This is a genomic window from Pseudomonas knackmussii B13 (assembly GCF_000689415.1).
In the GTDB taxonomy this organism is placed as follows: domain Bacteria; phylum Pseudomonadota; class Gammaproteobacteria; order Pseudomonadales; family Pseudomonadaceae; genus Pseudomonas; species Pseudomonas knackmussii.
Window position 1 is genome coordinate 4908765 of record NZ_HG322950.1, and the last position, 55647, is coordinate 4964411.

The window sequence follows — 55647 nt, forward strand, 5'->3', positions numbered from 1 at the left end:
GGGCCGCCTGGCCCTGGCCAGCCAGATGCACAGCCCCGACTTCCTCTACAAGAGCAGCTTCGCCGCCCAGCCCCTGGGCAGCGCCGGCTACTGCCGCCTGATCGAAGGCATCCGCGCGTCCATGGACGAGCTGGACGTGGTCATCGAGGAGTGCCTCCAGGAAGGCAACAAGGTGTTCACCTGGAGCACCCTGGTCGGCAGCATCAGCCGCCCGGCCTTCGGCTATCCGGCCAGCGACCGCGTGGTGAGCATCCCCGGCATGGCCTTCTGGTTGTTCAACAGCCAGGGCCAGCTGCAGGAACTCTGCACGCTGATCGACATGGAAAGCTTCCGCAGCCAGATGGGCCTGCAGCCAAGGCCATTGGCGGAGCAGACGCTGCCCTAGCCAACCCTGTAGGAGCGCGCCATGCGCGCGATTCGCGGCCATGGGCCGCTCCTACACAGGTCATCCCCGCGAACGCGGGGACCCAGCCAGCCTCACAGGTAGCCGTTGGAGCGGAACCAGGCGATCGCCCGGCGCAGCGTATCTTCCAGCGGCACGCTGCTCTGGAAGCCCAGCTCGTCGCGGGCCTTGCGCCCGTCGAGGAACTGCCCGCCGGCCATGACCTCGATGGCGGTGTCGTCGAGCAGCGGCAGCTTTCCGGTCAGCCGGTAGCGCCAGCGGCCCAGGGTCGCCAGCGCGCGGGCGCGATGCAGCGGCATCGGCAGCGGTGCCGGCTTGCCCAGCAACTGGGCGATGGTCGCGGTCAGTTCGCCCATCTCGACGTTATGCCCAGTCAGCAGGTAGCGCTCGCCGATGCGTCCGCGCTCCAGCGTCTGCAGCAGCCCGCGCCCTGCCTCGCCGGCATCGATGACGTTGCGTCGCCCCGGCACGTAATGGGACATCTCGCCACGGCCGATGGCCGTGATCAGGCGCCCCGTGGTCGGGCCGATGTCCAGCTCGCCCAGCACCATGCCGGGAATGCCGATGACCACCGGCAGTCCGCCGCGAGCCTGTTCACGGGCCTGCTCGTCGAGCGCCCACTTGCACATCACGTAGGCACTCTTGCCGGTGGGCAGGCCTTCGTAGAACAGCCCTTCGTGCCCGGGCAGCCCCTGCGGGTGCATGGGCAGGGCGAAGGCCGAGCCGACATAAAGAATGCGCGGCACCTTGTTGTGCTGGCAGGCGGCGTAGAAATGGTTGGTCTGGTCCAGCGCGCTGGCCACTTCTTCCTGCCAGCGACGCGGCCGCTTGGGGTAGTAGCCGGCGCTGAAGATCACCGCGTCGAGCCCGCTCAGGGCGCGCTCCAGACCACGGTAGTCGTACAGCTCGGCGACGCGGCACTCCGGCTGCAGATAGGCCAGGCGCTGGATCTGCGAGGAAGGTCGATGGATCAGCACCAACTCGTGCCCGGCAGCCTTGATGGCGCGGGCGGCATGGTGGCCGAGAAGCCCGGTGGCTCCCAGTACTGCGATTTTCACAGGCGCTCCCTGTTGATGCCCGGGCCGGCCGCGCGTGCGGCCGGCAGCAACGGATCGAGGCGCTCGATCCCCCCGTGTATCAATTGCGGCCCTTGGCCTGTTCGTACAGCGGCATCACCTTGGGAATGGCGGCCTGCAGATTGGCCATGCGCGTGCTGTCCGCCGGGTGGGTACTGAGGATCTCCGGCGGCGCCTCGCCACCGCCAGCCTGGCCCATCTTCTGCCACAGGGTCAGCGCGGCGTTGGGGTTGTAGCCGGCGCGGGCGGCCAGCTCCAGGCCGATCAGGTCGGCCTCGGTCTCGTTCTGCCGGCTGTTGGGCAGGGTCAGGCTGTACTGCACCACCTGGTCGGCCATCTGCATGCCACCCTGGCCCAGGCCGAGCAGCGCACCGCCGAGGCTCTCGCCCATCTGCACGGCGTAGGCGCGGGACATCTGCTCGCGGCCGTGCTCGCGCAGGGCGTGGGCGATCTCGTGGCCCATCACCGCGGCGATCTCGTCGTCGGAGAGGTGCAGCTTATCGATCAGGCCGCTGTAGAAGATGATCTTGCCGCCGGGGCCGCAGTTGGCGTTGAGCTCGTCGCTCTTCACCAGGTTGACCTGCCAGTCCCAGCCCGGGGCGTCCTGGCGGAAGGCGCCGGTCTGCGGGATCAGGCGCGCGGCGATGGCCTTGACGCGCTTGCCGTCGGCGCTGTCGTTGTCGAGCTTGCCGGCGGTCTTCGCCTCGCCGACGGTCTTCTGATAGGACTGCGAGTACATCTGGTCGACCTGCTGGCTGGACAGCATGCTGAACATGTACTGCTGACGCTGTACGCCAACGGCACCGCCGCTGGTGGTGTTCACCGGCTGGCAAGCGGTCAGCAGCAGGACCGGGACCAGGGCGGCGAAACGGAAACGGGTGGACATAGTGGTTCTCCTGACGAAGCACATTCGTCCCTTGGACAGCGCGCAATGGTAGGCGTCCCCCCGAACGCGGGCAACAGCTCCGCAAGCGCCTCGACACATCCGCGTTACAACCCATTACAACGCCTGCCTAAGGAAATCCCCTAGCCCGGTCGATATAGAAGGACAGGCTGTCCCTGGCACGCGAGTAATTCGTCATGAAGTTCAAGTCGATCCAGTTTTCCGTGGTGGCGCTGGCCGGAGCCAGCGTCCTTGCAGTGGTGGCGGCGCTGGTGCTTTACGCGCTGTTCGCCGGTGGCCGAACCCAGAGCCTGGTCCAGGAGCGGACCCAGGGACTGCTGGAGCAGGTCATCAACGAGCGCCTGGTCGCCCTGGCTCGCGCCCAGGCCAGCCAGATCCAGCGTGAGCTCGAGTACCCGCTGACCGTGGTCAAGGGCCTGGCCCAGACCAACATGCTGATGGACGAGAAGGACGCCGAGGGCAAACCGGTGCTGGGCATCAGCCGTGGCGAGATGTCCACCCTGCTGCGCCAGACCGTGCAGCAGAACCCCAAGCTGCTCGACGCCTTCGCTGGTTGGGAACCCAATGCCTTCGCCGGCCAGGACAGCCTTTACGCCGGCCAGGCCGGCGCCGGCTACGACGCCAGCGGGGGGCTCCTGCCCTGGTGGTACCGCAAGGCCGACGGCAGCCTCACCGTCGAGGCCATGGGCGACACCCTGGAAAGCCAGAAGATGCTGCCCACCGGCATTCGCGAGGGCGAGTACTACCTGTGCCCGAAAGAGCGCCTGAAGCCCTGCGTGATCGACCCGGCGCCCTATGAGATGGGCGGCAAGATGGTGATGATGTCCTCGTTCAACGCGCCCATCCTGGTCAAGGGGCAGTTCCGCGGCTCGGTGGGCGCCGACCTGTCGCTGGACTTCATCCAGGACCTGCTGAAGACCGCCGACGCCGGTCTCTATGACGGCGCCGGCGAGCTGGCGCTGATCTCCGCCAATGGCCGCCTGGTCGCCTACACCAAGGACGCCAAGAAACTCGGCGAACCCGCCAACAAGGTGCTCGACAGCACCCAGGCCGAGAACCTGGCCAAGGTTCAGGGCGAAGAGCCCCTGCACGTGCAGGACAGCGCCCACGACTCCATCGTGCTGTTCCTGCCCTTCTCCATCGGCGACACCGGCACCCGCTGGACCCTGATGCTGGAAATCCCGCGCCAGGCCGTGCTCGGCGAACTCAAGCAACTGCAAGGCGACCTCAAGGCGCAGAGCGATTCCGACACCCTGGGCATGACCCTGGTCGGCCTGCTCATCGCCGCCATCGGCCTGCTGGTGATCTGGCTGGTCGGGCACGGCATCGCCCGTCCGCTGCGCCAACTGGTCGGCATGCTCGACGACATCGCCCAGGGCGAAGGCGACCTCACCCGCCGCCTGTCCAGCGACCGCGCCGACGAACTCGGCTCCATCGCCAAGGGCTTCAACACCTTCCTCGGCAAGCTGCAGGGCATGATCGGCCAGGTGGTGACCTCGGTGCAGCACGTCAGCGACTCCTCCGAGCACACCGCGGACATCGCCATCCGCACCAACCAGGGCGTGCAGAAGCAACTGGCGGAAATCGAGCTGGTGGCCACCGCCGTCCACGAGATGACCGCCACCGCCCAGGACGTGGCGCGCAACGCCACCCACGCGGCGGAAGCAGCGCATCACGCCGACGAGGCCGCACACCACGGCAAGCGCATCGTCGAGAGCAGCGCTACCGCCATCCAGGCGCTGGCCACCGAGATCGGCCGCGCCGTCGGCGTGGTGCAGACCCTGGCCCGCGACAGCGAGAACATCAACGCGATCCTGGTGGCGATCCGCGGCATTGCCGAACAGACCAACCTGCTGGCCCTCAACGCGGCCATCGAAGCGGCGCGCGCCGGCGAGCAGGGTCGCGGCTTCGCCGTGGTGGCCGACGAGGTGCGCAACCTGGCGCAGAAGACCCAGCAGGCGACCCAGGAAATCCAGTCGATGATCCAGCAACTGCAGAACGGCACCCGCGAAGTGGTGCAGGTGATGCAGGACAGCCAGGAGAAGACCGACGACAGCGTGCGCCATTCCCAGGAAGCGGCACAGGCGCTGGAGTCGATCACCCAGGCGGTGTCGGTGATCAACGACATGAACACCCAGATCGCCAGCGCCGCCGAAGAACAGAGCGCGGTGGCCGAGGACATCAACCGCAACGTCGCCAACATCGGCCTGGTCGCCAACCAGGTGGCCGGCGGCGCGGACGAGGCTTCCCAGGCCAGCGCCGAGCTGACCAAGCTGGCCGAGCAGCAGCGCCGGCTGGTGAATCAGTTCAGGGTCTGAAGTCCCGATGGGAGCCCTGCGCCCGCAGGGTTCCCGTAGGAGCGGCCCATGGCCGCGAATCGCGCGTACGGCGCGCTCCTGCAAATGAAACCCGCGCGGTCAAGCCGGGGTCAGGCACTCCGGCCCGTCGCACTTCGGATCGTTCACGATATTCGCCAGCGCCTGGTCGCGCAGGCGCACCTGCGGCCGCGCCAGGATGCTCAGCAGCTTGCTGACCGGCGCTTCCGCGTCCAGCCAGAGGGCGCGATCGCCCTCCTCTTCCAGCAGCAGCGGACGGCGCATCTCGCCGGCGGCCTGGGTCACCAGCGCCAGGCTGAGATAGGTGTGGCCGGACACCGGATAGGCCTCCCAGACTCCAGCGAAATAGCTCAGCCCGGTGGCACCGACTACCCAATACGGGCGCTTGCGCACGCCGCGCCATTCGTAGAAACCGTTGGCCGGCACCAGGCAGCGGCGCTTGGCGAAGGCGTCGCGGAACATCGGTTGTTCGGCCAGGGTTTCGGCGCGGGCGTGGGCCGGCGTCTTCGACAGATCGGTGAGCCAGGGCGGGGTCAGGCCCCAGCGCGCAAGGTCGGCGCGACGCTGGCCGTCCTCCATGCGCAGCATCAGCAACTGCGCGCCGGGGGCGAGGTTCCAGCGGGCCGTGAAGCCGGCGGGAAAGCCCGGCAATTCGGCGATCTCGCGATTCCAGCGGAACAGGGCATAGCGGGCGGTCATTCGGGCTCCAGCACAGGCTCAGCAGAGCAGGAAACCGGACTGCTCGACGTCATCCGGCGGGCCCGGCAAGGGCTGCGCGGCATTGTACGCTTCGATCAAGCCACGTGCGCGCTGCGCATCGGCGTCTTCCACCCACAGGTGCAGCAACCCATGCATCGGCAATTCACCGATGCCGCCGAGCAGATGGCGCCCGCCCAGGTGGCAGGTGATGCCCTCGCTGGCGAGCACGCCGGAGAGCAACTCGGCTTCGGCCAGGTCGGCCGGTTCGTAGACGCGCTGCATCAATCGTCCTCCCGGTGAACCTCCAGCGACCACTGGACGCCGTCGGTCTGCAACTGGAAGAGGATCGGCCGGCAGCACACCGGGCAATCCTCGTAGTACTGCTGGTCGCCGCCGGAGAGGTCTAGCACGGCCTCGGCCGGTTCGCCGCAGTATGGGCACGCATAGTCCTGAGTTTCGAGCATCGCAGGTTCCCCTGTGACTTCCGTTATACTCCCGCGGTCTTTTTACCGGCCCCGCTCATGCGTGGGCCGGTCTTTCCGGGGGAAGAGCCCGCGCTAGAGCGGGCCACGCCAGTTACACCCATGAACAAGAGAGCATGATGGGCGAGTTCGAAGCCATCCGACCGTATAACGACGCCGAAGTCCCGGCTGTGCTGCAACGCCTGCTGAGCGACGACGCCTTCCTCACCATTCTGGCGCGTTATCGCTATCCCCGCCTGTCCGGCCCCTTCGGCTGGCTGCTGCGACCGCTGATCGCCCACCGCCTGGCGCGCGAAGTCACCGGCATCCGCAGCGTGGACGACCTGCAGCACAAGTTCGAGCCCTACGTCGATCGCACCATCGAGCACGCCACCGACGGCGTCACCTACTCGGGTGTCGAGAACCTCAAGTCAGGCCGCGCCTACCTGTTCCTCGCCAACCATCGCGACATCGTGATGGACCCGGCGTTCTGCAACTACGCCATCTACCACGCCAAGCTGCCGACGCCGCGCATCGCCATCGGCGACAACCTGCTGCAGCGGCCCTTCGTCAGCGACCTGATGCGCCTGAACAAGAGCTTCATCGTGCACCGCTCGATCACCGGACGGCGCGAGAAGCTGGCGGCGTACAACAACCTGTCGGCGTACATCAACCACTCGATCCGCGTCGACGGCGAGTCGGTGTGGATCGCCCAGGCCGAGGGACGCGCCAAGGACGGTGACGACCGTACCGATTCGGCGATCCTCAAGATGTTCCACATGAGCCGCAAGGACGAACCCTTCGCCGAGGTCGTGCGCGAGCTGCACATCATTCCGGTGTCGATCAGCTACGAGTACGACCCTTGCGACGCGGCCAAGGCTCGTGAGCTGTTCACCCGCGCCACCACCGGCGAATACCGCAAGGCGCCGGGGGAGGACGACGCGAGCATCGCGCAGGGCATCACCGGATATAAAGGCCGGGTGCACATCAACTTCGGCGACGAGGTGACCGGCGACTTCGCCGACGCCAAGCTGCTGGCCGCCGAACTCGACCGGCAGATCCTCGGCAACTACCGGCTGTTCCCGGTGCACTACCTGGCCTACGAGATGTCCGAGCAGCGCGATCCGGCGCTGGCCGTGCCAAGCGCCGAAAGCCTGTTCGGCGCCGCCGAACTGCAGGCCGCCCGTGCAGAGTGGCAACGGCGCCTGGCCGCCTGCCCGGAAGAGCATCGTCCCTACCTGGTCCTGCAGTACGCAACTCCGGTGCTGAACCAGTACCGCCTGCGCTGATCGGGTCAGCTTCGCGAAACGAACAAAAAGGGCGCCCTCGGGCGCCCTTTTGCATCGCTTCGGTGCACTCAGCCGCGCAGGTGGGTGCTGTAGCTGCTCAGCACGACCGCCCCGGCCAGGCAGGCGAAGCCGAAGTGATAGAAGAAACGGTTGATCCGCGCGGTCGCTGGATCGAGCTCGGCAGGCGCCGACGTCTCGGCCTCACCTTCGGTGACCAGGCGCGAAACTGCATGGCGCTCGCGGCGACGAGTGGCGAAAAGCAGCCAGGCACCGGCCAGGCAGAAGAACAGGGCCAGGTCGTTGACCACACGACCGGGATGGGCCTGGAGCAGATTCCAGAGCGCCTGCAGCGACATTACAACCTCCAAGACTTCAGGACTGCACGCCTGAAGCTGAAACGCCGAGGCCGAGTTCTGCACGTAAGGCGACGAACCGCAGGGGTCCGTCACGGGACTGAAAAATTAGGCGGCGATTGTATCTGCACGCCATTGGCCGCAGCCAGCTCGGTCGTCTTATTCACGACGAACGTGTGCTTTATCGAGAAGGGTTCTAAGGGTTTCTCTCGACCTGGCACGTGACTGGCAAAACCCCTTTCGCCACCCCGATCCATTCCACGGAGATTCCGTCATGCTCGAGATCGTTGCCCACGAAAGCGCCTACCTGATCGAACACCTGGATGAAATCGAAGCCGTCGTCACCGAGCTTTCCTTCAACGTCCAGGACGACCACTGGCTGGTCTACACCCAGGCCTGCGGCCATGAACACCTGGACCTGCCGGAGGCCGACGAACGCCAACCGGCCTACGAGACCGACCCGTTCCACCAGGCCGCCGCCTGACGAATTCGCGCCCATGAAAAAGCCCGGCATCTGCCGGGCTTTTTCGTTTGCGCCAAAAGACTCAGCGCTGGTTCAGGGTCTGGCCGATGGTCGGGTCCTTGAACACGCGGTCGAGGGCGTCGCTCAGCACGTCGCTGACCAGCTTGGTGTTGGTCTGCTGGTTAGGCGCCATGCCGAAGCGCTGGTCGAGGGACGCGCCATAGCGGCCGGTATAGCGGTTGGAGCTGTTCTGCACGTCGACGCGGAAGGTCGCACCGATGGTGGCCTCGGTCACGTACAGGCCATCCTTGGGCGACTGGTACTTCAGCTCGGCCAGGGTCAGCGTCAGGGTCGGGGCGTTGTAGGCGTTCGGCGACGGGGTGAAGCCGAGCAGGCGCACGGCGGCTTCGGCCTGGGACTGCAGCTTGGGAATCACGTCCTGGCTGCGCACGGTGATCGAGCTGGTTTCCGAGTAGAGACCGCCGCGGGTCCCCAGTTCGGTGCTCTGACGACCATCGACGACTTTAACCACCACCGGCTGGCCCTGCCCCACAGCCACGGGCTGGCCCCTGAACTGCGGATCCGGGTTCAGTTGCTGCGGGCTGAGGGCGCAACCGGACAAGGCGAGGGTGCCGGCGGCAAACAGGCTGAGCAACACACGCTGGAACATGCTCTGGTCTCCATGGGTTGGACACGAAAGGCCGGGAGTATAGCGGCCGGAGAAGCGCGCTGATAGCGCTCAGGTACTTGGACGCTGGCAACTTGCCCAGGGTTCCTCGGCACCTCGCAAGGCCCCGCCCGGCGACGAAATCAAGTGACCAGAACTAGGAAAAAAGTCTAACTGCGAAGGCATTTTTTCCATTTCGTCGTTATAATCGCCCCCCGATTATAAGGACGCCTCCTGATCGGGTCCGCGCAGCACGCGGCGCCTCGCGCCCAACGCTGCCACACCCTCCTAGAGAGACGCCACTCGCGCCACGGCCACAGGCCGGGCGCCTTGTACCGTTCGTTGCGTTGAAGTTTCCGGCAAGGATTGCCGCGAGTCCCCTCCCGACCGAGACCGGACCCGCCCGCAGCGACGCCCTCCCCTTTGAGCTTCACGTCTCCATAAGAGCGTGATTTGAAGGTTTTTCACTACTTCACGAGAGTGTGGCGAGCAAGAATGGCGAACGAACACGAAGCTCTGGATGTGCTGCTGGTTGGCGCCGGCATCATGAGCGCGACCCTGGCGACCCTGCTGAAGGAAGTCGATCCCTCGGCCCGACTCGAGATCGTCGAACTGCAGGAATCCGGAGCCATCGAAAGCTCCAACCCCTGGAACAACGCAGGTACCGGCCACGCCGGCCTCTGCGAGCTGAACTACACCCCGCAAGCCGCCGATGGTTCCATCGACATCAAGAAGGCAGTGCAGATCAACGCCCAGTTCGAGGTGTCCAAGCAGTTCTGGGCCTACCTGGCGAGCACCGACGGCTTCGGCAATCCGCGCAACTTCATCAACCCGGTCCCGCACCTGAGTTTCGTGCGCGGCAAGGACGTTGACTTCCTGAAGAAGCGCTTCGAGAAGCTGAGCCAGCACCACGCCTTCGAGAAGATGGTCTACACCGAGGATCGCGCGCAGCTCGCCGAATGGGCGCCGCTGACCATCCCCGGCCGCCAGGCTGACGAGCAGATCGCCGCGACCCGCGTCGAGCACGGCACCGACGTCAATTTCGGCGCCCTGACCAACCAGCTGCTGGCCCGCCTGGCCAAGCAGTCAGACACCAAGGTCAGCTACTTCCAGAAAGTGGTCGGCCTGGAGCGTTCCGGCGACGACTGGCTGGTCGACGTGAAGAACACCCAGAACGGCCAATCGCGCAAGATCCGCGCGAAGTTCGTCTTCCTCGGCGCCGGTGGCGGCGCACTGCCGCTGCTGCAGATGTCCGGCATCCCCGAGAGCAAGGGCTTCGGCGGCTTCCCGGTGAGCGGCCAGTGGCTGCGTTGCGACAACCCCGAAGTGGTCAAGCAGCACCAGGCCAAGGTCTACAGCCAGGCCGAAGTGGGCGCCCCGCCGATGTCCGTGCCGCACCTGGACACCCGCGTGGTCGACGGCAAGAAGTCCCTGCTGTTCGGCCCCTACGCCGGCTTCTCCACCAAGTTCCTGCGTCACGGTTCCTTCCTCGACCTGCCGCTCTCGGTGCGTGGTAGCAACCTGCTGCCGATGCTCGCCGTAGCCCGCGACAACATGGACCTGACCCGCTACCTGGTGCGCGAAGTCATGCAGTCCATGGACCAGCGCCTGGAAAGCCTGCGCAAGTTCTACCCGCTGGCGAATCCGGCCGACTGGCGCCTGGAAACCGCTGGCCAGCGCGTGCAGATCATCAAGAAGGACCCGAAGAAAGGCGGCATCCTGCAGTTCGGTACCGAACTGGTCGCCTCCGAGGACGGCAGCATCGCCGCCCTGCTAGGCGCTTCGCCGGGCGCCTCGGTGACCGTGTCGATCATGCTCGGCCTGCTCGAGCGCTGCTTCCCGGAGCAGTACAAGTCGGCCACCTGGAGCGCCAAGCTCAAGGAGATCTTCCCGGCACGCGAGAAGCAGCTGGAAACCGATGCCTCGGCGTACCGCGAGATCAACGCCTACACCTGGCAGAAGCTGCAGCTGGACCAATAAGTCCACCGCAGTGCAAAAGGCCCGCCTTCCGGCGGGCCTTTTCATTTCAGCGGCAACTGATCATCCAACCGACGCCGAAGCGGTCGTGCAGCATGCCGAAACGCTGCGCCCAGAAAGTCTTCTCCAGCGGCATGTCGATGCGCCCTTCCTCGGCCAGCGCGGCGAAGGCCTTTTCCGCGGCGAGCACGCTGTGCAGGGCCAGGTGCAGGGAGAAGCCGGCCAACCGTGCCTCATGCTCGCCACGCCCATCGGACATCAACACCTCGCTCTGGCCGATCTGCAGGCTGGCGTGCATGACCTTCTCGCACCAACCATCGGGCACCTGCGTCGGCCCGGGCGCTTCTTCATAACGCATAAGCGCGTTGAGCTGCGCGCCCAGTGCTTGCTGGTAGAAAGCGATGGCTTCGTCGCACTGGCCGTGGAAGAACAGATAGGGTTGTACATGCATGGGCTGCGTCCTCGCCTTGTCGTTGTTCTTCCCTGAAGTCTAGGCGGGGTCGAGGGTTCTGTAGGAGCGGGCCATGCCCGCGATTCGCGCCCATTGGGCGCTCCTACAGGACAGCAGAAACGAAAAAGCCCGCTCTAGGCGGGCTTCTTCACAGCGCAAGCGATCAGCCGCGGGCAGCCTTGATCACCTCGATGTACGGTTCGGCCAGGCGCTGGTCCTGGATCAGGGCGACGAAGTCCTGGCCGTGGGCATCCTTGGCGCCGAGGTCGTAACCCGCCTCGACGAAGAACTTCACGAAACGCTCGAAGTCGTCGATGCGCAGACCGCGATAAGCCTTGATCAGCTTGTGCAGCGACGGCGGGGTGTCATCGGCCGGCTCGACCTCGAGGAACAGCTTGATCGACTCGTCGCCGATCTCTTCGCCAATCACCTGCTTCTTGTCTTTACGCATCGCTCGTTCTCTCTACGGCATCTGTCGACGGCCCGGCCGTCACGAAAGGCGGGCAGTGTAACCCCGCGGCGGGCGCCGGCTCAACGCACGCGCACGGCGCCGCTGTGCAGGTCGGCCCAGATGTGGCCGTTGGGGTAGCTGAGGAACTGGCAGTAAACCGGACCGTGGCGCAGCAGGTCGAGCAGCTGCGGATAGGCTGCGGCCGGGTAAGACAGGCTGAGGGTACGGCTGTCGGCGTCGTAGCTGGGCTTCTTCAGGCTCTTGCCCTCGCTGTCGAAGCTGATCAGCACCTGGGTGACGTCGCCGCCCTTGTTCATCGCCTTGCCCTTCAGGCGCAGGAGCGCCGGGGTGGTGATCGGAATCGGCTGTTGGTTCGACTGCCGCTGGTTGCCCAGGACCACGCTGTACTCGGTGACCTGCAGCAGTTGCTGCTGGTCCGGCTTGCCGACGCGCACGCCGTTGTCGTCCGGCGGCAGGAATTGCGCATGAGCCACAGCCGGTTCGGCGGCGAACAGCGGCCCGGACAGCGCCAGGCCGAAAGCGAAAAGCAGGTTACGCAGGACCATCTCGACCCCCGGGAAAAAATCGTCCGGCACTCTAGCATGCGTTCCGGCACGCTCCCATGGGCCTTGGTCGCAGGCGGACGCATTGATAGGATTCGATGTATCACAACACACGCATTCCAACGGACGGATACGGGAGCCCCATGCTGCACAACGTCTCCGACCTCGACCTACGCCTGCTGCGCATCTTCGCCACCGTGGTGCGCTGCGGCGGCTTCTCCGCCGCGCAAAGCGAGCTGGGCATGGGCCAGTCGACCATCAGCACGCATATCGCCAGCCTCGAAACACGCTTGGGTTACCGCCTGTGCGAACGCGGCAAGAGCGGCTTCCGCCTGACCGAAAAGGGCCGCCGGGTGTTGGACCACAGCCAGGTGCTGTTCAGTGCGCTGGGAGATTTCCGCGACCAGGTGCAATCACTGGCCGGACGCCTGGTCGGCGAGCTGAGCATCGGCCTGGCCGACAACATCGCCACCCTGCCCGAGGCGCGCATCCACGAGGCGCTGGCGCGCTTCTGCGCACGCGATCAGGACGTGCGCCTGCACCTGTCGATAGGTTCATCCACGGAATTGGAGCGGCAGATGCTCGGCGGCGAGCTGAACCTGGCCGTCGCCTGCTTCAGCCGGCAGTTGCCGAACCTGCGCTACCAGCCGCTCTACAGCGAACGCGTGGCGGTGTTCTGCGGCCAGAGCCATCCGCTGTTCGACCGCGAAGAGCTAACCCAAGCCGACCTGGAAGCCTGCGCCTGGGTGCAATACGGCTACGCCCAGGCGGACGTGCAATTGCCGGCCGACCCAAGGCGCAGCACGGCGCTGGCCAGCAACATGGAAGCGGTGATTCATGCGGTGCGCGCCGGCACCCATCTGGGCTATCTGCCGACGCACTATGCGCAGCGCTGGGTCGAGCAGGGCGCAATGCGCACGCTGCTGGCCGACCAGCTTGGCTACGGCATCAGCCACAGCCTGGTGGTGCGTGACGACATGGGCCATAACCAGGCTTTACAGGCGTTGGCTGAAGATCTTTGTGCCGTGCATGGGGCACCGCTGCCGGAGAGAACGTAGGAGCGGATTTATCCGCGATAGCTCGTGCCATCGCGGACAGAGTCCGCTCCTACGTGCTTCTTGGGTCCCCGCATTCGCGGGGAAGACGCAAGAGAAGACGAATCTTGATCCCGTCACTCCCGCGAACGCGGGAGCCCAAAAGACAGTTGCTCCTACAAGTACAGAGCCTCAGCGCGGTGCGGTGATGTGCTTGATATCGAGGAACGCCGACAGCCCCCACGGGCCGAGTTCACGGCCAATACCACTGGCCTTGCCGCCGCCCCAGGAGGTCTGCGGGAACACCACTTGCGGCGAGTTCAGCCAGACATGGCCGGCCTCCAGGCGCTCGGCGACGCGCTGGGCGCGCTCGAGGTCGGCGCTGACCACGGTCGCAGCCAGGGCGAAGTCGCAGTCGTTGGCCTGGCGCAGGGCGTCGGCCTCGTCGGCGAAGCGACGTACGCAGAGTACCGGGCCGAAGATTTCCTCGCGCCACAGGCGGCTGTCTTCCGGCACGTCGACGTAGACGGTCGGCTGGATGCACCAGCCCTCGCCCACTTCGCCGCCGGTCAGGCGGGTCAGGCCTTCGTCGCGGGCGACGGCGAAGTAGTCCTGGACCTTGCGGAACTGGGCTTCGCTGGTCATCGGGCCCATGTCGGTCTCGCCGGCCAGCGGGTTGCCGACGCGCAGCGCTTCCACCGCTACCTTCAGGCGTGCCAGCAGGTTGTCGGCGATGCTCTCCTCGACCAGCAGGCGCGAGGTGGCCGAGCACATCTGGCCAGCGTTCCAGTACACGCCAGCGATGATCCACTGCACGGCGTCGTCCAGATTCGTGTCGGCGAATACCAGGATCGGCGACTTGCCGCCCAGTTCCAGGCCCACCGGCAGGGTGCGCGCGGAGGCAGCCTGCATGACCTTGCGGCCAACCGCGTTGCTGCCGGTGAAGGACAGCTTGTCGATGCCCTTGTGAGCGGTGATGGCGGAACCGGCATCGGCCAGGCCGGGGACCAGGTTCAGCACGCCGGCCGGCAGGCCGATGGCGTCGGCGACTTCACCAAGCACCAGCTCGATCAGCGGGGTAATTTCCGAGGGCTTGAGCACCACGGTGCAGCCGGCGGCCAGGGCCGGGGCGACCTTCCAGGCGCTGGTCACCAGCGGGAAGTTCCAGGGCACGATCAGGCCGGCCACGCCGACGGGCTCGAAGCGGGTCTGCGAACGGAAGCCGGCGTCGGGCAGCGCGACTTCGGCGTTCTGCCGGGCGTCCAGGCCCTCGGCCAACTCGGCGTAGTAGGCGAAGGTGGCGATGGCGTCGCCGATGTCGATTTCCGCTTCCAGCTGCGGCTTGCCGCTGGCGCGCATCTGCAGGGCGATCAGCGCTTCGCGACGAGCTTCCAGCTGCTCGGCGAAACCGCGCAGGTAGCGGGCGCGCTCGGCGCCAGTGGTTTCGCGCCAGCTGGCGAAGGCGCGACGGGCAGCGGCGACGGCCAGATCGACGTCGGCCGGACCTGCGGCAGCGACGCTTTCCAGCGGCTCGCGGGTGGACGGGTTGATCGGTTGCAGGGTGGCGCCGTTGGCGGCGTCGCGCCATTGGCCGTCGATATAGAGCTGGGTAGGCATGCTGACCTCGGAAGCGGATTGAGCGAGGCCGGGAGCATAGGCAGGGGATGGATCGGCAAAAATGCCTATAAGCGCATGCACGCATCGATCGACGTCGATGCATGTAGGAGCGGGCCATGCCCGCGAATCGCGCCCATGGGGCGCTCCTACAGGGGAGGCGTCAGGCGGGGAACTGCGCGCGCATCCAGGCCAGGTACTCGGCCACGCCCGCTTCGCCTTCGCGCGGCGCCCAAGCACCTCGCTCGTCGTCGGCCAGCGCCTCGTAGGGACCGGACTTGGCTTCGAACATCAGGCTGTCCGGCTCCAGGGCGACCATGGCGTGGAAGGTGCCCGGCGGCAGGTCGACGCCAGCGCACTCGCCTTGCGGCGACAGCACGCGGGTTTCCAGCAGTTCGCCGGAATCCGAGAAGAGCAGCAGGCCGAGGCTGCCACGCAGCACGATCAGGGCTTCGGCCTTGTTCGGGTCGCGGTGGCAGTGCGGCTGGATGTAGGTGTCCGGCTGCAGCGCGTTGAGCAGGCGATGGCAGGGTTCGGCCACCTCGTGCAGGTTGTGGTGCTGGCGCCGGCGCGGGCTGGCGGCCGCCTTCCCGTTCAGTTCGTCGAACAGTGCCTGGTCGAGGAAGCGCGGCCCGGCCATGGTCAGAGGCCCTTGACGGCGTAGATGCCGGGGGCGTTGCGCCAGTAGCCCTTGTAGTCCATGCCGTAACCGAAGATGTAGCGGTCGATGCAGGACAGGCCGACGTAGTTGGCTTTCAGGTCCGGACGCGCCTTGCGGTCGTGATCCTTGTCGATCAGCACCGCGGTGTGCACTTCGCGGGCGCCGGCATGGCGGCAGAAGTCGATGATCGCCGAGAGGGTGTGACCCTCGTCGAGGATGTCGTCGATGATCAGCACGTCGCGGTCGATGAAGGAGACTTCCGGCTTGGCCTTCCAGAACAGCTCGCCGCCGGTGGTTTCGTTGCGGTAGCGGGTTGCGTGCAGGTAGGAGGCTTCCAGCGGGAAGTCCAGCTGCGGCAGCAGCTTGCCGGAGAAGATCAGCCCGCCGTTCATCACGCAGAACACCACCGGGTTGCGCTCGGCCAGTTCGGCATTGATGGCGCTGGCGACGCGGGTGATGGCGGCTTCTACCTCGGCATTGGTGTAGAGGCAGTCGGCTTCGGCCATGACTTGGCGGATGTGCGCGAGATCGGCGGACATTGGCGGGGTCTCCCGGAAAAAGTGCGCAAAGGTACTCATCCGCCTTGCCGGGGGCAAGTGCCGGCGGACGAAAGTCGAGCACAATCTTGACCCAGAGCAGGCCAATTGTGCATCGCCCTTGTGGATAATCGCGCCCCGGCGTTTTTCGCGCGGCAACTGCCAACTGCCCCTAAGATGCATTACGCTAACGCGTTTTTTTGCCCGCCCTTCCCGGAGACCCCGCCCATGCCTGTGTTCGAGATTCGCCATCCCCTGATCCGCCACAAGATCGGACTGATGCGCCGCCACGACATCAGCACCAAGAATTTCCGCGAGCTGGCCCAGGAAGTCGGCGCCCTGCTGACTTATGAAGCGACCAAGGACCTGCCGCTGGAGAACTACGAGATCGAAGGCTGGGCCGGCGCCGTACAGGTGGAGAAGATCTCCGGCAAGAAGATCACCGTGGTGCCCATCCTGCGTGCCGGCATCGGCATGCTCGACGGCGTGCTCAGCCTGATCCCCGGGGCGAAGGTCAGCGCCGTTGGCGTCGCGCGCAACGAGGAAACCCTGGAAGCGCACACCTACCTGGAGAAGCTGGTCCCGGAGATCGACGAGCGCCTGGCGATGATCATCGACCCGATGCTGGCCACCGGCGGCTCCATGGTCGCCACCATCGACCTGCTGAAGAAGGCCGGCTGCAAGGAAATCCGCGCCATGGTGCTGGTCGCCGCGCCCGAAGGCATCAAGGCGGTCAACACCGCCCACCCGGACGTGAAGATCTTCACCGCGTCCATTGACCAGGGCCTCAACGAGCACGGCTACATCATTCCCGGCCTGGGTGATGCCGGCGACAAGATCTTCGGCACCAAGCAGAAGGACACCTGATCCATGGCCGACGAATTCAACGACCCGCTGTGGCGCCAGATCATCTCCGGCGCGCAAATGCTCTTCGTGGCTTTCGGCGCCCTGGTGCTGATGCCGCTGATTACCGGCCTGGACCCGAACGTGGCGCTGTTCACCGCGGGCCTGGGCACCCTGCTGTTCCAGCTGGTGACCGGTCGCCAGGTGCCGGTGTTCCTGGCTTCGAGCTTCGCTTTCATCACCCCGATCATCCTCGCCAAGGGCCAGTTCGGCCTGGCCGCGACCATGGGCGGGGTGTTCGCCGCGGGCTTCGTCTACACCTTCCTCGGCCTGGCCGTGAAGATAAAAGGCACCGGCTTCATCGACCGCCTGCTGCCGCCGGTGGTCATCGGCCCGGTGATCATCTCCATTGGCCTGGCCATGGCGCCGATCGCCGCCAACATGGCCATGGGCAAGGCCGGTGACGGCACCGAGCTGATTCCCTACAAGACCGCCATGCTGATCTCCATGCCGGCGCTGGTCACCACCCTGATCGTGGCCGTGTTCGGGAAGGGCATGCTGCGCTTGGTGCCGATCATCTCCGGCGTGCTGGTGGGCTACGCGCTGTCGTTCGTCTTCGGCGTGGTCGACGTGGCCAAGATCGCTGCGGCGCCCTGGCTGGAGCTGCCCAAGTTCACCGCCCCGGAGTTCAACTGGCAGGCCATCCTGTTCATCGTCCCGGTCGCCCTGGCGCCGGCCATCGAGCACATCGGCGGCGTCATCGCCGTGGGCGGCGTGACCGGCCGCAACTACCTGAAGAAGCCGGGCCTGCACCGCACCCTGCTCGGCGACGGCCTGGCCACCTCGGCCGCCGGCCTGTTCGGCGGCCCGCCGAACACCACCTACGCCGAAGTGACCGGAGCGGTGATGCTGACCAAGAACTACAACCCGAAGATCATGACCTGGGCGGCCTGCTTCGCCATCGGCCTGGCCTTCATCGGCAAGTTCGGCGCCATCCTGCAGAGCATCCCGGTGCCGGTGATGGGCGGCATCCTCTGCCTGCTGTTCGGCACCATCGCCTCGGTGGGCATGAACACCCTGATCCGCCACAAGGTCGACCTGTCGCAGGCGCGCAACCTGGTGATCGTATCGGTGACCCTGGTGTTCGGCATCGGTGGCGTACTGATCGGCTCGGGCACCGGCCCGGATGACTTCGGCCTGAAGGGCATCGCCCTGTGCGCCATCGTCGCCATCGTGCTCAACATGATCCTCCCTGGCGAAGAAGGCTGGGAGAACAAGACCCTGAACGAAGGCAGCGGCGAACAAGACGCCGACTGACCCGAAGCGGCCCGAACCGGGCAAAGGTTCGGGCCGCTTCGATCGCGTTCCCCGCCAGAATCCCCTGAGCGACTGCGAACGCCTGCCGCACGCGGCAGTCCACAGCGATGGAAGCGCACCGTCCTGGAGGAAACCGTCATTTCCGCTTTGCCCCCTACCCTGCCTGCCACCGGTAACCGCCCATGAGCCGCGCCTGGTGGCTGCTGATCGCCCTGATCGGCGCTTCGCTGTTGCCTTTGCTGCTAGGCGGCCGGTCGATGCTCGATCAACTCGCACGCTTCCCGCTCGACAGCTTGTTGCTGATGTTCGGCATGATCCTGCTGTGCTGGCTGATCAACGCGCAGAAACTACGCGTGCTGCTGGCCGGCCGCGCCGGCCCGCTGAGCCAGCGGCAGACCGTCGGCATCGTCATGGCCTCGGAGTTCGCCTTCTACGCGACGCCCGGCGGCAGCGGCGCACCCCTGACACTGATGGCGCTGCTGGCGCGACGCGGCATGCGCCCGGCGCAGAGCAGCGCGATCTTCGCCGTCGACCAATTGAGCGACTTGCTGTTCTTCCTCAGCGCCTTGCTGGTGGTGCTGGGCTACACGCTGTCGCACAGCCTGAGCCCGAACCTGGAATCCTCGCTGCTGCTGGGCGCCCTGCTGCTGGGCGGCCTGCTCTGCGCAGTGATCCTGCTGGCGCGCTTCCAGCGCCGGGTGATCCGCGCCAACGGCCGCCTGCTGGCGCGCCTGCGCGTCGGCCCGCGGCGGCGCCTGCACTGGGCGCGCAAGCTGCTGCACTTCCGCGACAACATCGTCATCAGCCTGAAGCAACCGCCGCGCCGGCTGCTGCTGGTGTTCCTGCTGACCAGCTGCCACTGGACGCTGCGCTTCTCGGTGCTCTATCTGGTGCTGCGGGCGATGGGCGTTGAGCTGCACTGGGCCTGGACCTTCCTGGTCCAGCTGCTGTCGCTGGCGGCGGGCCTGGCCACGCTGCTACCTGGCGGTGCCGGCGGCACCGAGCTGACCTCGATGGCACTGCTCGGCCCGCTGGTGGGCAAGTCGACCGCGGCGGCGGCCATCCTGGTCTGGCGGGTGGTGACCTACTACTTCTACCTGGTGGCGGGCGGGCCGGTGTTCGCGCTCATGGCCGGGCGCCCGCTGCTGCGTCGGCTGATCGGCCTGCGCGCGGAGCGCTCCTAGTCGGCGGGCTTCTTCGGCGGCTTGTCGTCGCCTTCTTCGTGCAACTCACGCCAGAGGTCGGCGGCACCGGGAAACTCGGTGCCGTCTTCTTCGCTCAGGGCATCGACGTCGTAACGGCTGGTACAGCCTTCGCCCAGGGTGGGCGGCGGGGTGGCGGTTCCGGGGGCTTTCTCGTCGGACATGGCCGGGCTCTCCTGTGATTGGGGGTTCGCCCGGCCTCGACGGTCAGTCGAACACTACGGTCTTGTTGTCGTGCACCAGCACGCGGTCTTCCAGGTGATAGCGCAGGCCGCGCGCCAGCACCAGCTTTTCCACGTCCTTGCCCAGGCGCACCAGGTCTTCGATGTTGTCGCGGTGGCTGATGCGCACCACGTCCTGCTCGATGATCGGGCCGGCGTCCAGTTCCTCGGTGACATAGTGGCAGGTCGCGCCGATCAGCTTCACGCCGCGCAGCGAGGCCTGGTGGTACGGCTTGGCGCCGACGAACGAGGGCAGGAAGCTGTGGTGGATGTTGATCACCTGGTGGCGGTACTTCTGGCACAGGTCCGGCGGCAGGATCTGCATGTAGCGCGCCAGCACCACGTTGTCGGCCTGGTGTTCGTCGATCAGCTGCGACACGCGCTCGAAAGCCGGCTGCTTGTTCTTCGGATCGACCGGTACATGGAAGTAAGGAATACCGTGCCACTCGACCATGCTGCGCAGGTCGTCGTGGTTGGCGATCACGCAGGGAATCTCGCAATCCAGCTCGCCGCTGTGCCAGCGGTGCAGCAGGTCGGCCAGGCAATGCGACTCGCGGCTGGCCATCAGCACCACGCGCTTCTTCACTGCCGAATCGGTAATGCGCCATTCCATGGAGAACTCGCGCGCGATGGGCGCGAAGGCCTGGCGGAAGCCGGCGAGGTCGAACGGCAGCGAGTCGGCACGGATCTCGTGGCGCATGAAGAACCAGCCGCTGTCGTTGTCGGAGTGGTGACTGGCCTCGGTGATCCAGCCGTTATAGGTGGCCAGGAAATTACTCACCTTGGCGACAATGCCAACCCCATCGGGGCAAGCGATCACCAGTCGAAAAGTGCGCATGGGGGTGTGACTCCAGATACATCGCGAAGGCGGCCATTCTAACGGCTGCCCGGGAAATCCGCGACCGCTGCCGCCGAGCGCGCCACGGAACTGTTGAATAGCCAAGCCAATACATTCGGATGTTTAACTTAATTACAACGAATGACGCTGACGATTCATTAATTCCCGGTTTACTCCAAGTAATCAACTGACTATTATTGAGAGTAAAACTTCCCTCCAACGCCGAACCTCAAGATAAGGTACCCCAAATGTCGCTGATCAATGAGTACCGCGCCACCGAAGAAGCCATCAAGGAACTTCAAGATCGTCTGAAATCCCTCGAACAGGATGACAAACTGAAGAAGGAACTGGAGTTCGAAGGGAAACTCCGGGCTTTGATGGGCGGTTATGGCAAGTCCCTGCGCGACATCATTGCGCTGCTCGATCCGGACGCCAAGCTGACCAAGTCCCCGCGCGCGGCCAAGAGCACTGGCACCAAACGCGCTCGCAAGGTCAAGCAATACAAGAACCCGCACAACGGCGAAGTGATCGAAACCAAGGGCGGCAACCACAAGACGCTCAAGGAATGGAAAGCCAAGTGGGGCGCCGAGACCGTCGAGAGCTGGGCCACCCTGCTCGGCTAAGCCGCCCGCTCCAGCAAGAACGCCAGCCTCGGCTGGCGTTTTTTATTGCCGCGATAAATATTCCCGCGCCCTACAAGCCATAACGCTGGCGCAAGTTCGCCGCATAGGCTTGCCACTCTTGCAGCAGCGCCTGTCCCTGCACGCCAGTATTTTCAAGCTGTCCAGCCAGGGCCACTTCGAAACTCCCGAGGGTGTTCGGCGCACCGTACTCCTCGAGACTCAGCCGGCAACGGCAGAACTCTCGCCATTGTTCCTGTTCGAGTCCCGACAAAGTTTCCGGGAAATTTCTCGCGCGATAGCGGAACAGCAACTCACCCAGGCGCGGATCATCGAACGGCCATTGCTCTTTGCCGAGCCGCGCAGGCTCCGCCCGACGCACCTCTTCGCAGAGTCGACGGTCGCGGTCGCCAATAAATCCGTCATATAGCTGTTGTTCCGGATCCTGGCTGGCCGCAAAGTTTTCCTCGGCATATATCGAAGCCAGCTTGGCCTGCCAGACGGACTTGTTCTCGCGCAGCAACTCGGCGCGCTGCAGTTGGCCGTCCAGATCAATCTGCAAGCGCTGCCGATCCGCCTCGCGCAACACACTCAGTGGCGCCAGCACGGGGCAGCGATTGACGTGCACCAGCTTCAGCGGCACCGGCAGTTCGCCTTCTGCCAGTTCGTTGCGACGGGTGTAGAGGCAGCTGCGCAGGGCGTCGCCATCCAGGTCGAGCAGGGGCGCCGGATCGAGCCCCAGGTCGCAGACGATCAGCGCATTGCGATTGCGCGGATGCCAGGCCAGCGGCAACACCACCGAAAGGAAATTGCGCGCCGCGGAGAAGCGCCCGGAGACATGCACCAGCGGCTGCAACAGGCGCACCTGATCGAGCACCGCCGTCTTGCTGCGCAGGCGATACAGGTAGTCGTACAGTTTGGGCTGGCGCTCACGAACCAGGCGAGCCAGGGCGATGGTCGCGCGCACGTCGGACAGCGCGTCGTGGGCCTGGCCATGCTCGATGCCATTGGCCTGGGTAAGACGCTCCAGCTTAAGCGTCACCACACCCTCTTCGTTGCGCGGCCACTCGATGCCTTCCGGGCGCAGCGCGAAGGTGGTGCGCACGAGGTCTATGAGGTCCCAGCGGCTGTTGCCGCCCTGCCATTCGCGGGCATAGGGATCGAAGAAATTGCGATAGAGGCTGTAGCGCGTCACCTCGTCGTCGAAGCGCAGGGTGTTGTAACCCGCCACGCAGGTGCCCGGACGGGCCAGCTCGGCATGCAGCCGGGTCATGAACTCCGCCTCGCCCAGGCCCTCGGCTTCCAGGCGCTGCGGGGTGATGCCGGTGATCAGGCAGGCCGCCGGATGCGGCAGGATGTCGTCGCTGGGACGGCAGTAGAAGTTCAGCGGCGCCTCGATCTCGTTGAGCGCCTCGTCGGTGCGGATGCCGGCGACCTGCAGCGGGCGGTCGCGGCGCGGATCGATACCGGTGGTTTCGTAGTCGTACCAGAAAATGCTGGCGTTCATGGCGCTCTCCCTTGGCCTGGCGGCGGGAGTCTATCACCCGCGCCCTGCCGCCCCGCGAGCGCTGGCAATGGGCTATCGTTAGCGACGTGATTACTACCAAGGAATAGGTAAATGACGACGAACAGCAGCGACAATCCCTACGCCACGCCCGGCAGCAGCCTCCACGAACCTCGCGTGAACTCCGGCGCCCTCAGCGTCGAAGAAGCCCTCGCCCGCGACTATGACTTCCGCATCGGCGAAGTGCTCGGCGAAGCCTGGCACAAGGTGAAAGGCATGAAGGGCACGTTGATTGGCGCCGTGCTCATCTACGGTGTGGCGATCAACGTCATCAGCTTCGTGATCGCCCTCGTCCTCGGCCTGCTGGGCCTGTTCCAGGTGTCGCACGCCGGCACCCAGGTCCTGGAGATCGTGGTGAACGTCTTCGCCGGCGCGCTCTGCTACCCGCTGCTGGCCGGGCTCAACCTGATCGGCATCCGCCGCGCGGCCGACCAACCGGCGGAGATCAACGAAATGTTCAGCCACTTCGGCCTGTTCACGCCGCTGTTCATCACCGGCCTGGGGATAACCGCGCTCATCTACCTGGGCATGTTCCTGTTGCTGCTGCCGGGCATCTACCTGGGCGTCGCCTATTCGCTGGCCGTGCCGCTGCTGGTCGAGCGCAACCTCTCGCCCTGGCAGGCCATGGAGGCTTCGCGCAAGGCGATCAGCAAGCACTGGTTCAAGGTCTTCGGCTTGTTCCTGGCCATCGGCGGCATCCTCCTGCTGAGCGCCATCCCGCTGGGCATCGGCCTGGTGTGGACGCTGCCGATGGCCATCATCGCCATCGGCGTGCTCTATCGCACCATCTTCGGCGTACTGCCGCCGGCGAATTGAGATGAGCCACGGATTTGACCTCCGCGCTGGTTGCCTGCGCGGACGGTGCTGGCTAGCATCTGGCTTTCCCTCATGTCACAGCCACCTGCCTTGATCGCCGCCGCGCCGCCCCGCCCCGCCCCTTCGCCAGCCGCTGCACCGCTGGACACCCGCTACCAGGTGGAGACCCCGGAAGGCATCGACCTGCTGCTGCGCCCGGCCGGCCCGGTGGCTCGCGGCCTGGCCTACCTCATCGACCTGGGCATCCGCGTACTGCTGATGCTGGCGATGTTCATCCTGCTGGCCTTCCTCGGCCAGCTCGGCACCGGCCTCGGCCTGCTGCTCACCTTCCTCGTGACCTGGTGGTACATGGTGCTCTTCGAGGTGCTGAACCAGGGCCGCTCGCCGGGCAAACAGGTGATGGGGCTGCGCGTGGTGCACGACGACGGCACGCCGGTCGGCTGGTCCGCTTCGCTGCTGCGCAACCTGCTGCGCTTCGCCGACATCCTGCCCTTCGGCTACACGCTCGGCCTGCTCGCCTGCCTGTCCAACCCGGCATTCAAGCGCCTGGGCGATCTCGCCGCCGGCACCCTGGTGATCTACCGTGATCCGCTGCCCGGCAAACCGGCGCTGCCGCAAGTGCCGGCGCAATTGCCGCCGTGCCCGCTGAGCCTGGCCGAACAACGCGCCTTCACTGGCTTCGCCGAACGCAGCGCCGGCCTTTCGGCGGCGCGGCGCGAAGAGCTGGCCGGTATCCTTGCCGAGCCGCTCAACGTACCCGCCGCACAGGCCGAAGCTCGTATCCAGGGCATCGCCAGCGGGCTGCTCGGCGGAGGCCTGGCCACGCCATGAAGCAGAGCCTGTTCGAACAGCGCCACCGCGGCGAATGGAAACGCTTCGGCAAGCGCCTGGAGCAGCTGGAAACCGGCAAGCGCGAAGACGCCGGACGCGCCGAAGAATTCGCCAGCGAGTACCGCAGCATCTGCCAGCAATTGGCGCTGGCCCAGGACCGCGGCTACAGCAGCCATCTGATCGACCAGCTGCAACAACTGGCCATGCGCGGCCACCAACAGTTCTACCGCCATCGCAGCCATCTCGGTGCGCGCCTGATCGGCTTCCTCCTCGCCGGCTTTCCCCGCCTGGTGCGCGAGGAGTGGCGCGCCATCGCCGTGGCCAGCCTGCTGTTCTACGGCAGCCTGCTGCTCATGGGCCTGCTGGTGTTCTACTTCCCCGACCTGGTCTACAGCCTGGTCAGCCCCGACCGGGTCGCCGACATGGAAGCCATGTACTCCCCCGACGCCAGCCGCCTCGGCCCGCTCGCCGAGCGCGGCGCCGGGGACAACTGGCAGATGTTCGCCTTCTACGTGATGAACAACATCGGCATCGCCTTCCAGACCTTCGCCAGTGGCCTGTTGTTCTGCCTCGGCAGCCTGTTCTTCCTGTTCTTCAACGGCCTGATGATCGGCGCGGTGGCCGGCCACCTGACGCAGATCGGTTACGTGCAGACCTTCTGGTCCTTCGTCGTCGGCCACGGCGCCTTCGAGCTGACCGCCATCACCTTCGCCGGCGCCGCCGGGCTCAAGCTCGGCTGGGCGCTGCTCGCGCCCGGCCGCCTAAGCCGCGGCGAAGCGCTGCGCGAAGCGGCGGCACGGGCGATCCGGCTGGTCGCCGGGGTCATCCTGCTGCTGCTGATCGCCGCCTTCGTCGAGGGCTACTGGTCGTCGCTCACGCGCTTCCCGCCGATGGTCAAGTACGGCGTCGGCGCCGCGCTCTGGCTGCTGGTCGGCAGCTACTTCCTGTTCGCCGGACGCCGCACCCATGCGCCTGACTGACGCCAGCGTGGCGATCCGCCCGCGCAGCGCCTGGGAAGCGCTGGACCTCGGCGTGCTCCTGGCGCGCCGCCATGCCGGTCTGCTGACGGCGAGCTGGGCGGCCGTGACGCTGCCGATCTTCGTCGTGCTCAGCCTGGCGCTGTGGAACTACCCTGGCCTGGCGATCCTGCTGTTCTGGTGGCTGAAGCCGGCCTTCGAGCGCCTGCCGCTGTACATCCTTTCCCGCGCGCTGTTCGGCGACACCCCGACCCTACGCGAATCCCTGCGCGCCTTCCCCGGCCTGCTGCGACGCCAGTTGCTGCCCAGCCTGCTGTGGCGGCGCTTCAGCCCGACGCGCAGCTTCGACCTACCGGTGCAGCAACTCGAAGGCCTCAAGGGCCGCGAGCGCAGCCAGCGGCTGATCGTCCTCGGCCAGCGCAACGCCGCCGGCGCGACCTGGCTGACGGTGATCGGCATGCACTTCGAGGCCGCGCTCTACCTCGGGCTGATGGCCTTGCTCTACCTGCTGCTGCCGCAGCAATGGTTGTCGGACTGGAAATGGCAGGCGCTGCTCAACGTGCTGCAGGGCGACCTGCAATGGCTGGAGCACCTGGCCAACCTGCTCTACGCCGTGGCCCTGGTGGTCTGGGAGCCGGTCTACGTGGCCTGCGGCTTCAGCCTCTACCTGAACCGCCGCACCGAGCTGGAAGCCTGGGATATCGAGCTGACCTTCCGCCGCCTGCGCCAGCGCCTCATCGGCAGCGCCTACGCGCTCCTGCTGCTCTGCGCCAGTGCGCTGTTACTGCTACCCACGCCCTCCGCCTGGGCCGCCGAAGAGGCCGGCGCCAGCAGTTGCCCGTTGCCGCAGACCGATCCCAACGGCCCCGACGCGCCGCGCCTGCAGCATCAGCGCCTGAGCAGCGAACAGTCGCGCCAGGCCGCCCACTCTCTGCTCGACGCCCCGCCCTTCCGCAACCGCGAGACGCAAACCCAATGGCAACTGGGCGAAGCGAAGGAAGAAAAGGCGAAGCAAAGCGACGCCGACATGAAGGCGTTCTTCGACGCCCTGCGCCACTGGAAGCCCTTCGAGTTCATCGCCCAATCCGTGCAGGCCCTGCTCTGGGCCGCGCTACTCGCCCTGGCCTTCCTCCTGCTGTGGCGCTACCGCGCCTGGCTGCGCCTGTTTGCCGAGCGCCTGGGCCTGCCGCAGCGCGCCAAACGCGAAGCGCCGCCCGTACTTTTCGGTCTGGAGCTGACCCCGGAAAGCCTGCCCGGCGACATTGCCGGCGAAGCCGAACGCCTGTGGGACGAACAGCCACGCGCCGCCCTCGGCCTGCTCTACCGCGCCCTGCTCAGCCGCCTGCTGCACGACTTCCGCCTGCCGCTGCGCGAATCGACCACCGAGGGTGAAGTCCTGCAGAGCGTGGCGAGCCTGCAGCGCCCCGAGCTGGACAGCTACGCGCAGTTGCTCACCGGCCGCTGGCAGGACCTCGCCTACGGCCATCGCCTGCCCGCCGCCAACTACAAGCAGGCACTGTGCGACGGCTGGCGCGGCCTGTTCGATGCCCGGGTGACGCCATGACCCGCACGACACGTGCGCTGCTGGTCGTGCTGCTGCTCGCCGTGCTCAGCGGGCTGGGCTACTACCTGGTGCAGAACCTGCACCCGCAGACCCGCACCCTGGAACTCGGCCCGGCGCCGGAAGCCCGCGCCAACCCCTATCTCGCCGCCGAGCGCTACCTGCGCGGCCGCGGGCTCTCGGTCAACAGCGTCCGCAGCCTCGAAGGACTCGACCAGATGCCGAGCAAGGGGCACACCCTGGTGCTGCTCGGCAGCCGCAACAGCATCACGCCCGGACAGAATCGCCAGCTGATGAGCTGGGTGGAACAGGGCGGCAGCCTGATCGTCACCGCCGAACACCTGTGGGACGACAAGACCGGCAAGAGCGGCGACCCGCTGCTCGACCCGCTTGGTGTGCGCCAGTACCTCAGCAAGGACCTGGACAAGGCACCAGGAATAGGCACCGACGGCGACAAGGGACAGACGCAGGACGCCGAGGGCGCGGACACCGACGCCGCGCCGCCAGCCGAGACGGACGACCCGACCCGCGCCAGTGCTGATGACGCCTATCCGGACCTGACCAAGCTCTACCTGGACAACGAGCAAGCCCCGGCCTACTTCGGCTTCGATACCGAATACCACCTCTTCGACTCGAAGAACCTGGCCTACGCCTGGGCCAACAGCCACGACACCACCCACCTGCTGCAACTGCAGCAAGGCGAAGGCCTGATCACCGTCCTTACCGACAACTGGATCTGGCAGAACGACAAGCTCGACGAATACGACAACGCCTGGCTGCTCTGGTACCTGACCCAGGACAGCGCCGTCACCCTGGTCTACCGCGCCGACAGCGACAGCCTGCTCAGCCTGCTGCTGCGCAATTATCCCCAGGCCCTGCTCGCTGGCGCCCTGCTGCTGGCCCTTGTGTTGTGGCGAGTCAGCCTGCGCCAGGGGCCGCTGCAGCCGGTGCCCAGCCGCGCACGCCGGCAACTGGTCGAGCACCTGCGCGCCAGCGCCGACTTCCTGCTCCGCCAGCGCGGCCACGCGGCCCTGCTGCAAGGCTTGCAACGCGATATCCTGCGCCGCGCGCGGCAACGCCAGCCCGGCTTCGAACGCCTGCCCATCGCCGAGCAATGGCAGCACCTGGGGCGCATGACGCGCCTGCCGGTCGGCGCCATCAGCCAGGCCATGCGGCCCCACCCGAAACAGCGCATGAGCGCCGCCGACTTCACCCGCCAGGTCGCGCACCTGCAAACCCTCAGGAATGCCCTATGACCGATCAGACGCCCGAATCCAGCGCCACCACGCCGCCCAACCCGACGCTCCAGCGCCAGCGCGCCAGCCAGCTGGCCCAGGCGCTGCGCCATGAACTGCAGAAGGCCCTGATAGGCCAGGTCGGGGTCATCGACGACGTGCTGACCGCCCTGCTCGCCGGCGGCCACGTCCTCGTCGAAGGCGTGCCGGGCCTGGGCAAGACCTTGCTGGTGCGGGCCCTGGCGCGCTGCTTCGACGGCGCCTTCGCACGCATCCAGTTCACCCCCGACCTGATGCCCAGCGACGTCACCGGCCACGCCGTGTACGACCTGGCCAGCGAGCAGTTCAAGCTGCGCAAGGGCCCGGTGTTCACCAACCTGCTGCTGGCCGACGAGATCAACCGCGCGCCGGCGAAGACCCAGGCCGCCCTGCTGGAAGTCATGCAGGAACGCCAGGTGACCCTGGAGGGCCGCGCCCTCTCGGTGCCGCAGCCGTTCATGGTGCTGGCCACGCAGAACCCGATCGAGCAGGAAGGCACCTACCCGCTGCCCGAGGCCGAGCTGGACCGCTTCATGCTCAAGCTGCGCATCGACTACCCGCAGGAGGCCGAGGAGCAGAACCTGGTGCGCCAGGTCACCCGTTCGGCGCGCAGCGACATGCTCGACGTGGCGCCCCTGCGCGCGCTGTTCAAGGACAAGGACGTGATCGCCCTGCAGAAGATCGCCGCGGACCTGGCGATCGACGACCAGGTGCTCGACTACGCCGTGCGCATCGCCCGCACCACGCGCAACTGGCCGGGCCTGGCGCTCGGCGCCGGTCCCCGCGCGTCCATCGCCCTGGTGCGTTGCGCCCGGGCTCGCGCCCTGCTGCGCGGCGGCGACTTCGTGATCCCCGACGACATCAAGGGCTGCGCCCTCGCCGTGCTGCGCCACCGCGTGCGGCTTTCGCCGGAGCTGGATATCGAGGGCCTGTCGGTGGACCAGGTGCTGCAACAACTCATCGACCAGGTGCCGGCGCCGCGCGTATGAAGCCCTCGCGCGCGCTGCTCGCGCTGCTCGCCACGCTCGCTATCGCTGGGTTGCTGCTGGGCAGCGCCACGGCCCTGGGCAGCCCGGCTCCGGCGATCCTCGGCAGCCTCTGGTGGGGTGCGCTGCTCGCCATATTGGCGCTGGCGGCGGTCGACGCCCTGAGGTTGCGCCGCCTGCCCTCGCCGCGCCTGCAACGCCAACTGGCCGGCAACCTGCCGCTGGGGCGCTGGAGCGACGTGCGCCTGCAACTGCACCACGGCTTCCGCCAGCCCCTGCGCGTGACGCTCTTCGACCACCTGCCCGCCGGCATGGAGTTCGAGTACCTGCCGCAAGCAGTCGAGCTGCACCCCGGCGAACTCACGGAACTCGGCTACCGCGTGCGACCGCTGCAACGCGGCCACTTCGTCTTCCCCCGTTGCGAGATCGAACTGCCCAGCCCTCTGCGCCTGTGGCGCGGCCGGCGCTACCTCGAACAGCGCGACGAAACCCGCGTCTACCCCGACTTCGCACGCATCTACGGCGCCGAGCTGATGGCCGTCGACCACTGGCTCAGCCGCATCGGCGTGCGCCCCGGGCAACGCCGCGGGCTGGGGCTGGAGTTCCACCAGCTGCGCGAATTCCGCGACGGCGACACCCTGCGCCAGATCGACTGGAAGGCCACCGCGCGCAAGCGCACGCCAATCGCCCGCGAATACCAGGACGAGCGCGACCAGCAGATCCTCTTCCTGCTCGACTGCGGCCGGCACATGCGCAGCAAGGACGGCGACCTCACCCACTTCGACCACGCGCTCAACGCCAGCCTGCTGCTGGCCTACGTGGCGCTGCGCCAGGGCGATGCCGTGGGCCTGCTGACCTTCGCCGGCGAGCGCACCCGTCACCTGCCGCCGGCCAAGGGCAACGCCCAGCTCGGCGCCCTGCTCAACGCGGTCTACGACCTCGAAAGCAGCCAGCGCCCAGCCGACTACGCCAACGCCATCCAGACCGTGCTCGGCCGCCAGCGTCGCCGCGCGCTGGTGGTGCTGGTGACGAACCTGCGCGATGAGGAAGACGACGAACTGGTCGCCTCCGTGCGCCGCCTCGGCCGCCAGCACCGCGTGCTGGTCGCCAGCCTGCGCGAGGAAGTTCTCGACCAGCTGCGCCAGGCGCCGGTGCAAGGTTACGAAGAAGCCCTGACCTACTGCGGCGCCCTCGACTACCTCAACGCCCGCGCCGGGCTGCACGAAAAGCTGCTGGCCAACGGCGTGCCGGTGCTCGACGCCCGCCCCAGCCAGCTCGGCCCCGAGCTGGTCAGCCGCTACCTGGGCTGGAAGCGCGCCGGCGCCCTCTGAGCCGCGTCAGGCGCCGAAGAAGCGGTAGAAAGCGCGCAACTCCACCTGCACCGCCAGCAGATCAGCCTCGACGAAACGCACCTCGGCATGTGCCGCACATTGCGCCAGGTGCGGCAGGTCCAGCGGATGCACGAAGCCCAGCAGTGGATAACCACCCATGCTCTGGTGATCGGCCAGCAGCACGATCGGCTGGCCATCCGGCGGCACCTGGATGGCGCCGTTCAGCATGCCGAGCGACCACTGCCGTTTGGGCGCCTGCAGGGGGTCGCCACGCAGCCGCGCGCCCATGCGGTCGGACTGCGGACTAAGACGCCAGGGCTGGGTGAAGAACGCCTGGCGCTGCTCCGGCGCGAAAGCCTGGGCATCGCCGCCAAGCATCACGCGCAATGGCGGCGGATTGCGATAGTCCGGCACATAGGGCCAGGGCACCTGCGCAGAACCGGTGAAGGCACCGATGCTCGATTCGCACGGCAGCAGGTCACCCGCCGCCAGCGCGCTGCCGTCGCCATGCAGTCCGCCCAGCCCCTCGCGGGTCTGGCAGGCCACGCTGCCGAGAACGGGCTCGACCTGGAAACCGCCGACCACGGCCAGATAAGCGCGTTGACCGCTGGCGGCGTAGCCCAGCTCCAGCGTCTGGCCGGCACGCAGCGGGAAGCGCGACCAGGGCGCACGCGCCTCGCCATCCACCCGGATCGGCAGCTCGGCGCCGCAGAGCGCCAGCCAGCAGTCCGTCTCGGCCTGCAAGCGCACGCCGCCCAGGGCGATCTCCAGCAAGGGCGTGCCCCAGGCATTGCCCAGCAGGTGATTGGCCCAGGCCGCCGCCTGGATATCCACAGGCCCGCCCGGCGATACCCCAAGGTGCTGCCAGCCGTTTCGGCCGGCGTCCTGCAACAGGCTCAGGGCACCGGGCTTGAGTACGCGCAAGCCGCTCATGGCTGACCACCCGCGCGGCGGAAGGCCGCTTCGTCGATGGGCAGAAAGCGCACGCGGTCGCCCAGCGCAAAGGGACAGGGCGGCTCACGCTGCGGGTCGAACAGGCGCACTGGCGTCAGCCCTAGCAAGTGCCAGCCGCCCGGCGAGGCCTGGGGATAAATCGCGGTCTGTCGTTCGGCAATGGCCAGGCTGCCGGCCGGCACTCGCGTGCGCGGTGTGGCCCGGCGCGGCAGGGCGAGGCGCTCGTCGAGCTCGCCGAGGTAGGCGAAACCGGGCGCGAAGCCGATGGCGCCGACGCGATAGTCGCGCCCGCTGTGCAGATCGATCACTTGCGCCGCGCTCAACCCACACAGGCGCGCGACTTCGGCGAGGTCTTCACCGGCGTACCAGATGGGAATCTCGTGCAAGCGCCCCGCGTCTTCATGGACGGGGTGCGCCTGCCAGTCGGCCAGCAGCGGCTGCAGCAAGCGGGACAGCTCCAGGTGATCGGTGCGGCGCAGGTCGTAGTGCAGCAGCAGCGTGGTCCAGCCCGGTACCAGATCGGTGAGCGATTCGCCCAGTCGCGCGCGCAGGCGCTCGGCAAGTGCGGCGATGCGCAGCGGCAATTGCGCGTCGGGCTGCTCGGCCAGGGTCAACAACAGCGCTTGGGCACCAAAGGGCTCGATGCGAATCATGCGGCGTCCAGCAGGCCGCGCAGGCGGCGCAGCACCGCCAGGGATTCGGGGTTGTCGCCATGCACGCAGAGGCTGTCAGCGCGCAGGCGCAGCGGGTTGCCGTCGATATCCGGGAAGGGCTCGCCACGGGCGATGGCCAGGGCCTGGTCGAGGATGCGCTGCGGCTCGTGATGCACCGCGCCGGCCAGTCGCCGCGGCGCCAATTGGCCATCGGGCAGGTAGGCGCGGTCGGCGAAGGCTTCGAACATCAGCGGCACGTCGGCGGCATCGGCCAGCGCCAGCTCGCGGGTGTTGTCGGCCAGGGCCAGGACCATCAGCGGCAGGCCCTTGCGGTAGGCGGCGCAAGCGTCGAGCACTGCCACCAGCAAGGCGTCGTCACGCACCAGGTCGTTGTACAGCGCGCCATGCGGCTTGACGTAATCGACACGGGTACCGGCGGCGCGGCAGAACGCGTCCAGCGCGCCGAGCTGGTAGAGCACCAGGGCCTGCACCTCTTCCGGCGAGCAACTCAGATGGCGGCGGCCGAAACCGGCGAGGTCCGGATAGGACGGGTGCGCCCCGATGCTCACGCCCTGCTCGACCGCCAGGCGCACGGTGCGCTGGATGGTCAGCGGGTCGCCGGCATGGAAGCCGCAAGCCAGGTTGGCCTGGTCGATCAGCGGCATGGCATGGACATCGTCACCCATCCGCCAGGCGCCGTAGCTCTCGCCCATGTCGCAGTTGAGCAGGATGCGCGGAGACTGGTCGGTCATGGTTTGCCTCGGATTCGCCTTAAGGTTTCGGAAATGTTCCTAGGTTAAACCAGACACTGCCCAATTGGTCGTAGGTAATATCCACTAGCCATCTTGGGGGAGTAACATTCCCGGTTTCCGCCCGCCGACATCCGATGATTTCTCGATGAAAGCCCTGATCCTGAGCGCCTACGCGGCCTCCATCGCCTATGTGCACATGCGCGGCCAAGTACGCCACAAGCTCTCCCGGCAGTTGAGCGATCACTCCAGTTTCTTCGCCCCGCTGAACTGCTTCATGTACCTGTTCTCGCGGGTGCCGAACAAACCCTACCTGTCACCCGACGACTTCCCGGAGATGCGCAAGCTGACCGAGAACTGGGAAGTCATCCGCGCCGAGGCCCTGCGCCTGCGTGAGGCCGGCAGCATCAAGCGCTCCGAGCAGTACAACGACGTCGGCTTCAACTCCTTCTTCAAGACCGGCTGGAAGCGCTTCTACCTGAAGTGGTACGACGAGGCGCACCCGTCAGCCGACGAGGTCTGCCCGCAGACCACCGCGCTGCTGCGCGAGATTCCCTCGGTGAAGGCGGCGATGTTCGCCGAGCTGCCGCCGGGCTCGCGCCTGGTGCGCCACCGCGATCCCTACGCCGGCTCGCTGCGCTACCACCTGGGCCTGGTCACCCCGAACGACGAGGGCTGCTTCATCGAAGTCGACGGCCAGCGCTACTCGTGGAAGGACGGCGAGGCCGTGGTGTTCGACGAGACCTACATCCACTACGCCGAGAACACCACCCGGCACGACCGCGTGATCCTCTTCTGCGACGTCGAAAGACCGCTGAAGTACCGCTGGGTCCAGGCCTTCAACCGCTGGTTCAGCCGCAACGTAATGGCCGCCGCCGCATCGCCCAACGATGCCGGCGACAAGACCGGCGCGATCAACCGCGCCTTCGGCTCGCTGTACAAGATCCGCCTGCGGGGCAAGGCGCTGAAGAAGCGCAACCGCAAGCTGTACTACCTGCAGAAGTGGTCGTTCTTCGCCGCCCTCCTCGGCTTGATCCTGTGGATCTGAGGCAAGGCTGACAGACAACAAAACGCGCCCCGGGGCGCGTTTTGTTTTTCTGCCGTGGCAGCTCGCAGAAGGCTGGTCCGCAGCGGCTCTTCGTAGGAGCGAGGGGGACGCCAAGTTCTTGCTCGCGAACCGCGTTGACCGTAGAGCCCCTCATCGCGCAGGAGCAACAGTCTTTTGGGCTCCCGCGTTCGCGGGAGTGACGGAATTTAGACTCGTCGTCTCCCACGTCGTCCCCGCGAAGGCGGGGATCCAGAAGCTACGTAGGAGCGGATTCGTCCGCGAAAATCCCACGCCGATCCCAACCTGTAGGAGCGGGCCCTGCCCGCGAATCGCGGTGAAGTGGCCTAATGATTCTGGACACCCCGATAGGGCGTTAAGCTTCGCCCACAGCTGAGGTGTTCATGAGCAGAAGATCATTCAGTCCAGATTTCAAACTGGAAGCCGCCCGCTTGGTGGTGGATCAAGGCTATACGGTGCCGGCCGCCTGCAAGGCGATGGGGGTGGGGCCCACGGCGATGCGTCGCTGGGTGGCGCAGTTGCAACTGGAGCGTGGCGGCCAGACGCCTGCGCATAGCAAGGCGCTGACAGAGGATCAGCGGCGCATTCAGGAGTTGGAGGCGCAAGTCCGCCGCTTGGAGCGGGAGAAAGAGATTCTAAAAAAGGCTACCGCTCTCTTGATGTCGGACGCCCTCGACTAGTCAGGCTGGTCGAGGCATTGGGCGAGCAGTATTCGCGTACGGAACTGTGCCGGTTATTCCAGGTAAATCGCAGCAGTGTTTATGCGGCCCGAAAGCGGCAGGCACGCGTCTGCAGTCGACGAGAAGCGTTACGCCAGCGCGTGGTGGAACTGCATGCCCAGAGCCGCAGCGCGGCCGGTGCCCGAACGCTATCGGCCGCCTTGCGCAACGAGGGCTTTCCTGCAGGCCGTTACCTTGCCGCCCGGTTGATGAAAGAGGCCGGGCTCGTCAGTACACAACGCCGTAAACATCGCTACCGGGTTGCCAAGGAACACAGTGCCATCGCGGCCAATGAGCTGGCGCGCCGGTTCAATGTGAGCCGCCCCAACCAGGTGTGGTGCGGGGATGTGACGTACATCTGGGCCGGTGGCCGCTGGATCTACCTGGCCGCCGTGATGGATCTGTATGCACGTCGGATCGTCGGCTGGGCCATGTCCAACCGGCCCGACTCACAACTCACCGGGCGCGCTCTGCGGGTGGCCTACGAAGCCAGGGGCATGCCACAGCAACTGATGTTTCACTCCGACCAGGGCTGTCATTACACCAGCCTCGAATTTCGCCAAATGCTCTGGCGCTACGGCATTCGGCAAAGCATGAGCGGTCGAGGAAACTGCTGGGATAACGCGCCGATGGAGCGATTCTTCAGAAGCCTCAAGTCGGAATGGATACCGCCCTCCGGCTACGTCGATCAGCCCCAGGCGGAAGCCGACGTGCTGCGTTACGTCACCGACTACTACAACCACCAACGGCCACACAGTCACAACGATTACCAGACACCGGCACGGCGTGAAGAGCTGGCTGGATAGACCTAAACCAGTGTCCAGTTTTACTTGACCACTTCACGGACAAGGTCCGCTCCTACGGGGCGTACCTATCGGCCTCAGTACACGTCCCGCCGATAGCGCCCGCTGTCCAGCAGCGCATCCACCCCGGCATCGCCCAGCATTTCGCGCAGCACCGCATCCACGCCGCCGGCCATGCCTTGCAGGCTGCCGCAGACGTAGATGGCTGCGCCTTCTTCCAACCAGTCTTTGAGCTCGCTGGCGTGCTCGCAGAGCAGGTCCTGCACGTAGACCTTTCGTTCCTGATCGCGGGAGAACGCCAGGTCAAGGCGCGCCAGTTCGCCACGCGCCAGGTGGCCTTCCAGCTCTTCCCGGCAATAGAAGTCGTGCTCGCGGTTGCGTTCGCCGAACAGCAGCCAGTTCCGCTTGCGACCTTCGGCGATGCTCGCGCGCAACAGCGAGCGCAGGCCGGCCAGGCCGCTGCCGTTACCGATCAGGATCAGCGGGCGGTCGTCTTCCGGCAGGTGGAAGCCGGCGTTGCGGCGCAGACGCAGTGCCACGCCGGCACCGGGCTGCAGGAATTCGGTGAGCCAGCCGGAGCCCACGCCCAGACTGCCGTCGGAGTGACGCTCCTGGCGCACGATCAGCTCCAGCTGGCCGTCGCTGGGCAGCGAGGCGATGGAGTACTCGCGCGGCGCCAGCGGCACCAGGGCTTCCACCAGCGCCTGCGGATGCAAGCCGACCAGGTGTTCGAGGGAGGCCGGCAACTCACGGTCGGCCAGGGCATCGGAAAGCCCTGCGAGGCGCCCGTCGATTTCGACGCAGGCCATGCCGTCCACGCCCAGGCGCGCGAGCCAGGCCAACACGCGCTCGCGCGGGTGCCGCGGGAGGATTTCCACCAGGTCTCCGGCGCGCCAATCGGCACCGCTGGCCGGCGCTTGCAGACGCAGCAACCAGGTGGACTGCCCCTGGCTGCCCGGATTCAGGTGTTCGCGCCCGGACAAGGTCCAGAGTTCGAACTGCGGCGCAGCGATGGGCGCAGGCGCGGCCGTACCGGTCAATTGCGCGAGGCGCTGCTGCCAGTCGCGCAGGGCGGCGGCGTCGCCGTTGTCCACCTCCACGCCGTCGAACAGTGGCCGGGCGCCCTGCCCTTGCAGCCAGCCCTGCACACGCCGGGCGAAACCGCAGAAGGTTGCGTACTGGCGATCGCCGAGGGCGAGCATGGCGTAGCGCAGCTGGCCGAGGCCGAGGCTCTGGCCGAGCAGCTGGCGCTCGAAACCGCGGGCGCCATCCGGTGCCTCGCCGTCACCGAAGGTGCTGACCACGAAGAGGGCGTTGCGGGTGCTCTCCAGTTGCTCGCGACCCAGGCGCGCCAGCGGTTCCACGCGCACCGGCAAACCGGCCGCCTGCAGCTGGCCGGCGCTCTTCCAGGCGAGCTGTTCGGCGAAACCGCTCTGGCTGGCATAGCCGATCAGCCAGGCATCGGCATCGCCATCGGGTTCGACGCGTGCGGCCTGGACCGCGCGCTTCTTGCGCCGGCGGTCGAGGTAGAGCAGCCAGCCAGTGACGAAGAACAGCGGCATGGTCAGGCTCGCCAGCATCATCAGGATGCGCCCCGGCAAGCCGAAGTAGCTGCCCACATGGAGGGCATACACGCTGGTCAGCAATTGCTTGCCGAAACTGCTGTCGTTGAAGCGCTTGCCGCTGCGCACCTTTCCGCTCAGCGGGTCGAGGGTCAGTTCATTGAGCGCGCGCTCGTGGGGCGCATCGTCCAGCAGGTAGTAGAAGGTCGCCGGCTGCCCGGCCAACCGGCGGCAGACGCAGGTTGTAGCCGGTCAGGCCGGCGCCGGCGTGCTGCTGCAGGCTGTTCCACAGCGCCGCGTAATCGACCTGCGGCGGCGGGCCCTTGGGCGCTTCACCACGCTTGCCGCCACGCGGGCCGCCGCCCTGGCGCTGCTGGCCAGCCGGGGCGTCGTCGAGCAGCTTGAACAGCGCGCCGCGATACCAGTCGTAGGACCAGAACAGCCCGGTCAGCGCCGCCAGCAGGTAGAAAGCCAGGCACCAGGTCCCCGCCACGGCGTGCAGGTCCCAGTTGAAGGCACGGCCCTTCTTGCGCCAGTCGAGGGTCAGCCAGGTGCGCCAGCTCAGCCAGCGCCGCGGCCAGCGCAGGTACAGGCCGGACAGGCAGAAGTAGAGAAGGATCAGCGTGCAGGCGCCGGTCCCCTGCCCGCCCGCCTCGCCCGATGGCGAGGAAGCGGTGCAGCTGCATGACGAAGCCGAAGAAGCCTTCGCCGACCGGAGCCGGCAGCAGCTCGCCATCGTAGGGATCGACATAGCGCATCTCGCCGCGGCGCTGGCCGGGCGGCGGGCTGAACATGATGCGCGCCGCCTGGTCGCCGTCCACGGTGTTCCACACGCTGGCAACCGTTTTGCCCGGCACGGCGCTTTCGACGCGTCGCACCAATTCGTCCAGCGCCAAGGTGCCGGTCGGTTGCCGCTGCACGACCAGGCTGTCGGGGTTCAGGGCGCGCAACAGCTCGTCCTGGAACGACAGGGTGGCGCCGGTGACGCCCATCAGCGCGAGCACCAGGCCCGCGCTGATACCGAACAGCCAGTGCAACTGGAACCAGACTTTCTTCAACACCTTGCTTTCACCTCGAGACGCCGCGCGCCGACATTAAAAAACCCGCCCGAAGGAGCATCGGGCGGGTTGCACGGGAACCCGTGCGATCAGAAGTGCAGGTTCACCCCCAGCAGCGCGGTGCGCCCCGGAGCCACGTGGGCCATGTGGGTGCTGTAGACCTGGTCGAAGTAGCGCTTGTCGGTCAGGTTCTGCACGTTGAGTTGCAGGTCGACGTTCTTGGTCAGCTTGTAGGCGGCCATGGCGTCGTAGCGCCAATAGGACGGGATGTAGGTCGAGTTCGCGGTGTTGCCGAACTGCTTGTCGACGTAGGTGGTGCCGCCGCCGATGGTGAGGTCCTGTACCAGCTCGTAGGTGCTCCACAGGGTGAAGTTGTTCGGCGCAACCTGCGGCATGCGGTTGCCCTCGTCGGACTTGGTGGTCGACTTGAGGATCTCGCTATCGAGGTAGGTGTAGCCGCCGAAAACCTTCCACTTCGGCGTCAGCTGGCCGCTGAAGCCCAGTTCCACGCCCTGTACGCGCTGCTCGCCCTCGAGCACCTGGTAGGTGCTGTTGTCCGGGTCGGTGACGCGGGCGTTGGTCTTGTCGGTACGGAACAGCGCGGCATTGAGCGACAGCGCGTCCTCGAAGAAGTCCCACTTGGTGCCGATCTCGTAGTTGCGGTTGCGTTCCGGGTCCAGGCTGCTGTTGGCCAGGCTCACGTCGGTCGAGCCATTGCCGCCGGTCTCGCCGGTGGGGTTGCTGGAGGTGGACCAGGCCACGTAGACGCTGCCGTTGGGCAGCGGCTTGTAGACCAGGCCGGCCTGGTAGTTCCAGAAGTGGGTGTTGCTCTCGCGGTCGAAGTAGCCGGCAGGGGTGGTGCGCCCGGCCGTGGCGTAGCCGCTGGACTCGGTGTCGAAGTCGTCGTAGCGCAGGCCCAGGTTGAGGTCCCACTGCTCGGCGAGCTTTATGGTGTCGAAGACGTAGGCCGAGGCGGTCTTGGTGTCAGTATCGGTGTAGGCCGGGCTGTCGGCGATGCTGCCGGTCCAGGTGTCGCCAGGCGTCGGGTTCTCCAGGCTGGTGCAGTCGCCGCTGGCCAACAGCCGCGCGTTGCAGAGGTTGCCCGGGGCGCCGGGGGTGATCACGTAGGGACGGTTGTGCACGTCCTCGTAGCTGAACTCCACGCCAGTCACCAAGCTGTGCTGGTAGCCGGCGGTGTCGAAGCTGGCCTTCAGGTCGGTCTGGTTGACCCAGCCCTTGGTGGTCGAGTTGCGGCTCTTGGCCGAGCGATAGACATAGCCGTTGACCACGTTGCCCTTGCTGTCGTCGGGGTTGGTCACGATGTAGTCCAGCGTGGTGCGCACCATGCGGAAGCTGTTGGACAGCGTGAGGTCGTCGTTGAGGTCGTGCTCGATGCGGAAGGTGCCGCTGTCAGTGGTGCTCTTGCGGTAGTCGCGATCGTTCAGGCCGTAGAAGTTGTCGCGGTCCACCGACGCCGGTTTGCTCGGGTTGTGCTGGCTGCGGTTGACGTTGGTCAGCGGCAGGCCGTAGTCCGGCATGTCGTCGGTGCTGAGGTGGTAGTAGGAGAAGGTCGCGCGGGTCGGCGTGTCGAAGCCGAAGGTGACGGTCGGCGCCACGCCCCAACGGCTGACGTTGACCTCGTCGCGGCCGGCGACGTTGGCATCGTGCTTCATCAGGTTCAGGCGGAAGGCCGCGTTGTCGGTCAGCGCGTGGTTGACGTCCAGGGTGGTGCGGCGGGTCTGGTCCGAGCCATAGGTGAAGCTGGCGTCGTTGAAGTCCTCGAGCTTGGCGGTCTTGCTGATCAGGTTCAGGCTGCCACCGGTGGAGCCGGCGCCGGTGTAGGCCGAGCCCGGCCCCTTGCTCACTTCGATGCGCTCGATGTTGAAGATCTCGCGGGTCTGCGAGCCGACGTCGCGCATGCCGTCGAGGAACGTATCGCTCTCGGCGTTGAAGCCACGGATGAACGGCCGGTCGCCCGCAGGGTTGCCACCCTCGCCGGCGCCGAAGGTGATGCCAGGGGTAGTGCGCAGGGCATCTACCAGCGTCAGTGCGCCAGTGTCCTTTATTACCTGCTGCGGGATCACGGTGACGGTCTTGGGCGTGTCCAGCAGCGGCGCGGTGTACTTGTCCGACGCCGAGCGCTGGACGTTGTAGGAGGTTTCGTCGACAGCCTGGTCGACCACGGTATCGGTGCCCAGGGACACGACGTCACCGCCGGTCTTGTGCTCCACGGCATCGGCGGCATGGACGAACGGGCTGCCGGACATGGCGGTGATGGCCACGCCGACGGCGGAGGCCAGGCGGCGCGGAGTGAAGGCGGCTTCGGCGGATTGACGCAACATCGAAAGTTCCCTCCCCAGGGACTTGCTGAAGGCCGCGCAATCTAGTCCAAATGCGATTACATATCAATTAGAACTAATTCTCAGAAGCATTTTATTTACAAAATTTACACATTCGGACCTGCGGCAAGCTGTCTGTTGGACGCCGCCAATGAAAATCAATATCATCTCCCCCTTTCATTTAGCGAGGCCCCGCCATGCTCCTGCACGTTCCCGGCGTCTTCACCCGCGAAGAAGCGGCACGCATACGCGGCGCCCTCGAGCAGGCCGAATGGGGCGACGGCAAGGCCACCGCCGGCTACCAGTCGGCCCGCGCCAAGCACAACCTGCAGCTGCCGCAGGAGCACCCGCTGGCGCAGGAGATCGCCACGGCCATGCTGCAGCGCCTGTGGAAGAACCCGCTGTTCATGTCCGCCGCGCTGCCACACAAGGTGTTCCCGCCGCTGTTCAACTGCTACACCGGCGGCGGCAGCTTCGGCTTCCACATCGACAATGCCGTGCGCGACGCCCAGGGCGGCCGCGAGCGGGTGCGTACCGACCTGTCGTCGACGCTGTTCTTCAGCGATCCGGAGGACTACGACGGCGGCGAACTGGTGATCCAGGACACCTACGGCGAGCAGCGCGTGAAACTGCCCGCCGGCGACCTGGTGCTCTATCCGGGCACCAGCCTGCACAAGGTCGAGCCGGTGACCCGCGGCGCGCGCTACGCCTCCTTCTTCTGGACCCAGAGCCTGGTGCGCGAGGACAGCCAGCGCAGCCTTCTGTTCCAGATGGACCAGGCACTGCAGCAGCTCAACCGCGACGTGCCGGAACACCCGGCGCTGATCGAGCTGACCGGCAGCTACCACAACCTGCTGCGCCGCTGGGTGGAGGTCTGACATGGGCTTCGTGCTGCGCCGCGACGACATCGTCCATGTCGACGATTTTCACCAGGAGCTGGGCGACGACCCGCGCAAGGCGGCCCGGCTGATTGTCGAAGCAGCCCGCCAGGGCGAGCTGGAAGCCCAGGCATTGCTCGGGCAGATCCTCCTCGACGGCCAGGGCATCGAACGCGACCCGGCGCTGGCTGCGACCTGGTTCGGTATCGCCGCACAGCGTGGCCACAGCATGTCGCGCAACATGCTCGGGCGCTGCCTGGAGCACGGTTGGGGCGTGCCGGTGAACCTGGCCGCCGCCGCCGAGCAATACGCCCTGGCGGCGGCCGACGACCTCGACTGGGCGCTGTACAACCTGGCCAACCTGCTCGCCACCGGCCGCGGCGCGCCAAAGGATCCAGCGCACGCACTGGCGCTGTACATGCGCGCTGCAGATCTCGGCCATGCCAAATCGATGAACCTGGTCGGCCGGCATTTCGAGGAAGGCCTGTGCGTGTCCCGCGACCTTGACCAGGCCCGCGAGTGGTACCGCCGCTCGGCGGAGGCCGGGGACTTCCGCGGCCAGTTCAGCCATGCGGCGATGCTGGCCGAGGCCGGCGAACTGGAAGCGGCCCTGGACTGGCTGCGCCGCGCGCTGGAAGGCGGCAACCTGAAATTCCTGCGCGTCGCCCGCGGGCAACTGGAACAGGCCAGGCAGGCGCCGCTGCGACAAATGGCCCTGGAGTATTACCGCCGCGCAGCCGATCTAGGCGACGCGAACGACATCGAAATCCTGGCCAAAGCCCTAAAACGCCTGGTATTTTCGTCGATCGAGTGATTTTCTGAAAATTTCACAGATTTGACGACTTTTTCACAATTGGACTGCTAGCCTCGCCCGCTTCCTGAAGGCCGCCCTTCTTTCCGGCGGCGGCCCGCAATCAACTCGCGAGGCGAGCGTGTCGATATCTACCCCCTCCCGCCGCAAGGTGGACTGGGCCGGCCTGGGCTGGCTGCTGCTGTTCTTCTGGTACTTCTCCGGCGTCACCCAGCTGCTGATCCTGCTCAGCGGCACCACCGGTTTCTCCGGTTTCCGCGACGCCTTCTTCCTCAGCAGCCTGTGGCTGGCCCCGGTGCTCCTGCTGCCGCGCTTCACCCGTGGCATCTCGGCCGTCATCGGCCTGGTGCTGTGGGCGGCCTCGCTGGTCGGCCTGAGCTACTTCGGCATCTATCACCAGGAGTTCTCGCAGAGCGTCATCTTCGTCATGTTCGAGTCGAACACGGCCGAAGCCGGCGAGTACTTCAGTCAGTACTTCAGCATCTGGCTGTGCCTGGCGCTGCTGGTCTACACAGCGGTCGCCGTGCTCCTGTGGCGCCGCGTGCGCCCGGTGCGCCTGCCGCTGCTGGCCCGCGTGCCGGTGGCCGTGCTGCTGGTAGCGATGAACCTGGTGTACCCCTTCTACAAACAGATGGTCACCCAGGAGCGCAGCTTCGCCGAGGCACTTGAGAAAGTGCAGCAGCGCATGGAGCCGGCCGTGCCCTGGCAACTGGTGGTGGGCTACGCGCAGTACCGCCAGCAGTTGGACAACATGCAGAAGCTGCTCGAGCAGAACGCCTCGCTGCCGCCGCTGCAGAACCTCAAGGACGCCAGCGGCGAAGCACCGCGCACCCTGGTGCTGGTGCTGGGCGAGTCGACCACCCGCGAGCACATGCACCTGTATGGCTACGACCGCGAGACCACGCCCAACCTCGACGCGCTGGCCGCCAGCGACCGCAACCTGGCGGTGTTCAAGGACGTGGTCTCGCCCCGCCCCTACACCATCGAGGTCATGCAGCAGGCGCTGACCTTCGGCGACGAGCAGCACCCCGACCGCTTCCTCACCGACCCGTCGCTGATCAACCTGATGAAACAGGCAGGCTACAAGACCTTCTGGATCACCAACCAGCAGACGATGACCAAGCGCAACACCATGCTCACTACCTTCTCGCAGCAGACGGACGAGCAGTTCTACCTGAACAACCAGCGCAACCAAAACGCACGCCAGTACGACGACGTGGTCTTCGCCCCCTTCGAGAAAGTGCTCAAGGACCCGGCGCCGAAGAAGTTCATCGTGGTGCACCTGCTCGGCACGCACATGGACTACCGCTATCGCTACCCGGACGAGTTCGCCCGCTTCAACGACCGCAAGGGCATGCCCTCCGGCCTGAGCGACGACCAGGCGCAGACCTACAACTTCTATGACAACGCGGTGCTTTATAACGACTTCGTGGTCTCGAACCTGATCAAGCGCTACGCCGGCACCGACCCGAACGGCTTCCTGCTGTACCTCTCCGACCACGGCGAAGAAGTCTTCAGCTCCGGCAAGCACGACCGCCTGGGCCGCAACGAGAACGCCCCGACCCGGCCGATGTACACCATCCCGTTCATCGTCTGGACCTCGCCGAGCTGGCAGGCGGCACACCCGCGCGACCTACCGTCGCTGGCCGCACGCCCGTACAGCAGCTCGCACCTGATCCACACCCTGTCGGACCTGGCCGGCCTGAGCTACGACCGCTTCGAGCCGGGCAAGAGCCTGGTCAGCCCGAACTTCGTCCAGTCGCCGCGCTGGATCGGCGACCCCTACGAGAAGAACGGCCTGCACGAGTTCGACAAGCTGCCGGCAGAGAGCGAGGTGAGCGACCAGCAGATCGCCCACGACGCCAAGGCCCCGGCGAAGAAGCCCGCCGAAGGCTGATCCGCCCACCCCGAAACACCCCCCCCCCCCCCCCCGTTTTCGTTTTGGAAGACGCACCAATAGCCCTTCCCTGTAGGAGCGGGCCATGCCCGCGATTCGCGGCCATGGGCCGCTCCTACAGAGGAACTCCGTGCCATGCGGTTCGCGGATGAATCCGCTCCTACACAGACTCGCCTCCTCCGCGTTCGCGGGGAAGACGTGAATGGGCAGCACGGTGCAGGAGTGCAGGAGCGGAGCTTGACCGCGAAAGATCGCGGGCATGGCCCGCTCCTACAGGTCGGCGACGCATCGATGCGAACGGTTACTCGCTTTACGGCCGCTCCGCTCACCACAAAGAAAAAGCCCCGCATTCGCGGGGCTTTCTTCACTACACCGATGCCTCAGATATAGAAGGACTTCAGCGGTGGGAAGCCGTTGAACTCCACCGCGCTGTAGCTGGTGGTGTAGGCACCGTACTTGTAGTTCTCGTACATGATGTCGGCGCTGTCGCAGGTCGGGCCGGCGATCACCACTTCTTCCATCTCGCCTTTCTTCTCGGTCCAGATCGGGAACTTGATGGACTCGTCCATGGTTTCGATCAGGCCGGAGAATTTGCCCACGTCGACATAGACCCAACGGTCGACCGCGGTGCGCGACTTGCGCGCTACCAGCACGACTTCCGAAACCAGGACCCCGGCGTTGGCGATCAGCGAACGGCCCGGCTCGAGGATGATTTCCGGCAGGTCGTCGCCGAAGTCTTCCTTGAGGAAGCGGATGATTTCCTCGGCGTAGGTTTCCAGGCTGTTGGTGCGCTGGATGTAGTTGGCCGGGAAGCCGCCCCCCATGTTGATCATCTGCAGGGTGATGCCGTCTTCTTCCTTCAGGCGATCGAAGATCACCTTGACCTTGGCGATGGCGGCGTCCCAGACGTCGATGTCGCGCTGCTGCGAGCCGACGTGGAAGGACACGCCGTAGGGCACCAGGCCCAGTTGCTTGGCGAGGATCAGCAGGTCCAGGGCCATGTCCGGGTTGCAGCCGAACTTGCGCGACAGCGGCCAGTCGGCCGAGCTGGAGCCTTCGGTGAGGATGCGCACGTAGACCTTGGCGCCCGGGGCGGCCTTGGCGATGTTGCGCAGGTCGGCCTCGGAGTCGGTGGCGAACAGGCGCACGCCCTTCTCGAAGAAGTAACGGATGTCCCGGGACTTCTTGATGGTGTTGCCGTAGCTGATGCGCTCCGGGCCGACACCGGTCTTCATCACCTTGTCCAGCTCGTAGATCGAGGCGATGTCGAAGTTCGAGCCCTTGTCGCGCAGCAGTTCGGTGATCTCGGTCGCCGGGTTGGCCTTGACCGCGTAGTAGATCTTGGCGAACGGGAAGCAGCCGGTCAGCTGATCGTAGGAATCGGCGATGGTCTGCTTGTCGATGACGACGAAGGGGGTTTCCTGCGTGTCGGCGAACGCCTTCATGCGCCGGAACGTTTCAGGGGCGAAGTAATCCTCGACCTTGATGGACATGGTTGGGACTCCCAATGGCAAAACACATGGATACGTAGGGGTGAAGCTGAACGTCTAATCCGTTTCCCCACTTTGGTTCGCCTACTTCCCAAGGCATGTCGCCGAGGATCAGACCTTCAATGCATTAGCGGCTACTGCAACCCTCTCATGGCTAGGCGCTTCGCCGAAGACAGTAGTGGTCCTACGGCAAGGCGGTGCAACAACGCCAGGAGAGGGTTGCGGGAGTCGCATGGCACCGAAGCGACCTCTCGTCGTCAGTACTTGAGCCGGATGGATCGTTTCCAGCATGGACGTTCGGGCGCGAACTTTAGGACCTGAACTCCCTGAGTTCAATAAAAAAATGCCGCTTTGAAGCAACCTTTTGTCACTAGTTCGATTGACTGTTTCAGATACTCAACAAAACGCTTGGAATAACGCACAGACGCGGGTTCCAGGGCCTTTCGCGACGCTTCATCTTCCCTCGCATTTCTGACAGACCGGCGACAGCGCCCGATGTTCCGACCGCCCGGACCGGCGACCTGATCGCGAACGCGTTTCACGTTATAATCCCGCGTTTTTCCGGGCCGACCCTCGCCCGACGCCACCTATCCAGCAGGCACGCATCCATGACCAACCAGGCCGCCGAAGTCGCCAAGCGCCGTACGTTCGCGATCATCTCCCACCCCGACGCCGGTAAGACCACCATCACCGAGAAGCTGCTGCTGATGGGCAAGGCCATTGCCGTCGCCGGTACCGTGAAGTCGCGTAAATCCGACCGTCACGCGACCTCCGACTGGATGGAAATGGAGAAGCAGCGCGGCATCTCCATCACCACCTCGGTGATGCAGTTCCCCTACCGCGAGCACATGATCAACCTGCTCGACACCCCCGGCCACGAAGACTTCTCCGAAGACACCTACCGCACCCTGACCGCGGTGGACTCGGCGCTGATGGTTCTGGACGGCGGTAAGGGCGTAGAGCCGCGGACCATCGCCCTGATGGAAGTCTGCCGCCTGCGCGACACCCCCATCGTCAGCTTCATCAACAAACTCGACCGCGATATCCGCGACCCCATCGAGCTGCTCGACGAAATCGAGGCGGTGCTGAAGATCAAGGCCGCGCCCATCACCTGGCCGATCGGCTGCTACAAGGACTTCAAGGGCGTCTACCACCTGGCCGACGACAAGATCATCGTCTACGTCCCAGGCCACGGCCACGAGCGTATCGAGACCCAGGTCATCGACAAGCTCGACAGCGACGAAGCCCGCGCCCACCTCGGCGACCTCTACGAGAACTTCCTGGAAGAGCTGGAACTGGTCCAGGGCGCCTGCCACGAGTTCGACAAGCAGGCCTTCCTCGACGGCGAGATGACCCCGGTGTTCTTCGGTACCGCGCTGGGCAACTTCGGCGTCGACCAGGTGCTCGACTGCATCGTCGACTGGGCGCCGCAACCGCTGGAGCGCGGCACCCACGAGCGCACCGTGGCGCCGACCGAGGAGAAGTTCTCCGGCTTCGTGTTCAAGATCCAGGCGAACATGGACCCGAAACACCGCGACCGCATCGCCTTCATGCGCATCTGCTCGGGCAAGTACGAGAAGGGCATGAAGATGCGCCACGTGCGCCTGGGCAAGGACGTGAAGATCGCCGACGCCCTGACCTTCTTCTCCAGCGAGCGCGAGCAGCTGGAAGAGGCCTACGCCGGCGACATCATCGGCCTGCACAACCACGGCACCATCCAGATCGGCGACACCTTCACCGAAGGTGAAGCCCTGGGCTTCACCGGCATCCCGCACTTCGCCCCGGAACTGTTCCGCCGCGTGCGCCTGAAGGACCCGCTGAAGTCCAAGCAGCTGCGCCAGGGCCTGCAGGAACTGGCCGAGGAAGGCGCCACCCAGGTGTTCTTCCCCGAGCGCAACAACGACATCATCCTCGGCGCCGTGGGCGTGCTGCAGTTCGACGTGGTCGCCAGCCGCCTGAAAGAGGAATACAAGGTCGAGTGCGCCTACGAGCAGATCAACGTCTGGTCGGCCCGCTGGATCGAGTGCAAGGACGAGAAGAAGCTCAAGGAGTTCAAGGACAAGGCGTTCGAGAACCTCTCCGTGGACGGCGGCGGCCACCTCACCTACCTGGCGCCCACCCGCGTGAACCTGAGCCTGATGGAAGAGCGCTGGCCGGACATCACCTTCCGCGCTACCCGCGAACACCACTGAGTTCGCCGCTCACGAAAACGCCCGCATGCAGCGGGCGTTTTTGTTTTCGGCGCCAGGGTTCGCGAGCAAGCTCGCTCCTACGAAGAGCCAGCGCCATGCCTCACCTGTAGGAGCGAGCTTGCTCGCGAACCGCCACGATCTCCAGCCCCTCCAGCCAAATCCGACGGCCCCGCCTGCGACGCTTCGAATTCACCCCGAGAAGGAGTGGGAGCATGGGCTTTCACGGCAAGAACCTGCGCAAAGGTCGCCACTCGATCCCCGGTCAGATCTACCTGCTCACTACTGTCACTGCCGACCGCGAACGCCTCTTCGAAGATTGGTCGACATCCCAGCAGGTCTGTCGGGAAATCCATGCCACCGATTGCCTGCAAAGCCTCGCCTGGGTACTGATGCCCGACCACCTGCATTGGCTGTTCCTGTTGAACGAAGGCAGCCTCGAACAAGCCATGCAACGTTTCAAATCGCGCAGCGCCATCATCGCCAACACATCCTCGAACCGCACCGGCAAGGTCTGGCAATCCGGCTTCCACGACCGTGCCATTCGACGCGAGGAAGACCTCAAGGCTGTCGCCCGGTACGTCATCGCCAACCCGTTGCGAGCAGGGCTGGTAAAGCGCATTTCGGACTACCCCTTCTGGAACGCGGCATGGCTGTAATCCAAACCTTGTAGGAGCGAGCTTGCTCGCGAACGAGCCTCGCAGCGGAATTTGGTTCGCGAGCAAGCTCGCTCCTACGAAGAGCCGTCCGCGTCACGGATCGAGCGCGCCGGAACTCCAGGTAGAAGACGGCGCCGAACCGGTGAACTTCGCCGCAATCGCCCCACGCGGGATCAGGCGGTCACGGTAGCGCGTGGCGAGCATTCCGGTTTGCGGTGCCGTCAGCACCACTTCGCTTTCTGCGTCGCCGGGTCTCGCGATGATGCGGGCGAAGCGTTCGCCCGCCTGTACCACTTCGCCCAGCTCGCGCTCGAACACCAGCACCCCGGCCATCGGCGCGAACACCGTTTCCATGAAGCCCATGGGCACCGCGACGCCCTTCCACTGCGGCAGCTTTGCGTGTTGTTCGATGACGCCGCGTCCACACAGAAACGCCCACAAGCCATCGGCATCCTGTTGCGCCAGCGCATCGCTGACGTCGCCCTGCCCACGCAGTTCCACCGTAGCCACCAGGCGCCCATCGAAGCGGCCTTCGGCGAGCCAGGGCTCGATCACCACTTCCTCGAAGGCGCCGTCGCCGTCGCCTTCCCAGATGATCGCCAGTTCGGCTCGCAGCGCCGCCGCCAGGTCCTGCCCGGCGGGCCAGAAGCGCTCGTGGAGATAGACGTACTGCAGCGCCTCGTCGTCGGTGTGCAGGTCGAGGACGATGTCCGCCGGAGCCGCCAGGGCGGCGAGCTGGCGCTGCCAGTCGGTGAGGTTGTCCAGGGTTCCCGTGGCCTTTGCCGAGGCCGGAAAGCCACGGTTGAAATTGCGTCCACTGCCTTCGTGGTTGCGCCCGAGAATACGCCCCTGGCGGAACTGGCCGATGCCGAACGGATTGGCTTGCGGGACCAGCGTCACGCTGCCGTTGAGCAGGCCGTGCTCGGCCGCTTCGCGCAGGCGCGGCAGCAGTTGGTGGAGCACCAGCATGCCGGCGATTTCATCGGCATGGACACCGGCCTGCAGGTGCACGCGCGGGCCTCTATGACCGCCGTCGATGCGCCATGCCGGCACGCGCAGGAGTGCACCGGAATCCCCCGTCACCTGCAGCGAAATTTCCTCGATCATCACGCCTCCTCGTCTGCTCGCGGGGCATGGCAAATTCGCCTGGCGCCCCCTAGTATCGATCCCCACCTACCGCGCCCCGCACAAGGAACTCCCCGCGTGGACAGCCCCCGCCCGAAAGCCCGCCGTGCGACACCCGAGGAGCGCCGTGACGATCTGGTCCGCGCCTGTCTCAAGTGCCTGGTCGCCGATGGCCACGCCGGCATCTCGGTGCGCAAGATCGCCAAGGAAGCGGGCGTCGCCGTGGGCCTGGTGAACCACCATTTCGGCAGCATCGAGGCGCTGGTCGCCCAGGCCTACGAAACCCTCGCGAGCGAAGTGACCCACTCCTTGCGCGAGTCGGTCGCCGATGCGGGTAATGATCCCGCCGCGCGCCTCGATGCCTTCCTCGTCGGCTCCTTCTCGCCGGGTGTGCTCGACTCCGACCTGCTCAGCCCCTGGGTGGTGTTCTGGAGCCTCATCCGCCACTCGGCGCCAGTCAACGACGCCCACGAGCGCGGCTATCACGCCTACCTGGAACTGCTCGAAACGCTGATCGTCGACCTGGCGCAAAGCGAGGACTTCGGCATCGCCAATCCGCGCCTGGCCGCCATCGGCCTGTCGGCCATGCTCGACGGCCTCTGGCTGGAGTGGTGCCTCAACCCGACTACCTTCAGCGCCGAGGACGGCCTGGAACTCAGCCGTCGCTGGGTCGAAGGTCTGCGCCGCGGCGCCTACGCCTGACCGCCTGCCTTTACCTTGCGCCGCCAGAACAGCCAGCCGACGCGCGAGCGCGGCAGGTTCGCTGCGCCGCGCACCGGCGTGCTGCGTTCCAGCAGGCTGAAGGCGCCCTGGATGATGAACGTCAGGCACACGTAGATCGCCGCCACCATCAGCAACGGCTGGTAGACCTGGAAGGTTTGCGCGCGCACCACGTTGGCCGCGCCGAGCAGGTCGACCACGGCGATGGTCGAGGCCAGCGCGGTGGACTTCAGCAACAGCACCGTTTCCCCGGCCAGGGTCGGCAGCAGCAGGCGGATCGCCCGTGGCAGCCAGACGCGATAGAGCACCAGGCTGCGGCGCATGCCGAAGGCCGCTGCGGCCTCCAGTTCGCCACGCGGCACGGCCTTCATGCCGCCGCGCACCACCTCGCCGACGTAGGCGCCGACCGAAAGCACCAGCGCCAGCACGATGTACCAGTAGCCATCGCGCAGGTAGGGCCAGAGGAAGCTGCTGCGGATCGGCGGGTACTGGGCGAAGAGGCTGCCCAGGCCGTAGTAGCAGGTGTAGATCTGCACCAGCAGCGGCGTACCGCGGATCACGCTGGTGAACGCCAGACTGCCCTTCGCCAGAACAACGTTGCGTGACATCCGCGCCAGCGCCACCAGCAGCGCCAGGGCGAAGCCCAGGACTGCGGAAACCAGCAACAACGAGAGAGTGGTGCCCAACCCGCGCAAGAGCAGCGAGCCGTAGGTGAATATCCAGTGATCGCTCATCGCGCGCCTCTCAGACTGCCGGAATCCAGCGGCGGAATCGTCGCTCGAGCCAGCCGGAGAACAGGTTGGAAAGCACCGTGAGCACGTAGTAGAGCGCCGCGGCGGTGAGGTAGAAAGTCAGGTAGTGGCGGGTCGAGCCGGCCGCCTGGCGGGCGGTATAGAGCAGCTCGCTGGTGCCGACCACGCTGATCAGCGCGCTGTCCTTGATCAGGTTGACCCAGAGGTTGGCCATGCCGGCCAGCGCGTTGGGCGCCATGATCGGCAGCGTCACCCGGCTGAACAGGCGCCAGCCGTGCATGCCGTAGGCCCGCGCCGCCTCGATCTGGCCGTAAGGGATGGCCTGGATGGCGCCACGGAAGATCTCCGATGCATACGCGCCCTGCACCAGGCCGAGCACAGCGATGGCGACCATCATGCCGTTGAGCCGCACCTCGCCGTAGCCGAGCCAGGCGAACAGCTGGTTCAGGCCCGAAGAGCCGGCGTAATAGAGCAGCAGGATCAGCAGCAGCTCGGGCACTGCCCGGCCGAGGGTGATGTAGCCGCGCGCCAGGGCGGCGAGCGGGCGGGGTCCGTTGAGTTTGGCGCTGGCCACACCCAGGCCGATGAGCAGGCCGAGCAGGAAGGCGCCGAAGGAAATCTGCAGGGTCACCAGCAACCCGCGCAGCAGGGCCGGTCCCCAGCCCTGGGCACCGAAGCCGACCAGATCCAGATAAGACTGCATGACGAAGTCCTCGAAACGACGGCGCCGAGACCGTGGGCGGCGCCGGATCATCACTGCTGCTTGGGCGCTACGCTCAGGCCGAAGTACTTGTTCGACAGCTGCTTGTAGTCGTCGCTGGCCAGCAGCTTGCCGATGGCGTCGTCGATCTGCGCCTTCAGCGCGGTGTCTTCCTTGCGCAGGCCGGCGCCCACGCCACGGCCGAACACAGGGTCGTAGGGCACCTCGCCCTTGGAAACGATGCCCGCGGCCTTGGCATCCGGGGAATCGAGGAAGGCCTTCACGGCGACGCCGTCGGCCATCATCAGGTCGATGCGCCCGGCCACCAGGTCGGCGTTCACCGAGTCCTGGGTGTCGTAGTAGCGAACGTCGGCGATCTTCTCGTAATACTTCTTCAGGTAGCTGGAGCTCACGGTGGAGGTCTGCACGCCGATCACCTTGCCCTTCAGGCCCTCGGGGCTGATCTTGATCTCGCTGGCGGCAGGGGCGGCCACGGCCACCGGGGTGTCGTAGTAGGGCACGCTGAAGGCGATCTGCTTCTCGCGTTCTTCGGTGATCGACATGGAATTGAAGATCACGTCGATCTTCTTCGACAGCAGGGCCGGGATGATGCCGTCCCAGGCCACTTCGTCGATCTCGCACTGCGCCTTGAGCTCGGCGCAGACCTTCTGGATCAGGTCCGGCTCGAAGCCGGTCCACTTGCCGTCCGGCTGCTTCACCGAGAACGGCGGATAGGGTTCCGCCGCCAGGGCGAAGTGCAGGGTCTGCGCCTGCGCACTGGCCATGCCCGACGCCAGCAATGCCGTACCCACCAACCAACCGCAAAGACCATTCTTTTTCATGATGCCCCTTCCGCTTTCTTGTGGATTGTTGTGCTCGAAGCTTTTCATGGCAGCCGCGCGGGGCGGCTGGTTCAGCGATTCTGCTGCGCGTTGACGAACTGCCCGCAGCGTTCGCTGCGCGGCCGGCCGAAGACCTCCTCGGGCGTGCCCTCCTCCTCGATCAGCCCCTTGTGCAGGAAGGCCACGTGGCTGGATACGTCGCGGGCGAAGGCCATCTCGTGGGTCACCAGGATCATGGTGCGCCCCTCCTCGGCCAGCGAGCGGATCACCCGCAGCACTTCGCCGACCAGCTCCGGGTCGAGTGCCGAGGTCGGCTCGTCGAACAGCATGACCTTCGGTCGCACTGCCAGGGCGCGGGCAATAGCCACGCGCTGCTGCTGGCCGCCGGAGAGGAAGGCCGGGTACTCGTTGCGTTTCTCCGCCAGGCCGACACGCGCCAGCAATGCCTCGGCTCGGTCGCGAGCCTCGGCCTTGCTCTCGTGGAGGACGAAGGTCGGCGCCTCCATCAGGTTCTCCAGCACGGTGCGGTGCGGCCACAGGTTGAAGTTCTGGAACACCATGCCCAGCCGCGAGCGGATGCGAGTCAGTTGCTTCTGGTCGGCCACGCGCGGCTCGCCGTGGCGGTCCTGGTCGAGGCGGATGATCTCGCCATCGACGGCGACGGTTCCGGCGTTCGGCACTTCCAGCATGTTGATGCAGCGCAGCAGGGTGCTCTTGCCCGAGCCGCTGGCGCCGATCAGCGAGATCACACCGCCTTCGCTGGCCTTGAGCGAAACGCCCTTGAGCACCTCGAACTGGCCGAAGCGCTTGTGCAGGTCGACCACCTCGATTACCGGGTTGCTGGCGGGCTTGGCCGGCTCCTGTAGGAGCGGACCTTGTCCGCGATCAGACGCTGCGCGGTTCGGTTCGCGGATGAGATCCGCTCCTGCGGGCGCATGCGGCAGCTCTTCGACGAACGCGAGGATGCGCTCGCAGGCCTCGGCCAGGGTCTCGTCGGCGAGGGTGAAGGACAGCCGCACGAAGCCATTGGCCTGCGGCCCGAAGGCGGCGGCGTCGAGCACCGACACGCCACGGGCGCGGAACAGTTGCCAGGCAAAGTCCAGCGAGCTGAGGCCGGTGCCGCGCACATCGACCATGACGAACATCCCGGCCTGCGGCGAAAGCAGCTTGAGCTTCGAGCTGCGCGACAACCGTTGCAGCACCAGGTCGCGGCGGCGGCGATAGACCTCGCGCATCGAGCTGGCGACTTCATCGTGGGCGCGGACCGCCGCCAGCGCGGCCTCCTGCACGAAGCCCGGCAGGCCGTAGAGCATGTTCAGCGCGAGGTTTTCGATGTGCGCCACCAGCTTGGGTTCGGCGACCACCCAGCCGGCGCGCCAGCCGGTCATGGCGTGGGACTTGGACAGGCTGCCCAGGCTCAGGGTGCGTTCGGCCATGCCGGGCAGCGCGGCGAAGCTCTGGTGCGGCTGCTCGAAGGTCAGCGCCTCGTAGACCTCGTCGACCACCACCCAGAGGTCGTGGCGCTCGGCGACCGCGGCGATGGCGCGCAGCTCGTCCGGAGTCATGACCACGCCGGTGGGGTTGTTCGGGTTGGCGAAGAAGATCGCCTTGGTGCGCGGCGTGATGGCCGCTGCCAGGGCCTGCGCGTCGAGGCGGAAGCCGTCCTCGGCACGGGTCGGCACCGCTACCAGCTTGGCGCCGGTGGCCTTGAGGGTAGCTTCGTAGGTGACGTAGACCGGGTCGAAGACGATCACCTCGTCCCCCGCCTCCAGCAGGCAGAGCGCGGCGGCGAACAGGGCGTTCTGCGCGCCGGCCAGGAGGATCACGTTGTCCGGCGCGACCTGCAGGTCGAAGCGCCGCCGGTAGAGATCGGCGATGGCCTGGCGCAGCTCCGGGCGGCCGGCCACGTCGCAGTAATGCGTATCGCCGGCGCGCAGCGAAGTCACCGCCGCTTCGGTGATGAACTCCGGCGTGGCGAAGTCCGGATCGCCGACGCTCAGCACTATCACGTCTTCGCCGGTGCGCTGGGCGGCCGTTGCGGCGTAGTGAATATCCCAGGCAGCAGTGCCTGGCCCGACCATCCTGTCCACAAGCGACGAATAACGCATGCAAGTGCCTCACCCGGAATGACGGAAGCCGTCGGTGCGACACATCGTCCGGCGGCCAGTGCGAGCCACCATAGACCCGAATGAACGAGTGTTCAACAGTATTTTCCGGCCAATTTGAGCGGCCGTTCAATGCGCCCCGAGATAGAGCGGCCGGGCCCTGCAGGCCCCATTCGCGGGCACTGAAATCCCCCGTGGAAGTTAAGCGACAGCTCGGTACACTCAGGATTCAAGGAAGTAGCGACAAATTCGGAACTCGGACATAACGGGTTCTTAACGATCACTTCGCTAGCATTCGACCCCGAATTGTTAGCTTGCCGGTCAAAGTCGAGGCCATTGCATGGAAAACGCGTTCCTCCCCTTCTCGCGCCCGAGCATCGGTGCCGAGGAAATCCAAGCCGTCACCGAGGTACTGGGCTCCGGCTGGATCACCACCGGACCGAAGAACCAGGCCCTGGAGCAGCGCTTCGCCGAATACGTCGGCTGCAAGCACGCGGTAGCCGTCGCCTCCGCCACCGGCGGCATGCACATCGCCCTGCTGGCGCTGGGCATCGGCCCGGGTGACGAGGTCATCACCCCGTCGCAGACCTGGGTGTCCACCGCCAACATGATCTGCCTGCTCGGCGCTACCCCGGTGTTCGTCGATGTCGACCGCGACACCCTGATGACCGACGCCGCGCGCATCGAAGCGGCCATCACCCCGCGCACCAAGGCGATCATCCCGGTGCACTACGCCGGCGCCTCTTTCGACCTCGACCCGCTCTACGCCCTGGCCGAGAAGCACGGCATCGCCGTGATCGAGGACGCCGCCCACGCCGCCGGCACCCGTTACAAAGGCCGTCATGTCGGCTCGCGCGGCTCGGCGATCTTCTCCTTCCACGCGATCAAGAACATGACCTGCGCGGAAGGCGGCATGTTCGTCACCGACGACGAGGCCCTGGCCAATCGCGTGCGCACCTTGAAGTTCCACGGCCTGGGCGTGGACGCCTATGACCGCCTGACCCACGGCCGCAAGCCGCAGGCGCAGGTGGTGGAGCCGGGTTTCAAGTACAACCTGACCGACATCAACGCGGCCATAGCGCTGGTGCAGCTGCACCGCCTGGACGAGATCAACGCGCGCCGCACCGAACTGGCCCTGGCCTACCGCGAGCGCCTGGCGCACCTGCCGGTGCAGCCGCTGGCCCTGCCGGATTACCCGCAACAGCATGCCTGGCACCTGTTCATCGTGCGTATCGACGAAGACGCCTGCGGCATGAA

General features: G+C 66.2%; 52 protein-coding genes and 1 pseudogene (2 of these 53 running past the window's edge). 26 read left to right on the forward strand and 27 right to left on the reverse strand.

Features of this window, described 5'->3' with window-relative positions; all coding sequences use genetic code 11:
• Window positions 1-385: the 3' portion of a ketosteroid isomerase-related protein gene (locus tag PKB_RS22960; RefSeq protein ID WP_043254831.1), read on the forward strand. Its footprint begins 59 nt before the window's first position; the window shows 385 of its 444 coding nt (coding positions 60-444); its start codon lies beyond the left edge, outside the window; the stop codon is at window positions 383-385.
• A gap of 92 nt (window positions 386-477) precedes the next feature.
• Here PKB_RS22960 and PKB_RS22965 read toward each other — a convergent pair whose 3' ends face one another.
• Together PKB_RS22965 and PKB_RS22970 are read right to left on the reverse strand one after the other, a co-directional pair.
• Window positions 478-1461, reverse strand: coding sequence for an NAD-dependent epimerase/dehydratase family protein (locus PKB_RS22965; protein WP_043254833.1), 984 nt, complete (start codon window positions 1459-1461; stop codon window positions 478-480).
• A 79-nt stretch (window positions 1462-1540) separates the two neighbouring features.
• Window positions 1541-2365 (reverse strand): M48 family metallopeptidase, encoded by an 825-nt coding sequence (locus PKB_RS22970; RefSeq protein ID WP_043254835.1) that lies wholly within the window; start codon window positions 2363-2365, stop codon window positions 1541-1543.
• 194 nt (window positions 2366-2559) lie between these two features.
• Between PKB_RS22970 and PKB_RS22975 the strand changes: the two genes are divergently transcribed.
• Window positions 2560-4701, forward strand: coding sequence for a methyl-accepting chemotaxis protein (locus PKB_RS22975; RefSeq protein ID WP_043254836.1), 2142 nt, complete (start codon window positions 2560-2562; stop codon window positions 4699-4701).
• Between the two features lie 99 nt (window positions 4702-4800).
• Here PKB_RS22975 and PKB_RS22980 read toward each other — a convergent pair whose 3' ends face one another.
• From PKB_RS22980 to PKB_RS22990, 3 genes are read right to left on the reverse strand one after another with little or no spacing between them, the layout of a single operon-like run.
• Complete coding sequence (locus PKB_RS22980) at window positions 4801-5418, reverse strand: SOS response-associated peptidase (RefSeq protein ID WP_043254838.1); 618 nt, start codon at window positions 5416-5418, stop codon at window positions 4801-4803.
• Window positions 5419-5436: 18 nt separating this feature from the next.
• Window positions 5437-5700, reverse strand: coding sequence for a putative signal transducing protein (locus PKB_RS22985; protein ID WP_043254839.1), 264 nt, complete (start codon window positions 5698-5700; stop codon window positions 5437-5439).
• Window positions 5700-5882, reverse strand: a complete 183-nt coding sequence (locus PKB_RS22990; protein WP_043254841.1) for a CPXCG motif-containing cysteine-rich protein — start codon at window positions 5880-5882, stop codon at window positions 5700-5702. Before PKB_RS22990 ends, PKB_RS22985 begins: the two co-directional genes overlap by 1 nt.
• A 134-nt stretch (window positions 5883-6016) precedes the next feature.
• On the opposite strand from PKB_RS22990, the gene PKB_RS22995 reads away from it, so the two are divergent.
• Window positions 6017-7168 carry a 1-acyl-sn-glycerol-3-phosphate acyltransferase gene (locus PKB_RS22995; protein ID WP_084166704.1) on the forward strand — a complete coding sequence of 384 codons (1152 nt, stop codon included), beginning with the start codon at window positions 6017-6019 and terminating at the stop codon, window positions 7166-7168.
• 68 nt (window positions 7169-7236) lie between these two features.
• Here the strand turns inward: PKB_RS22995 and PKB_RS23000 are convergent, their stop codons facing one another.
• Window positions 7237-7524, reverse strand: coding sequence for a hypothetical protein (locus tag PKB_RS23000; RefSeq protein WP_043254844.1), 288 nt, complete (start codon window positions 7522-7524; stop codon window positions 7237-7239).
• A gap of 271 nt (window positions 7525-7795) precedes the next feature.
• Here PKB_RS23000 and PKB_RS23005 point away from each other — a divergent pair, with 271 nt between their 5' ends.
• The gene (locus PKB_RS23005) at window positions 7796-8005 is read left to right on the forward strand and encodes a hypothetical protein (RefSeq protein WP_043254846.1); all 210 of its coding nucleotides are present in this window, start codon (window positions 7796-7798) and stop codon (window positions 8003-8005) included.
• A 61-nt stretch (window positions 8006-8066) separates the two neighbouring features.
• Here the strand turns inward: PKB_RS23005 and PKB_RS23010 are convergent, their stop codons facing one another.
• A complete protein-coding gene (locus tag PKB_RS23010) occupies window positions 8067-8654 on the reverse strand; it encodes a YajG family lipoprotein (protein ID WP_043254848.1) in 588 nt (195 codons plus the stop codon).
• 492 nt (window positions 8655-9146) lie between these two features.
• On the opposite strand from PKB_RS23010, the gene mqo reads away from it, so the two are divergent.
• Window positions 9147-10631, forward strand: coding sequence for a malate dehydrogenase (quinone) (gene mqo, locus PKB_RS23015; RefSeq protein WP_043254850.1), 1485 nt, complete (start codon window positions 9147-9149; stop codon window positions 10629-10631).
• Between the two features lie 46 nt (window positions 10632-10677).
• Here the strand turns inward: mqo and PKB_RS23020 are convergent, their stop codons facing one another.
• The 3 genes from PKB_RS23020 to PKB_RS23030 all read right to left on the reverse strand — a co-directional run bounded on the left by PKB_RS23020 (window position 10678) and on the right by PKB_RS23030 (window position 12096).
• Complete coding sequence (locus tag PKB_RS23020) at window positions 10678-11079, reverse strand: VOC family protein (protein ID WP_043254851.1); 402 nt, start codon at window positions 11077-11079, stop codon at window positions 10678-10680.
• A gap of 163 nt (window positions 11080-11242) precedes the next feature.
• Complete coding sequence (locus PKB_RS23025) at window positions 11243-11530, reverse strand: PA4642 family protein (protein ID WP_043254852.1); 288 nt, start codon at window positions 11528-11530, stop codon at window positions 11243-11245.
• 80 nt (window positions 11531-11610) lie between these two features.
• Window positions 11611-12096: a hypothetical protein gene (locus PKB_RS23030; RefSeq protein WP_043254854.1), complete on the reverse strand. Its 486-nt coding sequence runs from the start codon at window positions 12094-12096 to the stop codon at window positions 11611-11613.
• 140 nt (window positions 12097-12236) lie between these two features.
• Between PKB_RS23030 and PKB_RS23035 the strand changes: the two genes are divergently transcribed.
• Window positions 12237-13151 carry a LysR family transcriptional regulator gene (locus tag PKB_RS23035; RefSeq protein ID WP_043254856.1) on the forward strand — a complete coding sequence of 305 codons (915 nt, stop codon included), beginning with the start codon at window positions 12237-12239 and terminating at the stop codon, window positions 13149-13151.
• 168 nt (window positions 13152-13319) lie between these two features.
• Here PKB_RS23035 and PKB_RS23040 read toward each other — a convergent pair whose 3' ends face one another.
• From PKB_RS23040 to PKB_RS23050, 3 genes are all read right to left on the reverse strand, one after another.
• On the reverse strand, window positions 13320-14744 hold the full coding sequence (locus PKB_RS23040) for an aldehyde dehydrogenase family protein (RefSeq protein WP_043254857.1): 1425 nt from the start codon (window positions 14742-14744) through the stop codon (window positions 13320-13322).
• Window positions 14745-14904: 160 nt separating this feature from the next.
• Window positions 14905-15381, reverse strand: coding sequence for a WbuC family cupin fold metalloprotein (locus PKB_RS23045; protein ID WP_043254859.1), 477 nt, complete (start codon window positions 15379-15381; stop codon window positions 14905-14907).
• 2 nt (window positions 15382-15383) lie between these two features.
• On the reverse strand, window positions 15384-15941 hold the full coding sequence (locus PKB_RS23050; RefSeq protein ID WP_043254861.1) for a hypoxanthine-guanine phosphoribosyltransferase: 558 nt from the start codon (window positions 15939-15941) through the stop codon (window positions 15384-15386).
• 225 nt (window positions 15942-16166) lie between these two features.
• On the opposite strand from PKB_RS23050, the gene upp reads away from it, so the two are divergent.
• From upp to PKB_RS23065, 3 genes are all read left to right on the forward strand, one after another.
• On the forward strand, window positions 16167-16805 hold the full coding sequence (gene upp, locus PKB_RS23055) for a uracil phosphoribosyltransferase (protein WP_043254863.1): 639 nt from the start codon (window positions 16167-16169) through the stop codon (window positions 16803-16805).
• 3 nt (window positions 16806-16808) lie between these two features.
• A complete protein-coding gene (locus tag PKB_RS23060) occupies window positions 16809-18098 on the forward strand; it encodes a uracil-xanthine permease family protein (RefSeq protein ID WP_043254865.1) in 1290 nt (429 codons plus the stop codon).
• A 182-nt stretch (window positions 18099-18280) separates the two neighbouring features.
• Window positions 18281-19282, forward strand: coding sequence for a glucosaminyl phosphatidylglycerol flippase (locus PKB_RS23065; protein ID WP_043254867.1), 1002 nt, complete (start codon window positions 18281-18283; stop codon window positions 19280-19282).
• Here the strand turns inward: PKB_RS23065 and PKB_RS23070 are convergent.
• Both PKB_RS23070 and purU read right to left on the reverse strand, forming a co-directional pair.
• Complete coding sequence (locus PKB_RS23070; protein WP_043254869.1) at window positions 19279-19464, reverse strand: hypothetical protein; 186 nt, start codon at window positions 19462-19464, stop codon at window positions 19279-19281. The two genes, PKB_RS23065 and PKB_RS23070, sit on opposite strands and share 4 nt — an antisense overlap.
• A 43-nt stretch (window positions 19465-19507) precedes the next feature.
• Window positions 19508-20359 carry a formyltetrahydrofolate deformylase gene (gene purU / locus PKB_RS23075; protein WP_043254870.1) on the reverse strand — a complete coding sequence of 284 codons (852 nt, stop codon included), beginning with the start codon at window positions 20357-20359 and terminating at the stop codon, window positions 19508-19510.
• A 248-nt stretch (window positions 20360-20607) separates the two neighbouring features.
• On the opposite strand from purU, the gene mvaT reads away from it, so the two are divergent.
• Complete coding sequence (gene mvaT, locus PKB_RS23080; RefSeq protein ID WP_043254872.1) at window positions 20608-20982, forward strand: histone-like nucleoid-structuring protein MvaT; 375 nt, start codon at window positions 20608-20610, stop codon at window positions 20980-20982.
• A 70-nt stretch (window positions 20983-21052) separates the two neighbouring features.
• On the opposite strand, the gene sbcB is transcribed toward mvaT, so the two are convergent.
• Window positions 21053-22486 carry an exodeoxyribonuclease I gene (sbcB, locus tag PKB_RS23085; protein ID WP_043254874.1) on the reverse strand — a complete coding sequence of 478 codons (1434 nt, stop codon included), beginning with the start codon at window positions 22484-22486 and terminating at the stop codon, window positions 21053-21055.
• A gap of 111 nt (window positions 22487-22597) precedes the next feature.
• On the opposite strand from sbcB, the gene PKB_RS23090 reads away from it, so the two are divergent.
• The 7 genes from PKB_RS23090 (at window position 22598) to PKB_RS23120 (ending at window position 30319) form a co-directional block, all read left to right on the forward strand.
• The gene (locus PKB_RS23090; RefSeq protein WP_043254875.1) at window positions 22598-23359 is read left to right on the forward strand and encodes a DUF975 family protein; all 762 of its coding nucleotides are present in this window, start codon (window positions 22598-22600) and stop codon (window positions 23357-23359) included.
• 72 nt (window positions 23360-23431) lie between these two features.
• Entirely contained in the window at window positions 23432-24190 is a 759-nt protein-coding gene (locus PKB_RS23095; protein WP_052355464.1) for an RDD family protein, read from the forward strand.
• Window positions 24187-25170, forward strand: coding sequence for a stage II sporulation protein M (locus PKB_RS23100; protein ID WP_043257681.1), 984 nt, complete (start codon window positions 24187-24189; stop codon window positions 25168-25170). Before PKB_RS23095 ends, PKB_RS23100 begins: the two co-directional genes overlap by 4 nt.
• Window positions 25157-26731 (forward strand): DUF4129 domain-containing protein, encoded by a 1575-nt coding sequence (locus PKB_RS23105; RefSeq protein ID WP_043254876.1) that lies wholly within the window; start codon window positions 25157-25159, stop codon window positions 26729-26731. The genes PKB_RS23100 and PKB_RS23105 overlap by 14 nt, the downstream gene beginning before the upstream one ends.
• Window positions 26728-27984 carry a DUF4350 domain-containing protein gene (locus PKB_RS23110; RefSeq protein ID WP_043254878.1) on the forward strand — a complete coding sequence of 419 codons (1257 nt, stop codon included), beginning with the start codon at window positions 26728-26730 and terminating at the stop codon, window positions 27982-27984. The genes PKB_RS23105 and PKB_RS23110 overlap by 4 nt, the downstream gene beginning before the upstream one ends.
• On the forward strand, window positions 27981-28991 hold the full coding sequence (locus PKB_RS23115; RefSeq protein ID WP_043254880.1) for an AAA family ATPase: 1011 nt from the start codon (window positions 27981-27983) through the stop codon (window positions 28989-28991). Before PKB_RS23110 ends, PKB_RS23115 begins: the two co-directional genes overlap by 4 nt.
• On the forward strand, window positions 28988-30319 hold the full coding sequence (locus tag PKB_RS23120) for a DUF58 domain-containing protein (protein ID WP_043254882.1): 1332 nt from the start codon (window positions 28988-28990) through the stop codon (window positions 30317-30319). The genes PKB_RS23115 and PKB_RS23120 overlap by 4 nt, the downstream gene beginning before the upstream one ends.
• 6 nt (window positions 30320-30325) lie before the next feature.
• Here PKB_RS23120 and PKB_RS23125 read toward each other — a convergent pair whose 3' ends face one another.
• From PKB_RS23125 to PKB_RS23135, 3 genes are read right to left on the reverse strand one after another with little or no spacing between them, the layout of a single operon-like run.
• On the reverse strand, window positions 30326-31252 hold the full coding sequence (locus tag PKB_RS23125; protein WP_043254883.1) for a 5-oxoprolinase subunit C family protein: 927 nt from the start codon (window positions 31250-31252) through the stop codon (window positions 30326-30328).
• Window positions 31249-31926, reverse strand: a complete 678-nt coding sequence (pxpB, locus tag PKB_RS23130) for a 5-oxoprolinase subunit PxpB (protein WP_043254885.1) — start codon at window positions 31924-31926, stop codon at window positions 31249-31251. The genes PKB_RS23125 and pxpB overlap by 4 nt, the downstream gene beginning before the upstream one ends.
• Window positions 31923-32678: a 5-oxoprolinase subunit PxpA gene (locus PKB_RS23135; protein WP_043254886.1), complete on the reverse strand. Its 756-nt coding sequence runs from the start codon at window positions 32676-32678 to the stop codon at window positions 31923-31925. The genes pxpB and PKB_RS23135 overlap by 4 nt, the downstream gene beginning before the upstream one ends.
• A gap of 145 nt (window positions 32679-32823) precedes the next feature.
• Here PKB_RS23135 and lpxO point away from each other — a divergent pair, with 145 nt between their 5' ends.
• Together lpxO and PKB_RS29345 are read left to right on the forward strand one after the other, a co-directional pair.
• Complete coding sequence (gene lpxO, locus PKB_RS23140; protein WP_043254888.1) at window positions 32824-33723, forward strand: lipid A hydroxylase LpxO; 900 nt, start codon at window positions 32824-32826, stop codon at window positions 33721-33723.
• 401 nt (window positions 33724-34124) lie between these two features.
• Window positions 34125-35266 (forward strand): IS3 family transposase gene (locus PKB_RS29345; protein WP_371365441.1). Its coding sequence is split into 2 segments (ribosomal slippage): window positions 34125-34377 and window positions 34377-35266, totalling 1143 coding nucleotides; the frame shifts between segments, so codons are not numbered across the junction.
• A 74-nt stretch (window positions 35267-35340) separates the two neighbouring features.
• Here the strand turns inward: PKB_RS29345 and PKB_RS23155 are convergent.
• Both PKB_RS23155 and PKB_RS23160 read right to left on the reverse strand, forming a co-directional pair.
• A pseudogene (locus PKB_RS23155) lies at window positions 35341-37883 on the reverse strand (PepSY domain-containing protein).
• An 89-nt stretch (window positions 37884-37972) separates the two neighbouring features.
• A complete protein-coding gene (locus PKB_RS23160; RefSeq protein WP_043254890.1) occupies window positions 37973-40225 on the reverse strand; it encodes a TonB-dependent receptor in 2253 nt (750 codons plus the stop codon).
• 194 nt (window positions 40226-40419) lie between these two features.
• Between PKB_RS23160 and PKB_RS23165 the strand changes: the two genes are divergently transcribed.
• The 3 genes from PKB_RS23165 (at window position 40420) to PKB_RS23175 (ending at window position 43808) form a co-directional block, all read left to right on the forward strand.
• On the forward strand, window positions 40420-41100 hold the full coding sequence (locus PKB_RS23165; protein WP_043254892.1) for a Fe2+-dependent dioxygenase: 681 nt from the start codon (window positions 40420-40422) through the stop codon (window positions 41098-41100).
• A gap of 1 nt (window position 41101) precedes the next feature.
• Window positions 41102-41914 carry a tetratricopeptide repeat protein gene (locus tag PKB_RS23170; protein WP_043254893.1) on the forward strand — a complete coding sequence of 271 codons (813 nt, stop codon included), beginning with the start codon at window positions 41102-41104 and terminating at the stop codon, window positions 41912-41914.
• A 118-nt stretch (window positions 41915-42032) separates the two neighbouring features.
• A complete protein-coding gene (locus PKB_RS23175) occupies window positions 42033-43808 on the forward strand; it encodes a phosphoethanolamine transferase CptA (protein ID WP_197539237.1) in 1776 nt (591 codons plus the stop codon).
• A 380-nt stretch (window positions 43809-44188) separates the two neighbouring features.
• On the opposite strand, the gene PKB_RS23180 is transcribed toward PKB_RS23175, so the two are convergent.
• Window positions 44189-45301 (reverse strand): type III PLP-dependent enzyme, encoded by a 1113-nt coding sequence (locus PKB_RS23180; RefSeq protein WP_043254896.1) that lies wholly within the window; start codon window positions 45299-45301, stop codon window positions 44189-44191.
• A gap of 605 nt (window positions 45302-45906) precedes the next feature.
• Here PKB_RS23180 and PKB_RS23185 point away from each other — a divergent pair.
• Window positions 45907-47490, forward strand: coding sequence for a peptide chain release factor 3 (locus tag PKB_RS23185; RefSeq protein ID WP_043254898.1), 1584 nt, complete (start codon window positions 45907-45909; stop codon window positions 47488-47490).
• A 212-nt stretch (window positions 47491-47702) separates the two neighbouring features.
• Window positions 47703-48146, forward strand: a complete 444-nt coding sequence (locus tag PKB_RS23190; protein WP_043254900.1) for an REP-associated tyrosine transposase — start codon at window positions 47703-47705, stop codon at window positions 48144-48146.
• A 93-nt stretch (window positions 48147-48239) separates the two neighbouring features.
• Here PKB_RS23190 and PKB_RS23195 read toward each other — a convergent pair whose 3' ends face one another.
• On the reverse strand, window positions 48240-49253 hold the full coding sequence (locus PKB_RS23195) for a M14 family metallopeptidase (protein WP_043254901.1): 1014 nt from the start codon (window positions 49251-49253) through the stop codon (window positions 48240-48242).
• A 96-nt stretch (window positions 49254-49349) separates the two neighbouring features.
• Between PKB_RS23195 and PKB_RS23200 the strand changes: the two genes are divergently transcribed.
• Window positions 49350-49973 carry a TetR/AcrR family transcriptional regulator gene (locus PKB_RS23200; RefSeq protein WP_043254903.1) on the forward strand — a complete coding sequence of 208 codons (624 nt, stop codon included), beginning with the start codon at window positions 49350-49352 and terminating at the stop codon, window positions 49971-49973.
• Here PKB_RS23200 and PKB_RS23205 read toward each other — a convergent pair.
• From PKB_RS23205 to PKB_RS30390, 4 genes are all read right to left on the reverse strand, one after another.
• Entirely contained in the window at window positions 49964-50725 is a 762-nt protein-coding gene (locus PKB_RS23205) for an ABC transporter permease (RefSeq protein WP_043254905.1), read from the reverse strand. The two genes, PKB_RS23200 and PKB_RS23205, sit on opposite strands and share 10 nt — an antisense overlap.
• Before the next feature lie 10 nt (window positions 50726-50735).
• Window positions 50736-51446 carry an ABC transporter permease gene (locus PKB_RS23210; protein WP_043254906.1) on the reverse strand — a complete coding sequence of 237 codons (711 nt, stop codon included), beginning with the start codon at window positions 51444-51446 and terminating at the stop codon, window positions 50736-50738.
• 50 nt (window positions 51447-51496) lie between these two features.
• A complete protein-coding gene (locus PKB_RS23215) occupies window positions 51497-52285 on the reverse strand; it encodes a transporter substrate-binding domain-containing protein (RefSeq protein WP_043254908.1) in 789 nt (262 codons plus the stop codon).
• A 71-nt stretch (window positions 52286-52356) separates the two neighbouring features.
• Window positions 52357-54393: an aminotransferase class I/II-fold pyridoxal phosphate-dependent enzyme gene (locus tag PKB_RS30390; protein ID WP_043254910.1), complete on the reverse strand. Its 2037-nt coding sequence runs from the start codon at window positions 54391-54393 to the stop codon at window positions 52357-52359.
• Window positions 54394-54730: 337 nt separating this feature from the next.
• Between PKB_RS30390 and arnB the strand changes: the two genes are divergently transcribed.
• A protein-coding gene (gene arnB / locus PKB_RS23225) for a UDP-4-amino-4-deoxy-L-arabinose aminotransferase (RefSeq protein ID WP_043254912.1) crosses the window boundary here: on the forward strand, window positions 54731-55647 show its 5' portion. 223 nt of this gene lie beyond the right edge of the window; the window shows 917 of its 1140 coding nt (coding positions 1-917); the start codon lies at window positions 54731-54733; its stop codon lies off the right edge, out of view.

Bases quoted from the DNA above. Each gene is read 5' to 3' on its own strand.
- PKB_RS22970 (WP_043254835.1), bottom strand. From the start codon at position 2,365: ATGTCCACCCGTTTCCGTTTCGCCGCCCTGGTCCCGGTCCTGCTGCTG.
- PKB_RS22975 (WP_043254836.1), top strand. From the start codon at position 2,560: ATGAAGTTCAAGTCGATCCAGTTTTCCGTGGTGGCGCTGGCCGGAGCC.
- PKB_RS22980 (WP_043254838.1), bottom strand. From the start codon at position 5,418: ATGACCGCCCGCTATGCCCTGTTCCGCTGGAATCGCGAGATCGCCGAA.
- PKB_RS22985 (WP_043254839.1), bottom strand. From the start codon at position 5,700: ATGCAGCGCGTCTACGAACCGGCCGACCTGGCCGAAGCCGAGTTGCTC.
- PKB_RS22990 (WP_043254841.1), bottom strand. From the start codon at position 5,882: ATGCTCGAAACTCAGGACTATGCGTGCCCATACTGCGGCGAACCGGCC.
- PKB_RS22995 (WP_084166704.1), top strand. From the start codon at position 6,017: ATGATGGGCGAGTTCGAAGCCATCCGACCGTATAACGACGCCGAAGTC.
- PKB_RS23000 (WP_043254844.1), bottom strand. From the start codon at position 7,524: ATGTCGCTGCAGGCGCTCTGGAATCTGCTCCAGGCCCATCCCGGTCGT.
- PKB_RS23005 (WP_043254846.1), top strand. From the start codon at position 7,796: ATGCTCGAGATCGTTGCCCACGAAAGCGCCTACCTGATCGAACACCTG.
- PKB_RS23010 (WP_043254848.1), bottom strand. From the start codon at position 8,654: ATGTTCCAGCGTGTGTTGCTCAGCCTGTTTGCCGCCGGCACCCTCGCC.
- mqo (WP_043254850.1), top strand. From the start codon at position 9,147: ATGGCGAACGAACACGAAGCTCTGGATGTGCTGCTGGTTGGCGCCGGC.
- PKB_RS23020 (WP_043254851.1), bottom strand. From the start codon at position 11,079: ATGCATGTACAACCCTATCTGTTCTTCCACGGCCAGTGCGACGAAGCC.
- PKB_RS23025 (WP_043254852.1), bottom strand. From the start codon at position 11,530: ATGCGTAAAGACAAGAAGCAGGTGATTGGCGAAGAGATCGGCGACGAG.
- PKB_RS23030 (WP_043254854.1), bottom strand. From the start codon at position 12,096: ATGGTCCTGCGTAACCTGCTTTTCGCTTTCGGCCTGGCGCTGTCCGGG.
- PKB_RS23035 (WP_043254856.1), top strand. From the start codon at position 12,237: ATGCTGCACAACGTCTCCGACCTCGACCTACGCCTGCTGCGCATCTTC.
- PKB_RS23040 (WP_043254857.1), bottom strand. From the start codon at position 14,744: ATGCCTACCCAGCTCTATATCGACGGCCAATGGCGCGACGCCGCCAAC.
- PKB_RS23045 (WP_043254859.1), bottom strand. From the start codon at position 15,381: ATGGCCGGGCCGCGCTTCCTCGACCAGGCACTGTTCGACGAACTGAAC.
- PKB_RS23050 (WP_043254861.1), bottom strand. From the start codon at position 15,941: ATGTCCGCCGATCTCGCGCACATCCGCCAAGTCATGGCCGAAGCCGAC.
- upp (WP_043254863.1), top strand. From the start codon at position 16,167: ATGCCTGTGTTCGAGATTCGCCATCCCCTGATCCGCCACAAGATCGGA.
- PKB_RS23060 (WP_043254865.1), top strand. From the start codon at position 16,809: ATGGCCGACGAATTCAACGACCCGCTGTGGCGCCAGATCATCTCCGGC.
- PKB_RS23065 (WP_043254867.1), top strand. From the start codon at position 18,281: ATGAGCCGCGCCTGGTGGCTGCTGATCGCCCTGATCGGCGCTTCGCTG.
- PKB_RS23070 (WP_043254869.1), bottom strand. From the start codon at position 19,464: ATGTCCGACGAGAAAGCCCCCGGAACCGCCACCCCGCCGCCCACCCTG.
- purU (WP_043254870.1), bottom strand. From the start codon at position 20,359: ATGCGCACTTTTCGACTGGTGATCGCTTGCCCCGATGGGGTTGGCATT.
- mvaT (WP_043254872.1), top strand. From the start codon at position 20,608: ATGTCGCTGATCAATGAGTACCGCGCCACCGAAGAAGCCATCAAGGAA.
- sbcB (WP_043254874.1), bottom strand. From the start codon at position 22,486: ATGAACGCCAGCATTTTCTGGTACGACTACGAAACCACCGGTATCGAT.
- PKB_RS23090 (WP_043254875.1), top strand. From the start codon at position 22,598: ATGACGACGAACAGCAGCGACAATCCCTACGCCACGCCCGGCAGCAGC.
- PKB_RS23095 (WP_052355464.1), top strand. From the start codon at position 23,432: ATGTCACAGCCACCTGCCTTGATCGCCGCCGCGCCGCCCCGCCCCGCC.
- PKB_RS23100 (WP_043257681.1), top strand. From the start codon at position 24,187: ATGAAGCAGAGCCTGTTCGAACAGCGCCACCGCGGCGAATGGAAACGC.
- PKB_RS23105 (WP_043254876.1), top strand. From the start codon at position 25,157: ATGCGCCTGACTGACGCCAGCGTGGCGATCCGCCCGCGCAGCGCCTGG.
- PKB_RS23110 (WP_043254878.1), top strand. From the start codon at position 26,728: ATGACCCGCACGACACGTGCGCTGCTGGTCGTGCTGCTGCTCGCCGTG.
- PKB_RS23115 (WP_043254880.1), top strand. From the start codon at position 27,981: ATGACCGATCAGACGCCCGAATCCAGCGCCACCACGCCGCCCAACCCG.
- PKB_RS23120 (WP_043254882.1), top strand. From the start codon at position 28,988: ATGAAGCCCTCGCGCGCGCTGCTCGCGCTGCTCGCCACGCTCGCTATC.
- PKB_RS23125 (WP_043254883.1), bottom strand. From the start codon at position 31,252: ATGAGCGGCTTGCGCGTACTCAAGCCCGGTGCCCTGAGCCTGTTGCAG.
- pxpB (WP_043254885.1), bottom strand. From the start codon at position 31,926: ATGATTCGCATCGAGCCCTTTGGTGCCCAAGCGCTGTTGTTGACCCTG.
- PKB_RS23135 (WP_043254886.1), bottom strand. From the start codon at position 32,678: ATGACCGACCAGTCTCCGCGCATCCTGCTCAACTGCGACATGGGCGAG.
- lpxO (WP_043254888.1), top strand. From the start codon at position 32,824: ATGAAAGCCCTGATCCTGAGCGCCTACGCGGCCTCCATCGCCTATGTG.
- PKB_RS23160 (WP_043254890.1), bottom strand. From the start codon at position 40,225: ATGTTGCGTCAATCCGCCGAAGCCGCCTTCACTCCGCGCCGCCTGGCC.
- PKB_RS23165 (WP_043254892.1), top strand. From the start codon at position 40,420: ATGCTCCTGCACGTTCCCGGCGTCTTCACCCGCGAAGAAGCGGCACGC.
- PKB_RS23170 (WP_043254893.1), top strand. From the start codon at position 41,102: ATGGGCTTCGTGCTGCGCCGCGACGACATCGTCCATGTCGACGATTTT.
- PKB_RS23180 (WP_043254896.1), bottom strand. From the start codon at position 45,301: ATGTCCATCAAGGTCGAGGATTACTTCGCCCCTGAAACGTTCCGGCGC.
- PKB_RS23185 (WP_043254898.1), top strand. From the start codon at position 45,907: ATGACCAACCAGGCCGCCGAAGTCGCCAAGCGCCGTACGTTCGCGATC.
- PKB_RS23190 (WP_043254900.1), top strand. From the start codon at position 47,703: ATGGGCTTTCACGGCAAGAACCTGCGCAAAGGTCGCCACTCGATCCCC.
- PKB_RS23195 (WP_043254901.1), bottom strand. From the start codon at position 49,253: ATGATCGAGGAAATTTCGCTGCAGGTGACGGGGGATTCCGGTGCACTC.
- PKB_RS23205 (WP_043254905.1), bottom strand. From the start codon at position 50,725: ATGAGCGATCACTGGATATTCACCTACGGCTCGCTGCTCTTGCGCGGG.
- PKB_RS23210 (WP_043254906.1), bottom strand. From the start codon at position 51,446: ATGCAGTCTTATCTGGATCTGGTCGGCTTCGGTGCCCAGGGCTGGGGA.
- PKB_RS23215 (WP_043254908.1), bottom strand. From the start codon at position 52,285: ATGAAAAAGAATGGTCTTTGCGGTTGGTTGGTGGGTACGGCATTGCTG.
- PKB_RS30390 (WP_043254910.1), bottom strand. From the start codon at position 54,393: ATGCGTTATTCGTCGCTTGTGGACAGGATGGTCGGGCCAGGCACTGCT.